Below are 57,671 nucleotides of genomic sequence, written 5' to 3'. Positions count from 1 at the left end.
TGTACTGGCGAAGCACGCCTTCGACGGCGGCACGGGTGACGACACTCATGGACACTCCCATTGGCAAACTGAATGTAAAACAGACGCCTATCCTAACCCGTCAATCGTCAGCAGATGCGCGCGCGGGGTGAAATATATTCGCGAGCCCTTTATAGTGGCCGATCACCCTCAATTTTACCCGAGCCGAATAAGTAGCCGAGCCACTATGTCCGAGCCACGTCAGATTCTCGTAACCAGCGCCCTGCCCTATGCCAATGGATCCATCCACCTTGGCCATATGCTCGAGTACATCCAGACGGACATGTGGGTTCGCTTCCAGAAACTACGTGGCAACCAGTGCATCTACGTCTGTGCCGACGACGCCCACGGCTCGGCCATCATGCTGCGCGCCGAAAAGGAAGGCATCACCCCGGAGCAGCTGATCGCCAACGTGCAAGCCGAGCACAGCAGCGACTTCGCCGATTTCCTGGTGGACTTCGACAACTTCCACTCCACCCACAGTGAAGAGAACCGCGAGCTGTCGAGCCTGATCTATTCGCGCCTGCGCGAAGCCGGGCACATCGCCACCCGTTCGGTCACCCAGTACTTCGACCCGGAAAAAGGCATGTTCCTGGCCGACCGTTTCATCAAGGGCACCTGCCCAAAGTGTGCGGCCGAAGACCAATACGGCGACAACTGCGAAAAATGCGGCGCCACCTACGCACCGACCGAACTGAAGAACCCCAAGTCGGCGATCTCCGGTGCCACCCCGGTACTGCGCGACTCCCAGCACTTCTTCTTCAAGCTGCCGGACTTCCAGGCCATGCTCCAGCAGTGGACCCGCAGCGGCACCCTGCAGGACGCCGTGGCCAACAAGCTCGCCGAGTGGCTGGACTCGGGCCTTCAGGAGTGGGACATCTCGCGTGACGCGCCGTACTTCGGCTTCGAGATCCCAGGCGAACCCGGCAAGTACTTCTACGTCTGGCTGGATGCGCCGATCGGCTACATGGCCAGTTTCAAGAACCTCTGCGCCCGCCGCCCGGAGCTTGACTTCGATGCGTTCTGGAACGAAGACTCCAAGGCCGAGCTGTACCATTTCATCGGCAAGGACATCGTCAACTTCCATGCCCTGTTCTGGCCGGCCATGCTCGAAGGCGCAGGCTTCCGCAAGCCGACCGCGGTCAACGTGCACGGTTACCTGACCGTCAACGGCGCCAAGATGTCCAAATCGCGCGGTACCTTCATCAAGGCCCGCACCTACCTGGACCACCTGCAGCCGGAATACCTGCGCTACTACTACGCCGCCAAGCTTGGCCGTGGCGTCGACGACCTCGACCTGAACCTCGAGGACTTCGTGCAGAAGGTCAACTCGGACCTGGTTGGCAAGGTGGTGAACATCGCCAGCCGCTGCGCAGGCTTCATCCACAAGGGCAATGAAGGCGTCATGGTTGCCGGCGATGCCGCACCGGAACTGACCGAAGCCTTCCTTGCCGCTGCACCGTCCATTGCCGACGCCTACGAAGGCCGCGACTTTGGCCGCGCCATGCGCGAAATCATGGCCCTGGCCGACCGCGCCAACGCCTGGATCGCCGACAAGGCCCCGTGGTCGCTGGCCAAGCAGGAAGGCAAGCAGGAAGAAGTCCAGGCCATTTGTGCCCAGGGCGTCAACCTGTTCCGCCAGCTGGTGATTTTCCTCAAGCCGGTACTGCCGGTGCTGGCTGCCGATGCCGAGGCCTTCCTCAATGTCGCGCCGCTGACCTGGAACGATCACCTGTCGCGCCTGGAAAACCACACGCTCAACCCGTTCAAGGCGCTGATGAGCCGTATCGAACCGGCCAAGGTCGAGGCCATGGTTGCAGCCAGCAAGGAAGACCTGCTGGCTACCGAAGCCAAGGCCCCGGCCGGCAACGGCGAATTGGCCAAGGACCCGCTGTCGGCGGAAATCGAGTTCGACACCTTCGCCGCCGTCGACCTGCGCGTTGCGCTGATCGTCAAGGCCGAAGCCGTGCCCGGCGCTGACAAGCTGCTGCAATTGACCCTGGACATCGGCGACGAGCGTCGCAACGTGTTCTCGGGCATCAAGTCGGCCTACCCGGACCCCTCCCAGCTGGAAGGTCGCCTGACCATGATGGTGGCCAACCTCAAACCCCGCAAAATGCGCTTCGGTGTGTCCGAGGGCATGGTCATGGCCGCCGGCCCAGGCGGTGAAGAGATCTACCTGCTGAGCCCTGACAGCGGTGCCAAACCAGGCCAGCGCATCAAGTAACGCCCTCTGCCCCGGCCTTCGCGCCGGGGCATTCGTATCCCCTCTCGGATGGCCAGACGCCCTGACGAATCACGGCTATCGTCATGTATATGAACGATTATGTCCTGGTCCTGATCAGTGCTGCGCTGGTCAGCCACATGCTCCTGCAACAACAGCCGCCCTCGCGCCTGCGCGTGCAGGTGTGCGGTTTGGCGTGCGCGCTGACGATTGCCCTCGGGATAACCGGCGGCCAAGCACTGGAGCGCTGGGTAGTAGCACCTTGGGAGCTTGAAGACCTGCGCCTGTTCCTGCTCCTGCCCTGGCTAGGCTTGCTGGCGTGGGGCGTGCCGCAGACATTGGCAAGGCTACGTCCGCAATGGCCCAGCGAGGGGCTGGCAGTGCCCTTGCTGGGCAATGCCGTGGTACTCGGTTTGGCCCTGCAGGCCATGTTTGATCAGCAGGAATGGCTCGCCACGCTGGGCTGCAGCGTCATGGCCGGTCTTGGCTTCTGGCTGGCGCTGGCACTGTTCGACGACCTGGTGCAACGCAGCGATCACGCCGACATTCCAGCGGCATTGCGCGGCCTGCCCATCACCCTGGTCGGTGCCGGCGTGATGGCCATGGCGTTCTCCGGATTCAACGGATTGTTCACACAATGAACCTGAATCATCGCATTGACGCTTCGCCGCGGCACGACCATGGCATTACCTGACCCGCGCTTGCGCACTGCCATGGGCCTGGTGCTGCTGGCTTGCACCCCCGGTCTCTTGGCATCGTTCTGGCTGCACGGATGGGGCCTGCTGTTCAGTCTGGCGTTGTGCGCCAGCAGCGCGGTGTGCTGCGAAGCCGCGCTGCTGGCCCTGCGCGGCCAGCCAGTGGCGGCCACCCTGAACGATGGCAGCGCCTTGGTGACGGCGGTGCTACTCGCCGTCGCCCTGCCCACTCAAGCGCCCTGGTGGCTGCCGATGACCGCAGCGGCCATTGCCATCGGCCTTGGCAAGCAAGCGTTCGGTGGGGTGGGCCGCAACCTCTTCAACCCGGCGATGCTGGGCTACGCCTTCGTGCTGCTGAGTTTCCCCCTGCAGATGAACCATTGGCCAGCACAATCACCGGGGCTCGTCGACAGCCTGCACCTGGTGTTTGGCGGGGGTGAGCAGATCGACGCCTGGGCCCGACCCACCGTGCTGGACGGCCTGCGTCATAACCGCAGCCTGACCATCGATGAACTGTTCGCCAGCCACCCGGGCTTCGGCGCCGTTGGTGGGCGTGGCGTCGAGTGGGTCAACCTGGCATTTCTGCTCGGCGGGTTGTTCCTGTTGCAGCGAAAAGTGTACAGCTGGCACGCACCTGCGGGCTTGCTGGCAGGGCTGATGCTGTTCAGCCTGCTGGCATGGAATGGCTCCGGCTCGGATTCGAATGGCTCGCCACTGCTTCACCTGTTCTCCGGCTCGACCATGCTGGCGGCCTTTTTCATCGCCACTGAACCCGTGTCCGGCCCGAAGGCAGGATTGGCCAGGCTACTGTTCGGGCTTGGTGCGGGCATGCTGATCTACCTGATCCGCACCTGGGGCAGCTACCCGGACGGCACCGCATTCGCCATCCTGTTCATGAACCTCTTGGCCCCCGCCCTTGATCGGCTCGTCCTGCGACGCCAGCAGGTCGCGCCATGAACCCGCGCATTCGCAATACCGCCTGGCTGCTGCTCGTGGCCGGGCTGGCCGTGGCGACAACCTTGGCATGGAGGCAATGGACCCGTCCGACCATCGTCGAAGCCGAACAGCAGTTGCATGCGCGCCAGTTTCTCGCGGTCCTGCCTGAGCGAACCTACGACAACCAACCCCTGAACACGCCGCTACCACTTCCGGGGGAGCAACCGTTGCACAGCCGGATCACGGCTGCCTACCGCGCCACCCTGGGGGCGCTGCCAACGGCGGTGGTAATGGTGAGCCAGGTCACAGGCTACAACGGGCCAATCCGACTGACCATCGCCATCAGTGCGGATGGCCGGTTGATCGGCACGCAGGTGATCGCGCAACAGGAAAGTCCTGGGCTTGGAGCCCGCATCAGCGACCCGCAGCTGAACTGGCTGGGGCAATTTTCCAACCGTCGCCTGGACGATCGCTGGGCGCTCAAGCGCGACCAGGGCGACTTCGACCAACTGGCTGGGGCGACGGTCACCTCACGTGCCGTGATAGCAGCGCAGCAGGAGGCGCTGGTGTATTTTGACCAGCATCGCACGCTGTTGCTCGGAAGCCCCGCCCATGAATAGGCACTGCCTGCTGGTGGCCGGCCTTGCGCCGCTGCTGGGCGCCACCCAAACCTTTTCCCTGGCCGCCACCCTGGGCGTGGCCATGGTGACGCTGAGCCTCCTTCACCAGGCGTTGCTGACCCCCTTGCGCGGCAGGCTCAGCGGTGCGACGTACTGGCTGGCAAGCCTGTTGCTCCTGGCTGCCCTGGTCAGCTGCCTGCAACTTGCGCTGCGTGCCTGGGCACTGCCGCAGGCCTTGTCGCTCGGTTACTTCCCCGCCTTGATCTGCCTGCAATGCCTGGCTGCAGACCAGCTGTTGCCAGCCGAGGGTCGCTGGCGCCAACTGCTCGTGCACCTGGCTGGCCTGCTACTGCTCTATTTGCTGCTCGGCGCCAGCCGTCAAGGGCTGGACCAGGGGCTGGGCCTGCACACCGCCGCCCTGTGTTCCGGCGCGCTGCTACTGCTCGGCGTACTGTTGGCCTTGTACAATCGCCTGCGTCTGGGCCGCGCCCCCTCTCGTCGTCAAGGAACCCGTTGACCCCATGAATGCCGCCAAACGCCTGGAGATCTTTCGCAGGCTGCACGAAGACAATCCCGATCCAAAGACGGAATTGGCTTACACCACCCCTTTTGAGTTGCTGGTCGCCGTCACGCTGTCGGCACAATCCACCGACGTTGGCGTCAACAAGGCCACCGCCCGTCTGTTTCCAGTCGCCAATACCCCTCAAGCCATTTACGCACTCGGCGTCGAAGGGCTGAGCGAGTACATCAAGACTATCGGCCTTTACAACAGCAAGGCCAAGAATGTCATCGAAGCCTGTCGCTTGCTGATCGAACGTCATGGCGGCGAAGTACCGCAAACCCGTGAGGCGCTCGAGGCGCTACCGGGCGTTGGCCGCAAGACCGCCAATGTGGTCCTCAACACCGCTTTCCGTCAGCCGGCCATGGCCGTGGATACACACATTTTCAGGGTCAGCAATCGCACCGGCATCGCGCCAGGCAAGACCGTGCTTGAAGTCGAGAAGAAACTCCTGAAGTTCGTGCCCAAGGACTACCTGCTCGATGCGCATCATTGGCTCATCCTGCACGGGCGCTATGTGTGCCAGGCGCGCAAGCCACGATGCGGCAGTTGCCGGATCGAAGACTTGTGCGAATACAAGCAGAAGACTTCGGACGATTGATTCGATAGCGAACAGTCATGGGTTGCGATTGAAAAAATCTTTTTTACCACGCCTCGCTTTCTGGTTATAAGGACGGCCAATGGCCCATTGGCTTGGAGCGACCCATGAGTACCGACAAAGACGACCTGTCGATCGAAGATGACTTTGCCACCGCTGACGACGACGCGGAACCGCAGGTGGAACCCGCAAAAACCAACCTCAGCAAACGTCGCACCATTGATAACCTCTTGGAAGAACGCCGCCTGCAGCGGCAACTCGCCGAGTTCGACTACGACCTGTAGCCCTGACGGAAAGCCTCCATACGGAGGCTTCCTGCATTCAGGTTTCACGTCAGGCCGTGTCGCCGGGCCAGCTCGATCAGATCCACCAGCGAGTGGGCGTTGAGCTTTAGCAACAAGCGGGTCTTGTAAGTACTGACTGTCTTGTTGCTGAGGAACATGCTCTCGGCGATTTCCTTGTTCGACCTGCCACGCGCCAGTTGCTGCAACACCATCATCTCCCTTGCCGACAGGCGATCGACCATTTCCATTTCACTGCCCGCGCCCACTCGGCCACGAGACTTGTGCAAAGCCTGATTGGGGAAATAGCTATAGCCAGACAACACGGCTTTGATGGCGCTGAGCAGTTCGGTGAGTTCCTGCTGTTTGCACACATAACCTGCAGCACCCGCCTGCATGCAACGCATGGAGAAGTGCCCGGGTGCCTGTGACGTCAACACCAGTACTCGGCTGCCCGGACTGGCTGATGATAAACGGGCAATGACCTCCAGCCCGTCAAGTTTGGGAATACCGATATCCAGCACCACGATATCGGGGAGGTGTTCCCGCGTAAGCTGCAAGGCTGCCACTCCGTTGTCGGTTTCCGCGACCACATCGTAGCCATGCCGCTCCATCAGCATGCGCACTGCCAGGCGTATGACCGGGTGGTCATCCACGATAAGGACTTTATTCATGCGATATCCATTCATTCATTATTTTGCTTTAACGACGCTTCACCATAACCGAGCCGCACACTCAGTGGCGTGTCAAATACCAGAGCAAATACATGAATAGATGAGCCTTACGTCGCTTTAGGAATTTTCCTACAAATAAGAATTTACAACTTCCTTGCCCCGTCGATTGGCAGTACGGCAAGGCAGTTACTTTTGCAGCAGCGACATTCAACAACAAAGAAGAAAGCGGGATCATTTTCATGGCACGGAAAGAGTCCAGCATTTGGTTGAGAGGGACGCTCTGGTATTGATAGGCAAAACCGCAGGAGGCCGCCACCTTGACCAGCCAGCCCGCAGCCCCGCTGACCATCATCGCCATCTTTGCCGGCATCATTGAATCCTCAGCCCTGGCGACACTCCCTTTCCTGAGCGAAGAAAGTCAGACCCTATACACCTGGTTTCTGGTGGGTTTTCCGTTTTTTTTGACTGCCTTGTTTTTTCTGACGCTTAACTTCAACTACAAATCGCTGTACAAGCCCGAAGACACCAATAGCCTGAAGGTAGAGGCCGCCAGTACGCCTGCAAGTAATGGCCAGCTACGGTCCTCGACTGAAGCAGAGCCTGTCACTGTTATGCTTTCCGGCCCTGATGTGCAAAAGAGGATTGCCGAGCAGTTACTTCACGCCATGGCCCAGCCTCATGAATCCGGACGCACCTGGCTATTCTGCAACCTGGAAAATCAACAGTATTTTCGGTTGTCGGTTGGCGACCTTTCGAACAACACGACATTACGCACGAAGTGACCACGCAAAAAAAACCCCGACCTGAGTCGGGGTTCTTTATTGCCTGCAGCTCAACTGTGCGTTAAAGCAAGCCACGGCCTTTGTTGGCCGCAATGCGCATGCGCAGCGCATTGAGCTTGATGAAGCCTGCGGCATCGGCCTGGTTGTAGGCGCCGCCATCTTCCTCGAAGGTCGCGATGTTGGCATCGAACAGCGAATCGTCCGACTTGCGGCCGACCACGGTGACGTTGCCCTTGTACAGCTTCAGGCGTACCACGCCATTCACGCTGACCTGCGAAGCGTCGATCATCTTCTGCAGCATCAGACGCTCCGGGCTCCACCAGTAGCCGGTGTAGATCAGGCTGGCGTACTTCGGCATCAGCTCATCTTTCAGGTGAGCGACTTCGCGGTCCAGGGTGATCGACTCGATGGCACGGTGGGCCTTGAGCATGATGGTGCCACCGGGGGTTTCGTAGCAGCCACGTGACTTCATGCCTACGTAACGGTTTTCGACGATGTCCAGGCGACCGACGCCGTTGGCACCGCCAATACGGTTCAGGTCGGCCAGCACTGTGGCGGGAGACTTCTCGACACCGTCGATGGCGACGATGTCACCGTTGCGGTAGGTGAGCTCGATGTAGGTCGCCTGGTCTGGGGCGTTCTCCGGCGAGACGCTCCAGCGCCACATGTCTTCTTCGTGCTCGGTCCAGGTATCTTCCAGGACACCGCCTTCATAGGAAATGTGCAGCAAGTTGGCGTCCATCGAGTACGGCGACTTCTTCTTGCCGTGGCGCTCGATCGGGATGCCGTGCTTCTCGGCGTAGTCCATCAGTTTCTCGCGGGACAGCAGGTCCCACTCGCGCCATGGTGCGATGACCTTGACGCCCGGCTTGAGCGCGTAGGCACCCAGTTCGAAACGTACCTGGTCGTTACCTTTGCCGGTGGCGCCGTGGGAAATGGCGTCGGCGCCAGTTTCGTTGGCGATCTCGATCAGGCGTTTGGCAATCAGCGGACGGGCGATGGAAGTACCGAGCAGGTACTCGCCTTCGTAGACGGTGTTGGCGCGGAACATCGGGAAGACGAAATCACGCACGAATTCTTCGCGCAGGTCGTCGATGTAGATCTCTTTTACGCCCATAGCCTGGGCTTTGGCGCGAGCCGGCTCGACTTCTTCGCCCTGCCCCAGGTCAGCGGTGAAGGTCACCACTTCGCAGTTGTAGGTATCCTGCAGCCACTTGAGAATCACCGAAGTATCAAGGCCGCCGGAATACGCCAGTACGACCTTTTTTACGTCCGCCATGCCATCACTCCACGGGGTTGTACGGAAAAGGCCCGATTCTACCGGCGTTACGGAAAAATTTACAGTGGGGCGACAGCTTCTGACGACAAAGCGACAGGAATTGTCGAGGGCGCGACGTCCTGTCGCATTCAGGAGGCTTATGCCCCCGTTGCACCAGGGGTGGTGCCTGGGACGGTGGCAGCAGGAGCCGCAGCGGGCGCCGCAGAGGGCGCCGGAACGGATTGCTGGGCCGGCTGAACGCCAGGTTTGTCGACCGGGGTCACGCGGTCCAGTTCGATATTCACGCGTCGGTTGCGTGCGCGGTTGCCAGCACTGTTGTTTTTCACCAACGGATACCGCTCGCCATGGAAGCGCACGGTGATTTGATCTTCCGCTATGCCATGGGCGACGAAGTAGTCGGCTACCGCCAGCGCGCGGCGCCGCGAGGTGTCACGGTTGGTCAGGCGATTGCCGCTGTTGTCCGAGTGGCCGTTGAGTTCGATGTGATTGACCGACGGATCGGCCTTGAGATAGTCGACGATCAGATCCAGGCGCGCCCGGGCCGCAGCATCCAGGTCGATACCACCCCCAGGGAAGCTGACCTGGGTCTGGCGGACCTGGTCATAGTTCATCGCCAGCATCTTGCCGGCGCACACCTGATAATCGCTGTAGGCCTTGGCAAAACTCACCGGCAGCACCCGCACTTCCATCGCCCGCCCGCCTTCGCCAGCGTAACGGCGCACCACGGTGCTGCGCCCATCGAGCAAGCCATTGATCAGGCGGCTCGCCTGGCCTTGAGAAGAGGTGAACAACACACCGTTGCGCGCCATGCGCACGGCGCCGAGGTTGATATCGCCCCGCCCTGGCTGCCAGGGTGCGGCGGCCGCCAGCAGCGTGGCCGCCCCGGCGCCGAGGACATTGCTGTCCGAGCGCAGCTGGAACACCGGCTGCTCACCCGCCCGACGCACGAACTCGCCACTGCCGAAACCGTCGATCGACTGGATCAGGCGGCATTCGAACTGGTCACCCTCGACCTTCCAGGCGATGTTCTCCATGCGGGTCTGGAAAGTCAGTGCGCCGGCCGGCAGGCTGGCGAACAGGGTCAACAGGGCTAGGTAACGCTGGCGCACGGGCGGCTCCACTCTTTCTGACGGCTTACCTGCAGGCTATCGGACGCTTGGCGGAAAACTTGATAGCCGTGCTCCGCCCAGGGTTTTCCGGTAGCATTGACGCTTGAGTTCGACCCGCCTGGAATCCCCAATGTCCGATCGCCTGACCCTCCTGCGCCCCGACGACTGGCACATCCATCTGCGCGATGGTGCCGTCCTGCCCCATACCGTTGGCGATGTGGCGCGTACCTTCGCCCGTGCCATCATCATGCCCAACCTGGTTCCGCCGGTGCGCAATGCCGTCGAAGCTGGCGCCTACCGCGAGCGCATCCTTGCCGCCCGCCCGGCCGGCAGCCGCTTCGAGCCGCTGATGGTGCTGTACCTTACCGACCGCACCAGCCCCGAGGACATCCGCGCGGCCAAGGCCAGCGGCATCGTGTACGCCGCCAAGCTGTACCCGGCCGGCGCCACCACCAACTCCGATTCGGGCGTGACCAGCATCGACAACATCTTCCCGGCCATCGAAGCGCTGGCGGAAACCGGCTTGCCTTTGCTGGTGCACGGCGAAGTGACGCGCAGCGAGATCGACGTGTTCGACCGCGAAAAGCGCTTCATCGACGAGCACATGCGCCGCCTGGTCGAGCGTTTCCCGACGCTGAAAGTGGTGTTCGAGCACATCACCACGTCGGACGCTGCGCAATTCGTCACCGAGGCCCCGGCCAACGTCGGTGCGACCATCACTGCCCAGCACCTGCTGTACAACCGCAACCACATGTTGGTCGGCGGTATCCGCCCGCACTTCTACTGCCTGCCGATCCTCAAGCGCAACACCCATCAGGTGGCGCTGCTGGACGCGGCTACCAGCGGTAACCCGAAGTTCTTCCTCGGCACCGACTCGGCACCCCATGCCCGTCACGCCAAGGAAGCCGCCTGCGGTTGCGCCGGTTGCTACACCGCCTACGCGGCCATCGAGATGTACGCCGAAGCCTTCGAACAGCGCAATGCGCTGGACAAGCTGGAAGGATTCGCCAGCCTGCACGGCCCGGCCTTCTATGGCCTGCCGGCCAATACCGACACCATTACCCTGGTCCGCGAAGAATGGACCGCCCCGGACAGCCTGCCATTCGGCGAGCAGACCGTGGTCCCGCTGCGCGCCGGTGAGAAACTGCGCTGGCGCCTGCTGGAGGACAACGCGTGAGCGAAGACCTCTACGAAGACGACCAGGACGGCCAAACCGGCAGCGGCTCGCGCCACCCGATGGCCGAGCGCTTCCGTGGCTATCTGCCAGTGGTGGTGGATGTCGAGACCGGCGGCTTCAATAGTGCCACCGACGCCCTGCTGGAAATCGCCGCCGTGACCATCGGCATGGACGAGAAAGGCTTCCTGTTCCCCGAGCACACCTACTTCTACCGGGTAGAGCCGTTCGAGGGCGCCAACATTGAGCCCGCTGCCCTGGAGTTCACCGGCATCAAGCTGGACCACCCGCTGCGCATGGCAGTGAGCGAAGAAAGCGCGCTCACCGACATCTTCCGTGGCGTGCGCAAGGCCCTCAAGGCCAATGGCTGCAAGCGGGCGATCCTGGTCGGCCACAACAGTAGCTTCGACCTGGGCTTCCTCAATGCGGCGGTGACGCGCAACGACCTCAAGCGCAACCCGTTCCACCCGTTCTCCAGCTTCGACACCGCCACCCTGGCGGGCCTTGCCTACGGCCAGACCGTGCTGGCACGCGCCTGCCAGAGCGCCGATATCGACTTCGACGGGCGCGAGGCGCACTCGGCGCGTTATGACACCGAGAAGACCGCCGAGCTCTTCTGCGGCATCGTCAATCGCTGGAAAGAGATGGGCGGCTGGCGCGACTTCAACGATTGAGTCGAGGTCCCCATCGCCGGCAAGCCGGCGATAAGGCCCGAACAGGCACTGGAGCCTTGAATTCCAGGCACAAAAAAACCGGCCACGAAGGCCGGTTTTTTTATGCGCTCGGCAATTACAGCTTGCCAGCGTTCTCGCTCAGGTAAGCAGCAACACCTTCCGGCGAGGCATTCATGCCCTTGTCGCCTTTCTTCCAGTTGGCCGGGCAGACTTCGCCGTGCTCTTCGTGGAATTGCAGGGCGTCAACCAGACGCAGCAGCTCGTCCATGTTACGGCCCAGTGGCAGGTCGTTGATGATCTGCGAGCGAACAACACCGTTGGTGTCGATCAGGAAGGCGCCACGGAAGGCCACGCCGCCTTCGGACTCGACGTCGTAGGCCTTGCAGATTTCGTGGGTCATGTCGGCCGCCAGGGTGTACTTCACCTGACCGATGCCGCCGTTGTTGACCGGGGTGTTACGCCAGGCGTTGTGGGTGAAGTGCGAGTCGATCGACACGCCGATCACTTCGACGTTGCGCGCCTGGAAGTCCGGGATGCGGTTGTCCAGGGCGATCAGCTCGGACGGGCAGACGAAGGTGAAGTCCAGTGGGTAGAAGAACACCAGGCCGTACTTGCCCTTGATGGCCGAGGCCAGGTTGAAGCTGTCGACGATTTCGCCGTTGCCCAGCACGGCTGGAACGGTGAAGTCGGGGGCTTGTTTGCCAACGAGTACGCTCATTGTAATCTCCTGATGAGGGTGAAGAACCGTTTGCCGGGCCAAGCAGGCTTGCCCGACATCCAACAAAGGCCGACCATCATACACGGCTTCTGATGACAGGCCGAATTCAACCGCCGGTCGCTCAAGCAAGGCCATCTCAGAAAGTCCTTTGACAAGCATTCTCATTAACATTAAGCTCCAATCCATCGACTCAACCGCGATGGTCAGCCCTTATGTATGTGTGTCTTTGTGTCGGCGTTACCGACGGACAGATCCGCGATGCGATCTATGAAGGATGCTGCAGTTACAAGGAAGTGCGCGCTGCGACCAATGTCGCCAGCCAATGTGGCAAATGCGCCTGCCTGGCCAAGCAGGTGGTTCGTGAAACGATCACCGAGTTGCAAGTGAGCCAGCAAGCCGCCCTGCCCTACCCGGTGGAATTTACTGCCGCTTGATGTTACCGAATTTGAAGAACCGGACCTCGTGTCCGGTTTTTTTATGCCTAAAATTCAATAAGTTAGCGCTCCAACGCGGTTCACAAACATTCTTATTCCTATTAATTTTCACTTATTATTCAAGAACTTAGGTTTGACAGGCCTATGTATCGGGCTCAAACTTCTCTGTATTGGCATACTTCAACAGGGCAGGAACCCGAAATGAAAGGCGACGTAAGCGTCATCCAGCATCTCAACAAGATCCTCGGAAACGAGCTGGTCGCGATCAACCAGTACTTCCTGCACGCACGCATGTACGAAGATTGGGGCCTGAACAAGCTCGGCAAGCACGAGTACAAGGAATCCATCGACGAGATGAAGCACGCTGACAAACTGATCAAGCGTATTCTCTTCCTCGAAGGCATCCCCAACGTCCAGGACCTGGGCAAGCTGCTGATCGGCGAGCACACCAAGGAAATGCTCGAGTGCGACCTGAAGATCGAAAAGCAGGGCCTGGTCGACCTCAAAGCCGCCATCGCCCACTGCGAAACCGTCGGTGACTTCGGCTCGCGTGAAATGCTGGAAGACATCCTCGAATCCGAGGAAGAACACATCGACTGGCTGGAAACCCAGCTGAGCCTGATCGACAAGATCACCATCGAGAACTACCTGCAGTCGCAGATGGGCGAAGAGTAATTTTCGCAGGCAATAAAAAACCCGCCTTGAGCGGGTTTTTTATTGCCTGTCTGATGATCAGGCTTCGGCAGCCTTGGCCTTGGCGGCGGCTTCCTTGATCAGGGTCTGCAGCTCACCCTTCTCGAACATTTCCAGCATGATGTCGCTACCGCCGACCAGCTCGCCCGCTACCCACAGTTGCGGGAAGGTTGGCCAGTTGGCGTACTTGGGCAGGTTGGCGCGAATTTCCGGGTTCTGCAGGATGTCGACGTAGGCGAACTTCTCGCCACACTGCATGACGGCTTGCGAGGCGCGCGAAGAGAAGCCGCACTGCGGGGCATTCGGCGAGCCTTTCATGTAAAGCAGAATGGTGTTGTTGGCAATCTGCTCTTTGATCGTTTCGATGATATCCATGTAGCACCTCGGCTGAACTTTCCGACATGGTCGTCGGCACGGTGACGCATTGTATCGGAAAGCCGAGCGGCGTGCTCGGCCTCTGCCATCGCTCAGGCGGCCTCCACCTGCACAGGCACGCCATTGAGCGCGGCATTGCCGGAAACCTGGTCGCGCAGGCTCTCATCGGTCAGGTCGTTGGCACTTACCCCCGGCTGCGACTGGGCAATCTGCAGGTGCACGCCCAGACGACCGTGGCCAAATCCATGGGGCAGGCTGACCACACCGGGCATCATGTCTTCGCAGGCTTGCACTTCGACTTCCAGCACTCCGGTGCGCGAACGTATACGTACTTGCTGGCCATCCTGCAGATGTCGTTGCTGCAGATCCTGCGGATGCATCAACAGGTGATGGCGCGGCTTGCCTTTCACCAGGCGATGGAAATTGTGCATCCATGAGTTGTTGCTGCGAATGTGCCGACGGCCGATCAAAAGCAAATCACCTACTGCCGGTGGTGCCTGACAGGCTAGCCGGTGCAAGTCGTCCAGCAGCACCTGAGGCGCCGCCTCGATCATCTTGCTGGCGGTCCCCAGACGCGGGCCGAGGTTGGCCCGCAGGGGGCCGAGGTCAAGACCGTGGGGATGCTGGTCCAGGGTCTCCAGCGAAAGCTTGAAGGCAGAGGCATCACCGTAGCGTCCCTTGCGCAATGCCAGGTCTATAATCAGTGCCGGCGGTTGGGTCGGCTTCAGTTCCAGCCCCGCACGCTCGGTAAACGCCCGCGCCAGGCCTACGAAAATTTCCCAGTCATGCAGCGCCCCGTCCGGTTTGGCCAGAATGGCGCGGTTGAAGCGCGTGACGTTGCGTATCGCCAGCAGGTTGAAGGTGCTGTCGTAATGGTCGTTTTCCAGCGCCGAGGTGGATGGCAGGATCAGGTCGGCGTGGCGGGTTGTTTCGTTGATATAAAGGTCGATGCTGAGCATGAACTCCAGCCCCTGCAGCGCCCTGTCGAGTTGACGACCATTGGGAGTCGACAGCACCGGATTACCCGCCACGGTCACCAGTGCACGAACCTGGCCTTCGCCAGGCGTGAGCATTTCTTCGGCCAAGGCCGCCACCGGCAGCTCTCCACCGTATTCGGGCAAGCCCGACACTCGGCTCTGCCATGCGTTGAAGTGCCCGCCCGACGTGCTCGCCACCAAATCGACGGCAGGCTCGGTGCACAACGCCCCGCCCTCGCGATCAAGGTTGCCCGTGACCAGGTTGATCAATTGCACCAGCCAATGGCACAAGGTGCCGAAGGCTTGGGTGGAGACCCCCATGCGGCCGTAGCAGACGGCTTTGTCGGCAGCGGCGAAATCCCGTGCCAGCTGGCGAATGTCGGCTGCGTCGATGCCGCAGTGCGCACTCATGGCCTCGGCACTGAACGGCACGATCGCCTCGCGCACCTGCTGCAGGCCATTCACCGGCAAGTGCGTACCGCGCGCCAGGCCTTCGTCGAACAGGGTGTGCAGCAGGCCGCACAGCAAGGCCGCGTCGCCACCGGGGCGCACGAACAGGTGCTGGTCGGCCATCGCCGCCGTTTCGCTGCGCCGCGGATCTATCACCACCAGTCGCCCACCCCGTGCACGCAGGGCCTTCAGGCGTTTTTCCACGTCCGGCACGGTCATGATGCTGCCATTGGAAGCCAGTGGATTGCCCCCGAGAATCAGCATGAACTGGGTGTGATCGATATCGGGGATCGGCAAGAGCAGGCCGTGGCCGTACATCAAGTGACTGGTCAGGTGCTGGGGCAACTGGTCCACCGAGGTGGCGGAGAAGCGGTTGCGGGTCTTGAGCAAGCCAAGGAAATAGTTGCTGTGGGTCATCAACCCGTAGTTGTGCACGCTGGGGTTGCCCTGGTACACCGCCACGGCGTTGCGCCCATGGGCCTGTTGTATCGCCCAGAGCTTGTCGGCGGCCAGGACGAACGCTTCGTCCCAGCTGATAGCCTGCCATTGATCGCCAACCCGCTTATGCGGTTGGCGCAGGCGGTCGGGATCCTGCTGGATATCCTGCAGTGCCACGGCCTTGGGGCAGATGTGGCCACGGCTGAAAGGGTCGTCGGAGTCGCCCTTGATCGAGCTGATGCGCGCGGGTTCGCCAGGCTCATGGCTGACTTCGATATTCAGCCCGCAGATGGCTTCGCACAGGTGACAGGCACGGTGATGCAGGGTCTTGGTCATGGCCGCCTCTGCCTTGTTGTTGTCGAAGGGTGACTATGCGCCCTGCACCGGTGCCCATCCAGCCAGTTTCGTGGCGTGAATCCCGCGACATCAGGCGCACGATTCACGCCAGCCTACGGCAAAGCCATTTGCCAAATTGCCAGCAAGCCGTGTACAACCCCTGTAGCAAATAAAAAACAGCTAGGGCTCAACGGGTAAATACACCCTTTACAACAGAGCTGCTGTTTCCCCTCTTGGTTTTAGGCGACATTTAATTATAGTATTGCGCCTTTCCCTATTTCGTCCGCCCCGTGCGGCTTACGCCGCAGGTCACTCCCGTTGTCAAAAAAAACCATACGGTCGACCTGCATACCGTTGCAGATAAGGTAGTCAATCATGAGCGCTAGGCACTTTCTCTCCCTGCTGGACTTCACCACCGACGAATTGCTCGGGGTGATCCGCCGAGGCATCGAGCTGAAGGACCTGCGCAAGCGAGGCGTGCTGTTCGAGCCGCTGAAGAATCGCGTACTGGGCATGATCTTCGAAAAGTCCTCGACCCGTACCCGCGTGTCGTTCGAGGCCGGCATGATCCAGCTCGGTGGCCAGGCCATCTTCCTGTCCCCACGCGACACGCAGCTGGGCCGTGGCGAGCCGATCAGCGACAGCGCCATCGTGCTCTCGAGCATGCTCGATGCGGTCATGATCCGTACCCACGCCCACAGCACGCTCACCGAATTCGCCGCCAATTCGCGGGTACCGGTGATCAACGGTCTGTCGGACGAATCGCATCCTTGCCAGCTGCTGGCCGACATGCAGACGTTCCTCGAGCACCGTGGCTCGATTCAGGGCAAGACCGTGGCCTGGATCGGCGACGGTTTCAACATGTGCAACTCGTACATCGAGGCGGCCCGGCAGTTCGACTTCCAGCTGCGCATCGCCTGCCCCGAGGGTTATGAGCCGGACCCACGCTTCATGGCACTGGGCGGTGACCGGGTACAGATCATCCGTGATCCGAAAGAAGCCGTGCGCGGCGCCCACCTGGTGACCACCGACGTCTGGACTTCCATGGGTCAGGAGGAGGAAACTGCACGGCGCCTGGCGCATTTCGCGCCTTACCAGGTCACCCGCGAACTGCTCGACCTGGCGGCACCCGATGCCCTGTTCATGCATTGCCTGCCCGCCCACCGCGGAGAGGAAATCAGCCAGGACCTGCTCGACGACCCACGTTCGGTCGCCTGGGACCAGGCTGAAAACCGGCTGCATGCGCAGAAGGCCCTTCTCGAATACCTTGTCGAACCGGCTTACCACCACGCATGAGTCAACCCCTACTGCTCAACCTGCGCAACCTCGCCTGCGGCTACGGCGACCAGCGCATCGTCCAGAACCTCAACCTGCACCTCAATGCAGGCGACATCGGTTGCCTGCTGGGGTCTTCGGGATGCGGCAAGACCACCACCCTGCGCGCCATCGCTGGCTTCGAGCCGGTGCACGAGGGTGAAATCCAGCTGGCCGGCGAGGTCATTTCCCGCGCCGGCTTTACCCAAGCACCGGAAAAACGCCGAATCGGCATGGTGTTCCAGGACTATGCGCTGTTCCCACACCTGACCGTGGCACAGAACATTGCCTTTGGCATCGCCAAGCACCCGCGCCAGGCGCAGGTGGTCGAAGAGATGCTGGAGCTGGTCAAGCTCGGCGGCCTGGGCGGTCGCTACCCGCATGAACTGTCCGGTGGACAGCAACAGCGCGTCGCACTGGCCCGTGCACTGGCCCCGGAGCCGCAACTGCTGCTGCTCGACGAGCCGTTTTCCAACCTCGACGTGGAGCTGCGCCGGCGCCTCAGCCATGAGGTCCGCGACATTCTCAAGAGCCGCGGCACCAGCGCCATCCTGGTCACCCATGACCAGGAAGAAGCGTTCGCGGTCAGCGACCATGTGGGGGTGTTCAAGGAAGGTCGCCTGGAGCAATGGGACACGCCCTACAACCTCTACCACGAACCGCAGACACCGTTCGTCGCCAGCTTCATCGGCCAGGGTTATTTCATCCGTGGTCAGATGAGCAGCCATGAGGCGGTCAACACCGAGGTGGGCGAGTTGCGTGGCAACCGCGCCTACATCATGGCTCCCGGCAGTTCGGTGGACGTGCTGCTGCGCCCTGACGATATCGTCCATGCGCCAGACAGCGCACTGCGCGCCAACATCGTCGGCAAGAGCTTCCTCGGCGCTTCGACCCTGTACCGCCTGCAGCTGCCGACCGGCAGCCAGCTGGAAGCGATCTTCCCAAGCCATATCGACCATCAGCTGGGCGAGGATGTGGGGATTGCCGTCAAAGCCGACCACCTGGTGCTGTTCCCGGTGCCGGGCAGTGTCGCGGCGCAATTGCCGCGGCAAGAGAATGGGGTTCGTCGCTACAGTTCGGCGACCTGATCACCAAGCGGGGGCTGCAGTGCAGCCCCTGCTGCTTTCTAGCCTCGGCCAATCCCGGCGAACTTGCCCTGGGTATGCTCGGCCAGCACCGTCGCTGCCAACTCGACTTCCAGCCCCCGCCGTCCAGCGCTGACATGGATGGTTGCAAAGTTCTGCGCCGAGTCATCGATGAACGTGCGCAGGCGTTTTTTCTGACCAAGCGGGCTGATGCCTCCTACGAGGTAACCCGTGGCGCGCTGCGCGGCCGCAGGGTCGGCCATTTCGCACTTCTTAACGCCAGCGGCATGGGCCAACGCCTTGAGGTCCAGCGTGCCGACCACAGGCACCACCGCCACCAGCAACTCGCCCTTCTCGCTGCTCGCCAGCAAGGTCTTGAACACCTGCTGCGGATCGAGCCCTAGCTTTTCGGCCGCCTCCAGCCCGTATGACGCCGACTTGGGGTCATGTTCATAACTGTGCACACGGTGCTCGGCGCGGGCTTTTTTCAAGAGGTCAAGGGCGGGGGTCATGCAAGGCTCCGGTCAGGGGACAGGTCGGCGGCTACTTTAGGACAATTCCCACATCCCAGCCAGTTCATCGCTTACGCGCCTGTCTAGCGTGCGGATTCGAACCCTTATCTAGCGCTCATAACGTGACCGGTAGTTCACTTTCGACCTTTGACATATGCGTTTCTTGTCTATATTTTTTCGTTTCTGAATAATTGGTGCACTTATAAGGTGCATTCCTGTATCCGCCCGGGGTCGATGGAGATAGACACCGGGCCTTGCTGTCGAGCGCCACGCGCCTCACAACAAAAAAAACGAGGTCATACATGACGACTGCGCTACGCGAACCCACACTGTCCAGCCAATGCCTGGCCGAATTCCTCGGCACAGCGCTGCTCATTTTCTTCGGCACCGGTTGTGTCGCCGCCCTCAAGGTCGCGGGCGCCAGCTTTGGGCTGTGGGAAATCAGCATCATCTGGGGGGTCGGCGTGAGCATGGCGATCTACCTCACCGCCGGGATTTCCGGCGCACACCTGAACCCGGCCGTGAGCATTGCGCTCACCCTGTTCGCCGGCTTCGACAAGCGCAAGCTGCCGTTCTACATGGTTGCCCAGGTCGGTGGTGCGTTCTGCGGCGCGGCGCTGGTCTACACCTTGTACAGCAACCTGTTCTTCGATTTCGAACAAGCCCACGCCATGCTGCGTGGCAGCAGCGAGAGCCTGGAGCTGGCCTCGGTGTTCTCCACCTATCCACACCCGTTACTGTCCACTGGCCAGGCATTTCTGGTCGAAGTGGTGATCACCGCCATCCTCATGGCCGTAATCATGGCCCTGACCGACGACAACAATGGTCTCCCACGTGGGGCAATGGCCCCTCTGTTGATCGGCTTGCTGATCGCGGTGATCGGCAGCGCCATGGGCCCGCTGACGGGGTTTGCGATGAACCCCGCGCGCGACTTCGGGCCAAAACTGATGACGTTCCTGGCCGGCTGGGGCGAAATCGCCTTCACTGGCGGTCGGGACATCCCTTATTTCCTGGTTCCGGTGTTTGCACCGATCCTCGGCGCTTGCCTGGGTGCCGCGACCTATCGCGGCCTGATCGCTCGCAACCTGCCGACGACGTCAATCGCGAATCCAGAGACAAACGACAATTGCCAGGGCGATACTCAAGCCAACTGATGCTGACGCCCTGTTCTCCTTATTTTGCAAGGCCTACGACCATGACAGACACCCAGGATAAGAACTACATCATCGCCCTGGACCAGGGAACCACCAGTTCGCGGGCCATCATTTTCGACCGCGACGCCAATGTGGTCGGGACCTCCCAGCGCGAGTTCGCCCAGCATTACCCACAAGCCGGCTGGGTCGAGCACGACCCGATGGAAATCTTCGCCACCCAGAGCGCGACCCTGGTCGAGGCCCTGGCCCAAGCTGGTATCAGCCATGCCCAGGTCGCCGCGCTGGGCATCACCAACCAGCGTGAAACCACGGTGGTGTGGGACAAGGAAACCGGTCGCCCGGTGTACAACGCCATCGTCTGGCAATGCCGCCGCAGCACCGAAATCTGCGCGCAGCTCAAGCGTGACGGGCATGAAGACTACATCCGCGAAACTACCGGCCTGGTCACCGACCCGTACTTCTCGGGCACCAAGCTCAAGTGGATCCTGGACAACGTCGAAGGTGCCCGCGCACGGGCCGAACGTGGCGAACTGCTGTTCGGCACCGTCGATACCTGGCTGATCTGGAAGTTCTCCGGCGGCAAGGTACATGTCACCGACTACACCAACGCCTCGCGCACGCTGATGTTCAACATCCATAGCCTGCAGTGGGACGACAAGCTGCTGGAAATCCTGGGTATTCCTCGTCAGATGTTGCCTGACGTGCGGCCTTCGTCGGAAGTCTATGGCCACACCAAGAGCGGTATCCCCATCGCCGGTATCGCCGGTGATCAGCAGTCCGCATTGTTCGGCCAGATGTGCGTGGAGCCCGGCCAGGCCAAGAACACCTACGGCACCGGCTGTTTCCTGCTGATGAACACGGGCGACAAGGCGGTGAAGTCATCCCATGGCCTGCTCACTACCATCGCCTGTGGCCCGCGGGGCGAAGTGGCCTATGCGCTGGAGGGCGCGGTGTTCAACGGCGGTTCCACCGTGCAATGGCTGCGCGATGAACTGAAGATCGTCAACGATGCCCTCGATACCGAGTACTTCGCGAGCAAGGTCAAGGACAGCAACGGCGTGTATCTGGTGCCTGCCTTCACCGGCCTGGGCGCCCCCTACTGGGACCCGTATGCGCGTGGCGCACTGTTCGGCCTGACCCGTGGGGTGAAGGTCGACCACATCATCCGCGCCGCGCTGGAGTCCATTGCCTACCAGACCCGCGACGTGCTCGACGCCATGCAACAGGACTGCGGCCAGCGCCTGTCCGAGTTGCGCGTGGACGGTGGCGCAGTGGCCAACAACTTCCTCATGCAATTCCAGGCCGACATTCTCGGCACCTGCGTAGAGCGCCCACAAATGCGCGAAACCACGGCGCTTGGCGCTGCCTACCTGGCGGGCCTGGCCTGTGGGTTCTGGAGTGGCCTGGACGAGCTGCGCGACAAGGCGATCATCGAGCGCGAGTTCAGCCCGCAGCTGGACGAGTCGCAGAAGGAAAGGCTGTACGCTGGCTGGCGCAAAGCGGTCGATCGTACCCGTGATTGGGAAGATCACGAGGCCTGATCTGCATGGCCCCATCGCCGGCAAGCCGGCTCCCACAGGTAGAGCGCCATTCTCTGGCGCGCTGCTGATCGGTGTGGGAGCCGGCTTGTCGTGGCGACGAACCGCGCCGATGGGCCGCACAGCGGCCCCAATAGTCTACTGGCCGCCACTCCCTTCCTACGGCATCATTGCAGAATTTGTCCGGCAGCCCAGAAGGACCGCCCATGAATCTGCCCCCACGCCAACAACAAATTCTCGAGCTGGTCCGCGAACGCGGCTACGTCAGCATCGAGGAAATGGCGCAGCTGTTCATCGTCACCCCGCAAACCATCCGCCGCGATATCAATCAGCTGGCCGAACTCAACTTGCTGCGCCGTTATCACGGTGGTGCAGCCTACGACTCGAGCATCGAAAACACCGCCTACGCCATGCGCGCCGACCAGATGCGCGATGAGAAGCAGCGCATCGCCGAGGCCGTGGCCCGGCAGATCCCCGACCATGCCTCAGTGTTCATCAACATCGGTACCACCACCGAGTCCATCGCCCGCGCCCTGCTCAACCACAACCACCTCAAGGTCATCACCAACAACCTGCACGTTGCCGCGATCCTGGCCGCCAAGGACGACTTCGAAGTCCTGGTCGCTGGCGGCACGGTACGCCGTGACGGCGGCGTGGTCGGCCAAGCCAGCGTCGACTTCATCAACCAGTTCAAGGTCGACTTTGCACTGGTCGGCATCAGCGGCATCGACGAAGACGGCAGCCTGCTGGATTTCGACTATCAGGAAGTGCGCGTTTCCCAGGCGATCATCACCAACGCACGGCAAGTGATCCTGGCGGCCGACTCCAGCAAGTTCGGACGTAACGCCATGGTGCGCCTGGGCTCGATCAGCCTGGTCGATTGCCTGGTGACCGACTTGCCCCCCACTCCGGCCCTGAGCCAGTTGCTCAATCAGTACAAGATCCGCCTCGAGGTGGTTTGAGGCGTAGTGGGGATTCATGCGCGGGGCTTGGGATCGGTAGCGCTCTTGAGATCGAGCGCCGCGCGGGCGGCGCTCGATTTCTGCATCACCCAAAGCCCCAAGCCTGGCTCCAAGATTTTCGTAATTGTTCACTTTATTGTCATCTGATCAGCTTTTTCTATAAAGACTGACTGGCGACCGGCTTTCTCTTGCGCTAGTATTTTCGTAAACGAACATCAATGTTCATATTCGATGCGCACAGCCCCAGGAGGCCTTGCCCGTGTCCCAGACCGTTTCGTCCCAGCCCCCACTCGCCGACTGCTATGACCTCGCCGTAATTGGCGGTGGCATCAATGGCGTGGGCATCGCTGCCGACGCCGCCGGACGTGGCCTGAAGGTGTTTCTCTGCGAAAAGGACGACCTCGCACAGCACACGTCGTCGGCCAGTAGCAAGCTGATCCACGGTGGCCTGCGTTACCTTGAACATTACGAATTCCGCCTGGTGCGCGAGGCACTGGCAGAGCGGGAAGTGCTGTTGGCCAAGGCCCCACACATCGTCAAGCCTATGCGTTTCGTGCTGCCCCACCGCCCGCACCTGCGCCCGGCGTGGATGATCCGTGCCGGCCTGTTCCTGTACGACCACCTGGGCAAGCGCAAGCGCCTGGGCGCCTCGCGCAGCCTGCGCTTCGGCCCGGGCTACCCGCTCAAGCCGTCGATCACCCGCGGTTTCGAATACGCCGACTGCGCCGTCGACGACGCCCGTCTGGTGGTACTCAATGCCATGGCCGCGCGGGAGAACGGTGCGCACATCCAGACCCGCACTCGCTGCCTGCGTGCCGAACGCAGCGACGGCCTGTGGCTGGTCGAACTGCAGCATGCCGACGGCAGCCTGCAGACCATCCGCGCGCGCGCCCTGGTCAATGCCGCGGGCCCGTGGGTCGCCAGCTTCATCAAGGACGACCTCAAGCTCGACGCGCCCTACGGTATCCGCCTGATCCAGGGCAGCCACCTGATCGTGCCGCGCCTGTATGAGGGTGAGCATGCCTACATCCTGCAGAACGAAGACCAGCGCATCGTCTTCTGCATCCCTTACCTTGACCGTTTCACCCTGATCGGCACCACCGACCGGGAATACAGCGGCGATCCTGCCAAGGTCGCGATCACCGAGCAGGAAACCGACTACTTGCTCAAGGTGGTCAATGCTCACTTCAACCACCAACTGAGCCGCACCGACATCCTGCACACCTTCTCCGGCGTACGGCCACTGTGCAACGACGAGTCGGACAACCCTTCGGCCGTTACCCGCGACTACACGCTGGCGTTGTCGGCCAACGAAGGCCAGGCCCCCCTGTTGTCGGTGTTCGGCGGCAAGCTGACCACCTACCGCAAGCTGGCCGAGTCGGCCATGGCCGAGCTCAAGCCCTACTTCACCCAGATGCGTGGTAGCTGGACTGCCAGCGCGCCACTGCCGGGCGGCGAGAGCATGACCACCGTGCACGCTCTGGTCGATACCGTACTGGCTCGCTGCAGCTGGCTGCCAGTGGACATCGCCAAACGCTGGGTGCTGACCTACGGCAGCCGTGTCTGGCAACTGCTCGATGGTGTGCAGGGGCCACAGGACCTGGGCCAGGCCATCGGTGGCGGCCTGTTCGGCCGCGAAGTGGATTACCTGCGTAGCGAAGAGTGGGCCATCAGCGCCGAAGACATTCTGTGGCGCCGGACCAAATTGGGCCTGTTCACCACCGAGGCCGAACAGCAAGTGCTGCGTGAGTATCTGCAGCGCCAGCCGGCACGGGTTCGCGCAGCCTGACCCTCAGTGCCGCCCCGGAAACGGGGCGGCATGGCAGCTAGGGCCGTGAGCGCTCATAGGCTTCACGGGCAAGGGTTTTCATCAGCGCCTGTTCTGCCGCCTGCAATTCACGCATCAAGGTATTGCTGGCTCGCAAGTAGGCCTGTTCTCCTCCCGTGCTCGCCATTTGCTCGGATTGCTCCAGGCGCTGGTGAAACCCGTCCACCAAGGCCTCGAAACGCTCGCCATAACGCTCGCGCGCATGGTTCTGCCAGAAAGGCCGCTCGGCCAGCGAATCGATGATCGCCTGGTCGGTCTCGGCGGCCTTCACGGCTTGCAATGCTCGGTTCAAATCATTGTTGGTGACCTGCGCAAACGACTCGTAGTGCATTTCGTCCGGTTGCGCTGGCAACTCCAACGCCGTCGCCAGCCTGACCCGAAAACACAAACGCACCTCGATGTCGTCGATGGCGCTCGCCCCACGCTCGCGCAAGCGCAGCAGGTGCTGTGCAGCCTCGCGGTCTACTTGGTCAAGGCGCAACAGCGTAGTGCCCAGGTGCACCAGCCGTCGTTCGATATCGACCGCGCCGGCATCCGCGATACCACGCTGGACCAGCACGGTGAGTTCCAACTGGCTCAGTATCATCAACAACCGGTCGTCACAGGTACGCGGGCCGCCGGCCTCCCTGAACAGCGGAATGCGCACCGATTCATGCTGTTCGCAAGCCGCCAGCAGATGCCACACCCGCGCCCGGTAGTGGCCAGGGTGGTCCTGGAAATCCTCGGACACACTGAAGTCGGCCAGAAAGCGAAACAGATCCGCCGCTCCCGACTCTTGCCGCACACGCTCCCACAACGACTCCCGTTCAACGCGCAAAGTGTCGCGCACATCCCCTACCCAGATTTCGCGCACCACCGCATCCAGGTTGCGATGGCGCGACCGGCTACCGCCTCGTGCCGTGCCGGAAGTGCGCCCGGCTGCCTGATCGAGAAGCTCTCCGCTGCCCTCTTCCAGCGGGTTGTCGTGCATGCGCAGGCGTTGCACCCGCAACCGCAGGCTATCGACATGTTCGGTGATCTGGCGAATATGGTTTTCCCGCAGGTCCGCCAAGGACTGCCAGCCTAGCGCGCGCGCTTCAGGTAACGTCCTGAGCCCCGCCGCTCGCAGGTGCAAGTGACGCAGATGACGCAGCCGTGAGACGTCGGGTGTCTGGCCCAGCTGGCTGAAGCTCAAGTCGAGCCGCTGCAGGCGCGTCAATGCCCCCAGGCGCCGGTTACCCTCGGCGTCCATCACGATCGGGTTGTTGCCAAGGTTCAACTGCCTGAGCTGCACCAGTTGCTCCAGGCCTGATGGAAGGGCGCTGAGCTGGTTGTCACGCAGATCGAGCTCGACGAGATTGGGGAACCTGCGCAAGAAGTCCTCCTCGAGCGTGGCCAGGTTCATGCCACGCAAGGTCGCGCGCCTGACATGGGCATACTCCACGCCCGCCGGAAGCACCGGCAGGCTTCCCACCCGCTCGCCCTCGATGACCAGCACATATTCGTCTCCCAGGTTGACCACTTTGCGCCGCCAGCAGCGTCGCAAGGCATCCCCCACCCGCCGCCGTCTGAACACGTCGCGCAGGTTGCGCCCTTGCTGCTGCCATTCATCGAGCGCCACGCGCAGGCTCGACAACTGACTCTGCAATTGTTGGAAGTGGTCCCAGAGATTGACCTCACGCACGATCAAGTCCAGCAGGTAGACCTCCAGTTCGGCCTCGGACAAGGTCGGAAAAATCTGCCGTATGCCGCGCCTGATCGCTTGCCGGCCGCTGGCGCCACGGCCACTGAGCGGGTAACCCAGGCGCCCGTCGGCAAACCGACTTGGCGGGCGAACACCCAGCCCTACCGGTGCCATGCCAAGCAACGCGGGCAACTGCTCGCGCGCTTGGCTGGCACGCTCGACCAGCGTTGCCAGCCCGCCCTCATCAGCGGGCAATGCACCGGCCAGGCCCAAGGTCAACCGCTCACTGTCGGCATTGCCGGCTGCAGGCAGATGCAGCCCCAGGCAAGCGCGATCCAGGCGGCTTTCGCGCAGGTGCCAGCGCGCCCGCTCCGCCAAAGCCAGAGGTACCCGCCCCCCTGTGAGCAGCGCATCACGCTGCGCCGTGCTCGCTTGGTCCAGTATGTGCCCTGCGCCGCGCACACTCAGGCCGGGGAAATCACGCAGTAGCACTGCCTGCTCGGCGCTTGGCTCGCCTTGCAGGCTGGCCAGGTGTTGCTCCAGTGCCTGGCCTTGCAAGGCCAAAGGAGGCTGCGCGGCGTGGTAGCGGTCACGGATATCCAGCAAGCGCGTGGGGGCGCTGGCGTGTTCTAGGTGCAGGCGACGCAATTGTTCGGTTCGCAATCCCGTGCACTGGATCAGAACGGTGGCTGTCTGGTCGGACTCCTCGGCCAACTCTGCCCAGCGCCGCAACAATGGCCCATTGTGCTCAAGGCCATTTACCGGCGCGGGTTCCCGGGCAAGCTTGAGGTCTGGCGTGGGCACCAGCGCATCGACGAACGGCACGCGCGCCATTACTTCCTTGGCAGCACTCCCCGCCGCGCCGACCGCAGCCCCGACGACCACACCCTCGGCCACACCGAACAGATGATCGAGCGCCCCCTGCCGATCACCCAACTGCCAGTCCCGGTAACCTTCGTAGACTTCGTCGGCCATCTGCACGGCGACCACGCCCAGCATCACTTCGCCCAACATCGGGACGAACAAGGTTGCCAGGTTGAGCAGATCCAGGCCTGCGTTGGCCATGGCCAGGAGGCGCAGATGTCGGTCCAGAAGGTCCTCATCCCCGGTGGGCACCGCCAACACTCGGGCATCATCAAACAGCTTGTCGAACAGCCGAGCGCGCAAATGGGCGAACACTGCCACCTCGAGGGGGAAATGCCGGCCATCGAGCTCCAGCTCGGCGTCCACGGCTGTCGATTTCAGCAACCGCCCTAGCGTGCTAGTGAATGCCGGCCGATTCCGTTCGCGGATGAAACGGGCAAAGAAGCGCCGGTAACGCGAACTGCGCAAACGTTGCGCCAACGAGTTTTGCAAGGCTTGCCAGGAGCCATGCTCGGTCAACGTCCCACGCGGATCCTCGGGCAGCCACAGGATGAACGTGCTGGCCGATGCCTTTGCAAGCGCCTGAACCTCCAGTACCAGCGCGCCTTCGATCGGCTGGCCCAGCAGATACAGTTGCCGAGGGCTGACGCTGCCCGGCAACGCAGGAACGATGGGCCGTTCGGCAACCAGTGGCAACAGACGCAGATAGCAGGCCTGGCTGACTTCACCCTTGAGTGCCGCCAGCCGGATGGCCGCCTCCAGTTGCAGTCGCAGGTGGTGTTCGAAGAGTTGCTCGGTGCGCCGCGCAGCCAAGCCCGCAGACGCTCCGGGGCGGTCCCTGGGCATCAGCACCTGGTGCAACCGGGCCTGGTAACGGCTACCGAGGTCCAACTGGCGGCAGCTGCGAGCGAACGCCTGGAAGTCGAGTGGTAATGGCTGCCCTTGGGCATCCTGCAGGGTCGCCTGGCGCCCCGGCATGTCCTGCCCATCGCTGGCATGGAAGTTGTGCAACGCAGCGGCGAGCAGGCTTTGTCGGGACGTGAACATGAGTGTCGGCGCAGGCAATCGCGGCGCCGCCGTCGGCAAGTCCAGCAATTGCTCCGTATGCAGCTGCATGCGCCGAACATCCGCATCTGCGATGCCCAGATCAGCCAGCGCCTGCTCGAGCAAGGGGGCGGCGAACTGGTCCAGGGCAGGTAACCGCGCGAAGACGCGCTGCACCTGATCGGCGCTTTCCTGTTGGTGGCGCAACACCTGATGCAGCTTTCGCAGGTGCTCGGGTTGCGCCGAGGTGAGCCAGGTGGGTAGACGGCGGGCAATCAAGGCGTCAATCGAATCATGGGCAAAGGGCATGGGGGCACTCCGTATCAAAGTGCTGCCAGCTCAACGCGCATTGTCCATCCAAAGGTGTTACTTACGTCCCGTTGACCCTGGCCGAACAGCCAGCCCATCCATTCGGATTTCCGAACAACACTCCCCCACCCATTCGGAACTCCGTGCGAATCATAGCGCCGCAAAAACGCCACAAATGCTTCATCCCCAGCATTTTCGGGAGGTTATGATCGATACCGGACCTTGGCACGAGTCATGCTCTACACTTGGAAGCCGAATGCACACCGCTTCATGCTGTATTCGTTGAACGAAAGAGTCCGCCAACGGCTCCATAAAAAAAACAAACACGTCGAGGAAAATTTGATGCGTATCGTTCGTCAATTGCTGGGCGCCGCCATCGCGGCTGCAGTCATCGCTTCGCCGGCCATGGCCGAGGAGCTGACCGGCACCCTGAAGAAGATCAAGGATTCGGGCACCATCACCCTGGGGCACCGTGACTCCTCCATTCCATTTTCCTACCTGGCCGGCAAGCCCGAGCCCGTGGGCTACTCGCATGACATCCAGCTGGCTGTCGTCGACGCCCTGAAGAAGCAACTGGGTACGGACATCAAGGTCCGCTACAACCTGGTCACCTCGCAAACCCGCATCCCGCTGGTGCAGAACGGCACCGTCGACCTGGAGTGCGGCTCCACCACCAACAACGTCGAGCGCCAGCAGCAGGTCGGCTTCTCGGTGGGCATCTTCGAAGTCGGTACCCGCCTGCTGACCAAGGTCAAGGACGGTCAGCCTTCCTACAAGGACTTCCCGGACCTGGCCGGCAAGAACGTGGTGACCACCGCCGGCACCACCTCCGAACGCATCCTCAAGGCGATGAACGCCGACAAGCAGATGAAGATGAACGTGATTTCCGCCAAGGACCACGGTGAAGCCTTCAACATGCTCGAAAGCGGCCGCGCCGTGGCCTTCATGATGGACGACGCCCTGCTCGCCGGTGAAATGGCCAAGGCCCGCAAGCCGGCCGACTGGGTCATCACCGGCACGCCGCAATCGTATGAAATCTACGGCTGCATGGTGCGCAAGGATGACGCAGCGTTCAAGAAAGCGGTCGACGACGCCATCGTTGCCTACTTCAAGTCGGGCAAAGTCAACGAGAGCTACGACAAGTGGTTCCAGCAGCCGATCCCGCCAAAGGGTCTGAACCTGCAGTTCCCGATGAGCGACGAGCTGAAAAAACTGATCGCCGAGCCGACCGACAAGGCCGCGGACGAGAAGAAGTCCTGATCCTCAGCTAGTGGCCTGGTGCGCTCGCGCACGAATCAATTCTGCAGGCCACTCATTAGTGTCTAACCTTTCATCCGAGGGCGCCATGCGCCCCCGGATGCTCGAAGGTGCCCGTGAAACAACCGTCTGAGGGGAAATCCCGATGAATTACAACTGGGACTGGGGCGTGTTCTTCAAGTCCACCGGCGTGGGCAGCGAAACCTATCTGGACTGGTACATCACCGGCCTGGGCTGGACCATCGCCATCGCCATTTCCGCCTGGATCATCGCCTTGCTGCTGGGGTCGGTGCTCGGCGTCATGCGTACCGTGCCGAATCGCCTGGTATCGGGCATCGCCACTGCCTATGTGGAACTGTTCCGCAACGTGCCGCTGCTGGTGCAGCTGTTCATCTGGTACTTCCTGGTACCGGACCTGCTGCCCGAAGGCCTGCAGGAATGGTTCAAGCAGGACCTCAACCCGACGACTTCGGCGTTGATCAGCGTGGTTATCTGCCTGGGCCTGTTCACCGCCGCCCGCGTCTGCGAACAGGTGCGCACCGGCATCCAGGCGCTGCCCAAGGGCCAGGAAGCCGCCGCCCGCGCCATGGGCTTCAGCCTGCCGCAAATCTACAACAACGTGCTGCTGCCGCAGGCCTACCGGATCATCATTCCGCCGCTTACCTCCGAGTTCCTCAACGTATTCAAGAACTCCTCGGTAGCGTCGCTGATCGGCTTGATGGAACTGCTGGCACAGACCAAGCAGACCGCCGAGTTCTCGGCCAACCTGTTCGAGGCGTTCACCCTGGCCACGCTGATCTATTTCACCCTGAACATGGGCCTGATGCTGCTCATGCGCATGGTCGAGAAGAAGGTCGCCGTGCCTGGCCTGATTTCCGTGGGAGGCAAGTAAATGGACATGGATTTCAGTGAAATCATCCCCGCCCTGCCCGCCCTCTGGGAAGGCATGGTCATGACCCTCAAGCTGATGGTCATGGGCGTGGTCGGCGGTATCGTGCTCGGCACCATCCTGGCATTGATGCGCCTGTCGTCGAGCAAGTGGCTGTCGCGGCTGGCCGGTGTCTACGTCAACTATTTCCGCTCGATCCCGCTGCTGCTGGTGATCACCTGGTTCTACCTGGCGGTGCCGTTCGTGCTGCGCTGGATCACCGGCGAGGACACCCCGGTGGGTGCCTTCACCTCCTGCGTGGTCGCCTTCATGATGTTCGAGGCCGCGTACTTCTGCGAAATCGTCCGCGCCGGTGTGCAGTCGATCTCCAAAGGGCAGATGGGCGCCGCGCAAGCGCTGGGGATGAACTACGCGCAGACCATGCGCCTGATCATCCTGCCCCAGGCATTCCGCAAGATGACCCCACTGCTGCTGCAGCAGAGCATCATCCTGTTCCAGGACACCTCGCTGGTGTACACCGTGGGCCTGGTGGACTTCCTCAACTCGGCACGCTCCAACGGCGACATCATCGGGCGCTCCCATGAGTTCCTGATCTTCGCCGGGATCGTCTACTTCCTCGTCAGCTTCTCCGCTTCGTGGCTGGTCAAGCGCCTGCAAAAAAGGATCACCGTATGATTTCCATCAAGAACGTCAACAAGTGGTACGGCGACTTCCAGGTACTGACCGACTGCAGCACCGAGGTCAAGAAGGGCGAAGTAGTGGTGGTCTGCGGCCCGTCGGGCTCGGGCAAGTCCACCCTGATCAAGTGCGTCAACGCCCTGGAGCCCTTCCAGAAGGGTGACATCGTGGTCGATGGCACCTCGATCGCCGACCCGAAAACCAACCTGCCGAAGCTGCGCTCGCGGGTGGGCATGGTGTTCCAGCATTTTGAGCTGTTCCCGCACCTGACCATCACCGAGAACCTGACCATCGCCCAGCGCAAAGTGCTGGGCCGCAGCGAGGCGGAAGCCTCCAAGAAGGGCCTGGCCTTGCTCGACCGCGTCGGCCTCAGCGCGCATGCCAAGAAGCACCCTGGCCAGCTCTCCGGCGGCCAGCAGCAGCGTGTGGCGATCGCCCGTGCCCTGGCAATGGACCCGATCGTCATGCTGTTCGACGAACCCACCTCGGCGCTGGACCCGGAAATGGTCAGCGAGGTACTGGACGTGATGGTACAGCTGGCCCATGAAGGCATGACCATGATGTGCGTAACCCACGAGATGGGCTTTGCCCGCAAGGTCGCCAACCGGGTCATCTTCATGGACAAGGGCAGCATCATCGAAGACTGCACCAAGGAAGAGTTCTTCGGTGACCAGAACGCCCGCGACCAACGCACCCAGCACTTCCTCAGCAAGATCCTGCAACACTAAGTCGGCCACCGTGTCCGCTGCCCCTGCATTCATCGGGCAGCGGACGCTGGTCGTGACAAGGCCACTGTGATGAAATGCGACCCCTCGCTTCTTCGCCCTGCCAAACCTGCCGTGAAATCCCGCCTGATCCGTCAATTGCTGCTGCCGCCACTGGTCATCCTGCTGATGGTCGGCCTGGGCCTGGCCGGCTACCTGATCAGCGAAAGCAATGGCATCCGCACCCTCAGCGAAAACGGCGAACGCCAGCTGGAGCTGCACGCGCGCACGGTCGAGAGCGAAATCAGCAAATACACCTACCTGCCGAGCCTGCTGGAGCTGGAAGACAGCGTGTCGCAGCTGCTCACCGACCCCGACGGTGCCAACCGGCAAATCGTCAACGAATACCTCGAAGGCTTGAACCGGCGCAGCCGTAGCCGGGCGATCTTCGTCCTGGATACCAACGGCCGCGTACAAGCCACCAGCAACTGGCGCGATGCCGACTCGTTCCTCGGTGAGGACCTGTCGTTCCGTGCCTACTTCCAGAACGCCGTGCGCGGCGAACCCGGGCGTTTCTACGGCATCGGCAGCACCACCGGCGAAGCCGGCTACTTCCTGGCCCATGGTCTGGAAGAGCACGGCAAGATCATCGGCGTGGCGGTGATCAAAGTGCGCCTGGACACCCTGGAGGAACGCTGGCAACGGGCGCGTCTGGAAGCCTTCGTCAGCGACGAGAACGGCATCATCATCCTGTCCAGCGACCCGGTGCGGCGGCTGAAATCGGTACGCCCGCTAACCCCCCAGATCAAGGAGCGCCTGGCGCGCAGCCTGCAATATTACTGGTGGCCGCTCAACGAGTTGCAGCCCCTGGCCCGCGAGACCCTGGCCGATGGCGTGGAAAAGCTCACGTTCCCGACCAACAGCGAAACCGCCCAGGGCAAGCCCCGTGAGGTGGCCTACCTGGCACAAACGCGGCGGCTGGTCGATACGCCGTGGCATTTCACCTTGCTCACACCCTTACAGGACCTGCGCCGCGAATCGATGGTGCAAGGCATTCTGGTGGGCGTGGCGTTCGCCTTGCTGGCGATCCTGGGCATCGCCTGGAATGAACGACGCAAGGTGGTCGCCACCCGCCTGGCCGCCCGCGAAGCGCTGGAAGAAGCCAATAGCCAGCTGGAGCGGCGCATCGCCGACCGGACCGCCGACCTGCGCGCCAGTAACGAACGGCTCAAGGGCCAGATCCGCGAACGTCGGCACGCCGAACAGACCTTGCGCCACGCCCAGGACGAACTGGTGCAAGCCGGCAAACTGGCAGCCATCGGGCAGATGTCCACCAGCATTGCCCACGAGCTCAACCAGCCACTGGCGGCACTGCGTACCTTGTCCGGCAACACGGTGCGCTTCCTCGAACGTGGCGCGCTGGAAACCGCCTGCACCAACCTGCGCACCATGAACGACCTGATCGACCGCATGGGCCGCATCACCGCCAGCCTGCGCTCGTTTGCCCGACGCGGCGACGACACTGGCCAGGCATCGCTGGCCAAGGCCGTCGACGCCACGCTGCAGGTGCTAGCCAACCGAATCAGCGCCTGCCACTTGCAACTGCACAGCCAGTTCGAGGACCACCAACTGGCCATCGACCAGACGCGCCTGGAGCAGATCCTGGTCAACCTGATCGGCAACGCCCTCGATGCCATGGCCTCCCAGCCGCTGCCTGAACTGTGGCTCGAAGGTGAGCTGCAAGGCGACAAGTATCGCCTGCGGGTACGCGATAATGGCCACGGTATAGACGCCGAAGCGCGCAAGCACCTGTTCGAACCCTTCTTCACCACCAAACCCGGCGAACACGGCCTGGGCCTGGGCTTGACCCTGTCGGCGAGCCTCGCCGCCGCCGCCAAGGGCAGCCTGAACGTCGAGCACCCTGCCAACGGCGGAACCGCTTTCGTTCTAGCCCTGCGCCTGGTCACGCCCCCTAGCGAAACGGCAGATCATCCATGAACCCAGCACCCCTTACTGTCCTGATCGTCGAAGACGACCCGCATGTGCTGCTCGGCTGCCAGCAAGCCCTGGCCCTGGAAGACATCGCCTGCGAAGGGGTCGGCAGCGCCGAGCAGGCCCTTGAGCGCATCGGTGATGACTTCGCCGGTATCGTCGTCAGCGACATTCGCCTGCCAGGCATGGACGGCCTCGAACTGCTCAACCGCCTCAAGGCCCGTGACCGCAGCCTGCCGGTGGTGTTGATCACCGGCCACGGCGATATCGACATGGCCGTCGGCGCCATGCGCAACGGCGCCTACGACTTCATGGAAAAACCCTTCTCGCCAGAGCGCCTGGTCGAGGTAGTCAGGCGAGCCCTGGAACAACGCGGGCTGTCCCGCGAGGTGTTTGCCCTGCGCCGCCAGCTGGCCGAGCAGAGCAGCCTGGAGGGGCGCATCATTGGCCGCTCGCCGGCCATGGAACACTTGCGCGAACTGATCACCAATGTGGCCGACACATCGGCCAACGTACTGATCGAAGGTGAAACCGGTACGGGCAAGGAGCTTGTCGCACGCTGCCTGCATGATTTCAGCCGACGCCAGGGCCAGCCTTTCGTCGCGCTGAACTGCGGCGGGCTGCCGGAGAACCTGTTCGAGAGCGAAATTTTCGGCCACGAAGCCAATGCCTTTACCGGCGCCGGCAAGCGTCGCATTGGCAAGATCGAGCATGCCAATGGCGGCACGCTGTTCCTCGACGAAGTCGAGAGCATGCCAATCAACTTGCAGATCAAGCTGCTGCGCGTACTCCAGGAGCGCACCCTGGAGCGTTTGGGCTCGAACCAGAGCATCCCGGTGGACTGCCGGGTGATCGCCGCCACCAAAGCCGACCTGGCCAGCCTGGGCCAGAGCGGCCAGTTCCGCAGCGACCTGTACTACCGGCTGAACGTGGTCACCCTGGAATTGCCGCCCCTGCGCGAACGCCGCGAAGACATTCGCCAGTTGTTCGAGCACTTCCTGCAGCAATCGGCGTTGCGCTTCGATCGGGAGTTGCCGCAACTGGACAGCCAGACCCTTTCGCGGCTGATGTCCCACGACTGGCCGGGGAACGTGCGCGAGCTGCGCAACGTTGCCGAACGCTACGCCTTGGGCCTGCCTGCCTTCAAGAAGGGCCCTAGTGGTGGCGCCAGCCAAGGGTTGGGCTTTGCCGAAGCGGTGGAAGCCTTCGAGCGCAACCTGCTCAGCGACGCCTTGCAGCGTACCGGCGGCAATCTCAGCCAGGCCAGCCAGGAACTGGGCATGGCCAAGACCACGTTGTTCGACAAGGTGAAGAAATACGGCCTGGGCTGAGATCGGCAAGGGAAGTCTTGCTCGACTGCTTAAAGCTCCCACAGGGGATAGCGCAGGCTGCTCGATCTTAGCGCCCTACAGGCCAGCGATATGCGTCACGTCCTGCCGGTGCGCTTGCAGGTAAGGCAACACCGCCCCCAGCAACGGCGCCTTGAACGGCTCCTGGAAGCGATGCGCCAACCCCGGAATCAGCCGTAGCTGGCTACCCTGGATATGCGCCGCCAGGTGCACCCCATGCATCACCGGCAACAACGGATCGGACGTGCCGTGCACCACCAGTGTCGGCACGCGCAGTTGGTTGAGCAGCTCAACCCGACTGGGCTCGGCAAGGATCGCCATGATCTGGCGCTTGGCACCCTCGGGGTTGAACGCACGGTCATAGGCCGCTGCAGCCTGCTGCAACAAAGCGGCCCGATCATCCTGCACCTGCGGGCTGCCCAATGCCGCCAGCAAGTCAGCCTGCTGCTCGATGGCCACCTCGCGATTGGGCGCACTGCGCCGGGCCAACAGCTGCACCAGGGCAGGGTCCGGCGCCGGCAGGCCTGCCGCGCCAGAGCTGGACATCACCAGCGTCAGGCTGCGCACCCGTTCCGGCGCCATCGCCGCCAGGTGCTGGGCGATCATCCCGCCCATGCTAACGCCCAGCACATGGAATTGACGAATGCCCATGGCGTCCATCAGGCGCAATCCATCACCCGCCATGTCGGTCAGCGTATAGGGCGCGGTAACCGGCAAGCCCAGCTTGTAGCGCAGCAACTGAACCGTCAGGTTGGCCGTGGGCGGCAGCTGGTTCCAGCGTGACAGGCCGACATCGCGGTTGTCGTAACGGATAACCCGAAAGCCCTGGCGGCACAACGCCTCGACCACGTCGTCCGGCCAGTGAATGAGTTGGCCGCCCAGGCCCATGACCAGCAACAAGGCCGGATCACGCGGCGCCCCGACGCTCTGGTAGACCAGGCTCAGTTCGCCAATCTCGGCCCTTTGCACCGCCACTTGGGCATTGCAGCGATTGTCGGCGAAGCTGGCCGACACGCTGAATACGAAAAAGAAAATGACCCAAAAAACGCGCATGTAAGAAAACCAGAATGCAGATCCCCAGTAGAGCGCGAGTCTGATGACTTTCATTCAAGCGCGCTGCCACAGTTCAGTGACAGTTTGATGAACCCTGCCCGGCGGTTGATCCAAGGTTCAGTCGACAGTGAGGGGCAACATGAGAGAAACTCAACTTAATCCCTGTTTCCTCAAAATTTCTCTCGGAGTCTGCTGTGCTGGAGATCCGCCACCTGAAAACCCTTCATGCCCTGCGCGAGGCTGATAGCCTGGTGGAGGCCGCCGAACGCCTGCACCTGACGCAATCGGCGCTGTCCCACCAGTTCAAGGAGCTGGAAGAGCGCCTGGGCCTGCCCCTGTTCGTGCGCAAGACCAAGCCGATTCGCTTCACCAGCGCCGGGCTGCGTCTGCTGCAGCTGGCCGACGCCACGCTGCCGCTGCTACGTGGTGCCGAGCGTGACATTGCCCGCCTGGCCGGTGGTACGGCCGGACGCCTGCACATGGCCATCGAGTGCCACAGCTGCTTCCAGTGGCTGATGCCGACCATCGACCAGTTCCGCGATGCCTGGCCGGAAGTCGAGCTGGACCTGGCTTCGGGTTTCGCCTTCGCGCCATTACCCGCCTTGGCCCGTGGCGACCTCGACCTGGTAGTGACCTCCGATCCCGTGGACCTGTCGGGCATCACCTACGTGCCGCTGTTCACCTACGAAGCCATGCTCGCCGTGGCCAACCAGCACCCGCTGGCCAGCAAGCCCTTCATCGTGCCGCAGGACCTGATCGACCAGACCCTGATCACCTACCCGGTGGAGCGTGATCGCCTGGATATCTTCACCCGCTTCCTGGAACCTGCCGACATCGAACCCGCCGTCGTGCGCACCTCGGAGCTGACGGTGATGATGATGCAGCTGGTGGCCAGCGGCCGTGGCGTCTGCGGCATGCCCCACTGGGCGCTGCACGAATACAGCTCACGCGGTTACGTGAAGGGCAAACGCCTGGGCGAGAAAGGCCTGTTCGCCACGCTGTATGCTGCAGTGCGCACCGACATGCTCGATGCGCCGTACATGCGCGACTTCCTGCTGACCGCCAAGGACACCTCGTTCGCCACCCTCGATGGGGTTAGCGCGGTCCGCTGACGGCCTGGCGATACAGCGGCAGAATCAGGTCGCGGGTCAGCGGCGCCAGCTCCAGCGCAGGCGCCTGGTCGGCGGCCAGCCACACCACCTCTTCGATTTCCGCTGCCGGGGTCACGGCCTCGGCGCAGTCGACCCTGAAGAGCTGCGCCTGCACTTCGAAGCCCGGTTCGTTGGCTGCCGGGGCACTGAACTGGCCCAGGGGGATGGCTTGCGCCGGGTCGATGTGCAGGCCCAGTTCTTCGTGCAGTTCGCGCACCAGGGCAGCCACCGGTGTTTCCCCCGCATCGATCTTGCCACCCGGCTGCATGAAGGCTTGGGTGCCGCGTTTGCGTACCAGCAAGGTGCGGCCCTGGGGGTCGATGAGCAGGGCGGCGGCGATGCGGATGATGTTGGGCATGGGGTGGGCTCGCGGGCAAAGGGAGGGAGAATCCCATGGGCGCCTTGGCCTGACAAGGATAGTGCTGTCTGTCCCGGCCCTATCGCCGGCTTGTCGTGGCGACGAACCGCGGCGATAGGGCCGGAGCAGACGAACGGCCCCTTGCCAAGCCGCCCTCTACCCGCCATAACCAAGGCATGAACCTGCCAGCCCACCAGCACCCGGTGCTCGAGCTGTTCCACCCTGCCGTCGGCGCCTGGTTCCGTCGCCAGTTCGCCACGGTCACCGATGCCCAGGCCCGTGCCTGGCCGCTGATCCATGCCGGCCAGTCGATGCTGCTCGCCGCGCCGACCGGTTCGGGCAAGACCCTCAGCGCCTTCCTTGCCGTGCTCGACGCGCTGTTCCGCCAAGGCCTGGAGCACCACGGCGAGCTGCCGGCACAAACCCAGGTGATCTACGTTTCTCCACTCAAGGCGCTGTCCAACGACATCCGCCTGAACCTCCAGGCCCCACTCGAGGGCATCAGCCAAGTCCTCGAAGCGCAGGGCCTGAAGGCACCGCGCATCACCACCGCCGTGCGCACCGGCGATACCCCGCAAAAGGAACGGGCGGCCATGCGCAAGCTGGCCCCGCACATTCTGGTGACCACACCCGAATCGCTGTACGTGTTGATGGGCTCGGCCTCGGGCCGCGCAGGCCTGGCCAGCGTACACACAGTGATCGTCGACGAGATCCACGCCCTGGCCGGCAACAAGCGCGGCGCCCATCTGGCACTGACCCTGGAGCGCCTGCAGGCGTTGTGCGGGCGTCCTCTGAAGCGTATCGGCCTGTCTGCCACCCAGCGCCCGGTGGAGCGAGTAGCGCAGTTTCTAGTCGGCCACCTGCGCCCCTGCGCGATCGTCGATATCGGCCATGCCCGCCAGCGTGACCTGGCCATCGAGGTGCCACCCGTGGCGCTCGGCGCGGTGATGGCCACCGATGTCTGGGGACTGGTCTACGACCGCCTGGCCGCCCTGGCCCGGCAACATCGCACCACGCTGGTGTTCGTCAACACCCGGCGCCTGGCCGAACGCCTGACCCGACACCTCAGTGACCGCCTGGGCAAGGAAGCGGTGGCCGCGCACCATGGCAGCCTGGCCAAGGAGCTGCGCCTGGATGCCGAGCAACGCCTGAAGAACGGGGACTTGCAGGTGCTTGTCGCCACCGCCTCGCTGGAGCTGGGTATCGACATCGGTGATGTCGACCTGGTCTGCCAGATCGCCTCGCCAGGCTCGATCGCCGCCTTCCTGCAACGTGTCGGACGCTCCGGCCACCAGGTTGAGGGCGTGCCCAAAGGGCGACTGTTCGCCACCTCGCGGGACGACTTGATCGAATGTGTGGCCTTGCTCGACTGCATCCGCCAGGGCGAACTCGACGAACTGCACATCCCCAAAGCCCCCCTGGATGTGCTGGCCCAGCAGATCGTTGCCGAGGCCAGCAATCAAACCTGGCAGGAACAGGCCCTGTTCGACTGCCTGCGTCAGGCAACCCCCTACGCCGAACTCGACCCGGACCACTACCAGGCGCTGCTGCGCATGCTCGCCGAAGGCTACAACGGCCGCCTGGGCATCCGCAGCGCCTACCTGCACCGCGATGCCGTCAGCGGCACCTTGCGCGGGCGCCGGGGTAGCCAGCTGACGGCGCTGACCAGTGGCGGCACCATCCCCGAGACCGCCGACTACACGGTGCTCCTCGAACCCCAGGCGCTGAACATCGGCAGCGTCAACGAAGACTTCGCCGTGGAGAGCATCGCCGGCGACATCTTCCAGCTGGGCAATGCGTCCTACCGCATCCTGCGGGTCGAACCGGGCCGGGTGCGGGTCGAAGACGCCCATGGCCTGCCGCCGACCCTACCGTTCTGGCTGGGCGAAGCGCCGGGGCGAAGCGATGAACTGTCTGCCGCGGTGGCCCGCCTGCAGGCCCGTATTGACGAGCAGCTTGGGCTGAGCGATGGCGATTTCACCCAGGTTTTGCTGTGGTTGCAAAGCACCTTCGAAGTGGACGAAGCCTGTGCCGGCCAGCTGCTCGACTACCTGGGCCGTACCCGTGAAGTGCTGGGCGCCCTGCCCTCGCAGCAAACCCTGGTGATGGAGCGCTTTTTCGATGAGTCCGGCGGCACCCAGCTGATCATCCATTCGCCCTATGGCTGCCGCATCAACCGCGCCTGGGGCCTGGCCCTGCGCAAGCGCTTCTGCCGCACCTTCAACTTCGAGTTGCAGGCGGCGGCCAGCGAGGACGCCATCGTGCTGTCGCTGTCCACCAGCCACAGCTTCGAGCTGGACGAAGTCTGGCGCTACCTGCCCAGCCGCAGCGCCGAGCACATCCTCATCCAGGCCCTGCTCGACGCCCCGCTGTTCGGTGTGCGCTGGCGCTGGAACGCCGCCGTGGCCATGGCCCTGCCGCGCTTCGTGGGCGGGCGCAAGGTGGCCCCGCAGATCCAGCGGATGAAGAGCGAGGACTTGATCGCCGCCGTGTTCCCCGACCAGATCGCCTGCCTGGAAAACATCGCCGGTGAACGGCAGATCCCCGATCACCCGCTGGTCGAGCAGACCCTCGACGACTGCCTGCACGAAGCCATGGACTGCGAAGGCTGGCTGGCCCTGCTCAGGCGCATGGAGCATGGCCAGGTGCGGTTGCTCTGCCGCGACCTGCCGGCCCCTTCACCGCTGGCCTCGGCCATTCTCAATGCCAGGCCCTATGCCTTTCTCGATGACGCCCCGCTGGAAGAGCGCCGCACCCAGGCGGTACTGAACCGGCGCTGGAACCCGGTGCAGAGCGGCGATGACCTCGGCGCGCTGGACGCCGACGCCATTGCTGCCGTCGAGGCCGAAGCGTGGCCCCAACCGGGCAATGCCGACGAAATGCACGAAGCGTTGATGAGCCTGGGTGCCATCAGCCAACCTGAAGTACACGCCAACGCCAGTTGGGACCTGCTGCTGCGCCAGCTGGCCAAGGCCGGGCGGGCGTTGCAGTTGCCCACGCAGCAGCTCTGGCTGGCCCGCGAACGGATGAACGTGCTGCACGCGCTGTACCCGCGAGCGCCCACGGCACCTGCCCTCGACATACTGTCCGGGTTCGACCAGGCCATCGACCCGGACAGCGCCCTCAGCGAGCTGCTGCGCGCCCGCCTGAGCGGCCATGGTCCCCTGACCCTGGTGCAGATCGCCGCCCCCCTGGGCAAGCCTCTGGCGGCCGTCGAGCAGGCCCTGGCCCGGCTGGAGGCCGAAGGGTATGTGTTGCGCGGCCACTTCAGTCCAGGCCAGCACGCGCCGCAGTGGTGCGAACGTCACCTGCTGGCGCGCATCCACCGCTACACGGTCAAGCGCCTGCGCCGGGAAATCGAGCCGGTCAGCCTGCAGGACTTCATGCGCTTTCTGTTCGACTGGCAGCACCTGGCACCGGGCGAGCGCCTGCGCGGCCCGCTGGCCGTGACCGAGGTACTTGGCCAGTTGCAGGGTTTCCCCAGCGCGGCGGCGGCCTGGGAAGCAGAGCTGCTGCCAGCACGAATCGCCGACTACAGCCCGCACTGGCTCGATGACGCCTGCCGCAGCGGGCAGTTCGCCTGGAGTCGGCTGGCAGCGACGGCGGCCAGCAATACCTTGTCCAGTACCCCGCTGGTGCTGCTGCCCCGTGAAAACCTCGGCACCTGGCGCAGCCTGGCGCCGGCCCCAGCCGTGGACACCCTCGCCCTGCGCGCGCAACGGGTGCACGAAGTGCTGCTGGCACAAGGGGCATTGTTCTTCGATGAACTGGCGCACGATGCCCACCTGCTGCCCAGCGAACTGGAAACCGCACTCCAGGCACTGGTGGGCGCAGGGCTGGTGGGGGCCGACAGCTTCATCGGCTTGCGCAGCCTGATCACCCCGGCGGCGAAGCGCACCTCGCGCAACAGCAGACGTGGCCACCCGCCGCTGTCGAGCAACATGGCCCATGCCGGGCGCTGGGCATTACTGCGCAAGGGCAGCGGCAATACAGATGACAGCGAGCGCCTGGAGCACATCGCCTTGGCCCTGCTGAGGCGCTACGGGGTGATGTGCTGGCGCCTGCTGGAGCGGGAAAGCGATGTGCTGCCGCCCTGGCGCGAGTTGCTGCGTTGCTATCACCGCCTGGAGGCGCGCGGCGAGATTCGCGGCGGGCGCTTCATCGCCGGCCTGGCGGGGGAGCAGTTCGCCTTGCCCGAGGCGGTCGGCCTGCTCAGGCAGGTACGGCGGCGAGCGTTGGAAGGTGCGCTGGTGGTAGTCAGCGCCAGCGACCCGCTGAACCTGGTGGGGTCACTGCTGCCTGGGGCGAAAGTACCGGCCGTCAGTGGCAACCGCTTGCTGTACCGCGATGGCGTGCCCGTGGCCATGCGCATCGCCGGGCGCTACAGCTATCGGGTCGAGGCCCCGGCCGCCGAGCAGGACAGTTGGCGGCAAAAACTCTTGCGCGAATGATTTTTGTTACCCCAATTTTCATTTTCAGCGCCGCGCAACCGGGCTATGGTCGGGGTTTGTTCCAGGCCCCTGAGCCTGACCGAGCCATCGCAAGGACCCCGTATGAGCCTGTCACTTCTCAGCCGCTACGCCTTTTTCGCCGCTTGTATACTGTTCACCCTGGCGAGCCTGCCGTTTCTTCATCACGAATGGCTGTGGCCATTCACCCTGACCACCGCGTTGCTCAGCCTGATCGGCCTGTTCGACCTGCTGCAGCAACGCCACGCGGTACGCCGCAACTACCCGATCCTTGGCAACATTCGCTACCTGGTCGAAGGCATCCGCCCGGAAATCCGCCAGTACCTGCTGGAAGCCGACAGCGATGCCCTGCCCTTTTCCCGTGCCCAGCGTTCGCTGGTCTATGCGCGCGCCAAGAACGAAGCTTCGGACAAGCCTTTCGGCACCCTGATCGACGTGTATCAGTCCGGCTTCGAATTCATCGGCCACTCCATGCGCCCTGCACCGCTGGCCGACCCCGGGAGCTTCCGCACCCTCATCGGAGGCCCGCAGTGCAGCCAGCCGTACTCGGCATCGATCTTCAACATTTCGGCCATGAGCTTCGGCTCGCTCAGTGCCAATGCCATCCGCGCGCTGAACCAGGGTGCCAAGCTGGGCAATTTCCACCATGACACCGGCGAAGGCAGCATCAGCCCCTATCACCGTGAACACGGCGGCGATCTGGTCTGGGAACTGGGCAGCGGCTACTTCGGCTGTCGCACGGCAGACGGCCGCTTCGACCCCGAACGCTTCGCTGCCCAAGCAAGCACCCCGCAGGTGCGGATGATCGAGGTCAAGATGAGCCAGGGCGCCAAACCAGGCCACGGCGGCATCCTGCCCAAGCACAAGGTGACCCAGGAGATCGCCGACACCCGCGGCGTGCTGATGGGCGAGGATTGCATCTCGCCGTCACGCCACAGCGCCTTCTCCACGCCCATCGAGATGATGCAGTTCATCGCCCAGCTGCGCGAACTGTCGGGCGGCAAGCCGGTGGGCTTCAAGTTCTGCCTCGGCCATCCGTGGGAATTCATGGGCATCGCCAAGGCCATGCTGGAAACCGGCATCCTGCCCGACTTCATCGTCGTCGATGGCAAGGAAGGGGGTACCGGTGCCGCGCCGGTGGAGTTCACCGACCACATCGGCGTGCCGCTGCGCGAAGGCTTGCTGTTCGTGCACAACACTCTGGTTGGCCTGAACCTGCGCGACAAGATCAAGCTCGGCGCCAGCGGCAAGATCGTCAGCGCCTTCGATATCGCCAGCGTGCTGGCCATCGGTGCGGACTGGGCCAACTCGGCACGCGGCTTCATGTTCGCCATCGGCTGCATCCAGTCGCAAAGCTGCCACACCAACAAGTGCCCGACCGGCGTGGCCACCCAGGACCCCTTGCGCCAGCGTGCGTTGGTGGTGCCGGACAAGGCCCAGCGTGTGCTGAATTTCCACCACAACACCTTGCGCGCCCTGGCCGAGATGCTTGCCGCGGCAGGCCTTGAACATCCGGCGCAGCTGGAAGCCAAGCACCTGGTGCGGCGTGTATCGGCCACCGAGATAAAGCTGTTCTCGCAGATGCACGTGTTCCTCAAGCCGGGCGAATTGCTGACCGGCGAGGTGGATGGGGAGTTTTATTCGCGCATGTGGCAGATGGCGCGGGCAGACAGTTTCGAACCACAAGCGGCCTGATGGTACGCCAGGACTAACGATTGGCCTGCTCAGGCACTGCAAACAGCAGTGCCTTGGTCGAACCCTCGACCAGCTCGCCGATTTTTTCCCAGCCGTCGACGGGTACCTGCGGCGTGTACGGAGACGATGGGTCGGTAATCAGCCAAAGCCGTTTGTAGTGTTTCGTAAGATCCTGTGGATTCGCCACGTAAAGTACATCAGACCGTCGATAGAACAAGGTCAAGGTTCCATATGTAGTTGCCGCCTTTCCGGTCGTATCAGGTTGGATGGCAGTGAAGAAAAAAGCAGGCTGTCCGGTGTCGTTGTAGTACTCGATCGAAAGATAGGACCTTTTGCGATCACTGAGCAACGCATCCCCTGCGCGCCATTGCTCATTGACCTGCGCCATGACAGTGGCCACGTCACCGCCTGGTTTGGCCTGGTAATCGTAAAAGTGCGCCAAACCGGTCAATTCGATGAGCAAACAGCCAACTACCGATAGCAGCAACGTCCGCTTGGGCGATGCGTCTGCAGCGATTGCCACCACCAGCGGCAGTGCCAAAAGCGCAAATAGCAAGTATCGGTCGATGTAGATCGGCACGGCATAGGAAACCAGCCAGACCACCAACACCGGGACAAAGCAGTAGCTCAACAGCAGAACATCGGGCTGGCCAGGTTTCGAGGCTCGACGCAGCACACGTAGCGATACGAGCAACAGAGAAATCGACAGCAACACGCCAAACATGCCTGCGAGTGCGGCGTCTTTACTCATGGTGAAGGCTTGCATGAACGAGCGTGGCACGCTCATGACGGTGGTGGGGTGAAGAGCGATCCACCCGATCAGCTCCCGATGATCCATTTGGCGATACAAGGTGGGCAACCAGGGCAAATAGGCAACGACCATCGCCACATGCCCCACCCACCAGGCGCGAGACATTGCCAGCACCTTGCCTTGCGCATCCCGTGTCAACGACAGATAGACCCAATTGGCCAATGCGCCCATCACTGCAAAATAATGGGTATACAGCGCGGCGACCATCAACAGGCAGTAGGCGACCAAATAGACTTTCCGCTGCCTGCTTACCCAGAGCCAGAGCATGTAGACGGCCGTCATCAACAGCAGACCGAGCAACGCATACATCCGCGCTTCCTGGCTATAACGTATGCCCATCGGAAAGAAAGCCATCAGTACACCTGCCATGACTGCGGCGCGCCAGGATGCCAGTTGGCGTGTCAGCAGCATGCCTACGCCTACGGTTGCGATGCCCGCGCAAACGCTCAAACTTCGAACGGCCAAGGCGTCACTGCCAAACCCTTGCATCCAGTAATGCAAGATCAGGTAATAAAGCGGCGGGTGAACATCTCGGGCGGTATGAAACAAGATTTCCCCTGGCGACAAGCGACTGAGCAATACACTGAATGCTTCATCCAGCCAGATGACGGGCAACGTCACCTGGTGAAAGCGCAATGCGGCGCTGACCAGCAAGATCGCCACGACCACGCAAGCCTTCGCACCACTCCCCTGCCTTGACGGTGAAGTGATCATCGTTCCTCCTTGAATGCCCCCCGGCTCCGCTGGGGGGCATTGCGCCCTGCCATCCCTTTCACGACATAACGCGGACGGTGCTTGGACTCCATATAGATGCGACCGATGTATTCCCCCATCACGCCGATGCCAATCAACTGCACCCCGCCCAGAAACAAGATCGCCGCCATGAGCGAGGGATACCCAGGCACGGCGTTGCCGAAGATGAATTTGTCTGCGACCAATACCGCCGCGTAGGTAAACGCCGCGAAGGCGATGGTGCCGCCCAGGTAGGTCCACAGCCGCAGCGGCACCGTACTGAACGAGGTAATGCCGTCCAATGCCAGGTTCCACAGTTTCCAGGCATTGAATCGACTGCCGCCCTGAGCGCGTGGCACGCGCTCGTACTCGACCACCGTGGTGTTGAACCCCGCCCAGGACAGCATGCCCTTCATGAACAATTGCTGTTCTGGCATCGACTTGATGACCTCCACGACCTTACGGTCGAGCAAGCGGAAGTCGCCGACATTCTCTTCGATGCGTATCTGCGAAATCCGCTTGAGCAGGAAGTAGAACCCTCTGGCGGTCAACCGCTTCAGGACAGTGTCACTGGAGCGATCGCGGCGCTTGGCCAGCACCACATCGAAGCCGGCTCGCCACTGTTCGATCAACAGCGGAATGACATCTACCGGATCCTGAAGATCTACATCGATCGGGATGATCGCCTCGCCAACGGCCATCTCCAAGCCCGCAAACAACGCCGCTTCCTTGCCAAAGTTGCGCGACAAGTCGACCAGCATGACATCCGGGTCGCCAGCAATGAGCTGACGGATCTGCTGTTCACTACCGTCCTGGCTGCCGTCGTTGACGAAGATCAGCTCGACCCTCACGGTTTCACCCCTCAACGCCTGGCGTACTGCGTCATAGAACGGCCGGATCGCCAGCTCCTCGTTGAACACCGGCACGATCAACGAAATATCCACTTGCGTCGCTCCGTGAAGATCCAGCGTGACAGCAGGAAACCCAGGACCAGGCTGATCAGCGAATACAGCATGACGGTGGCTGCCGGACGCCAGCCTTGAGCATCTGCAACCACCCCAAGCGCCAGGCTGAGGCTGCCCATGCCTACCACGAACACCAGGTAGCGCAGGAGAGAGAGGGGCACCCTGAAGGTGTAACGGGAGTTGAGCAGAAAGGAAAACGACAGCGCCACGAAGAAGGCCGTCAGGTTGCTGATCGCCTGGTCAGTGCCGGCAAACAGGTGCATCGCAGTGAACACTGCAACATGAATGGCGGTATTGAAGACGCCGACGATCAGGTATTTGAAGAACACGAGTATTCTGCGCTGCATGGTCGGTGCCGCCCTTCCTTGCCTGGCCTGAACGCCACGTTAGGCGAAAGGTGCAAGGTGTTCTACTGACAAAAATGTCAGTTGACGGCTACACAGACCGAGGAAAACTGCCAGCAAAAGGGCCGCCCGAAGGCGGCCCCCCAGACTCGTCAGGCCGCTGGGCTGACCACGCCCTGCGCCTGCTTGGGCGCCAGCCGGAAGGTGTAGTACAACGCCGTCAGCAGCACCAGGAACGCCGGGCCGATGTACAGCGCCACGCGGGTATCCTCGAAGTACGCCATCAGGCCCACCACCAGCACCAGGAAGGCCAGCGCCAGGTAGGAGCTCAGCGGCCACAGCCACATGCGGTACTTCAGGGCCTTGCGCTCGGCGCTCGACAACCCGGCGCGGAACTTCAGCTGGGCCAGCAGGATCATCACCCAGGTCCAGATCGCACCGAAGGTGGCGATCGAGGTCACCCAGACGAACACTTTCTCCGGCACCAGGTAGTTGGCCAGTACACCCAGCAGCAAGGCAGCCATCGACAGCAGCAGCGCATTGCGTGGCACGCCGTTTTTCGAGGTACGGGCAAAGGCCGCCGGGGCCTGGCCGTTCTGCGCCAGGCTATAGAGCATACGCCCGGTGCTGAAGATACCGCCGTTGCACGACGACAGCGCCGCGGTGATGACCACGAAGTTGATGATGCCGGCGGCAGTCTTGATGCCGAGGCGCTCGAAGGTCATGACGAACGGGCTGCCCTGGCTGCCGATCTCGTTCCACGGGTAGATCGACAAGATCACGAACAGTGCACCCACATAGAACAGCAGGATGCGCCAGAACACCGAACCGATGGCCTGCGGGATGGTTTTCTGCGGGTTGCGCGCTTCACCAGCAGTAAGGCCGATCATTTCCACGCCCAGGTAGGCGAACATCACCATCTGCAGCGACATCAGCACGCCGGTCACGCCGTTGGGCATGAAGCCACCGTTGCTCCACAGGTTGGAAATGCCCACCGCCACGCCGTCATTACCGAAGCCAAAGGCAATGATGCCGATGCCGCCAAGGACCATGGCGATGATGGTGACGATCTTGATCAGGGCGAACCAGAACTCGAACTCGCCGAACGCCTTGACCGCGACCAGGTTGACCGCCCCCATGCTGCCCAGCGCCATCAGGGCCCAGATCCAGCGTGGCACGTCGGGGAACCAGATGCCCATGTAGATGGCCACGGCGGTGATTTCCGCGACGCAGGTCACCAGCCACAGGAACCAGTAGTTCCAGCCGGTGAGAAAGCCCGCGAGTGGGCCGAGGTAGTCTTGCGCGTAGCTGCTGAAAGAACCGGCGACTGGGTTGTGCACGGCCATTTCACCGAGCGCGCGCATGATGACCAGGATCGCCAGGCCGCCAATGATGTAGGAAAGCATGATGGCCGGGCCGGCCATTTCAATGGCTTTGGCCGAACCGAGGAAAAGACCGACACCGATACAGGCGCCCAGCGCCATCAGACGGATGTGCCGTTCGCCCAGTTCACGCTTGAGAGGGCCGCCCTGGGCGGTCTCTGCATGGGCAGGGTGGTTGCCGACTGGCATAGCAATACAACCTCATTTTGTTATTGGATATGACCTTCGTGCAGCGGCGGCCCGCCGATAGGCGTGGCGTTCGCTCGCCAGGCTGGCCTCGTGGGCCGGCCCGTATGCCGGTGTAGAGCGGCCGGCAGGGCGAAGGGGCCGAGCAGTATAGGAATCCCGACGTAGGGCTTTTCACTGTAAATCTTCATAAATTTGGCGAGAAATCGGGAACAGCTGTGTGCCCGGTCACGCTGTACGGCCACCCTAGCAACATCCCAGCAGGAAAAAACCCACACCAAAGCCGCATATCCCACATCTGTTTTCTGCTCTTCCTACAAATTTTTCACCTCGTGCCGTCAACGTCTAAGCTTCAGGCAAAGCAATACGAAAATACCTGGCCGGATTGAAGACTATGGGCGCACTGTGGCAATCGGAACCATCCAGAACGGAAGCACCCGAAACACCTCTGGCCGAGACGCCACAACCCAAGTCCCCCCGTCAGCGTCGGCTTTGGTGGCGGCTGATCCTGCTGATCCTGCTGGTGGCGATCATCGCCATCGGCTTTGCCGCGTACGATGAATTCCGCACTTCCGAGCTGCAATCGCGGGAATTCAGCAAGCTGGCCACCACCCTCACCTACTCGCTGCAGCCAGGTCCCAGCGATGCCATCGTCTATCCGGGCGAAGGCCCGTTCGACAAGCGCCTGGGCTACAGCGCGCTGGGCGAATTCCTGCCCCGTCTGCTCAAGCGTGATTACCTGATCGGTGAACAGGTGAAATTCTCACCGGCCCTGATGAACTACGTCGATCACGGCCTGTTCGCCCCTTACATCGAGAAGATCCAGGCAGGCCTTGCGATCACCGATTGCCGCGGCGCCACGCTGTATCAGTACAACTACCCCCAGCACCTGTACCCGAATTTCGCAGCGATCCCGCCGGTGATGGTCAACAGCCTGCTGTTCATCGAGAACCGCGACCTGCTGGACCCCAAGGACCCGAAGAACAACCCGGCAGTGGACTGGCCGCGCTTTGCCAAGGCCGCCTACAGCCAGGTGGCCAAGTACCTGGCCCTGCCCGGCCAGTCCGCCGGCGGCAGCACCCTGGCCACCCAGCTGGAAAAGTACCGGCACTCGCCTGACGGCCTGACCGTGTCGGGTGCGGAGAAAATCCGCCAGATGATTTCCGCCAGTGTGCGCGCCTACCAGGGCGGCCCGGACACCACCGAAGCCCGCCAGCGCATCGTGCGTGACTACCTCAACAGCGTGCCGCTGTCGGCAGTGCCCGGTCATGGCGAGGTGCACGGCATGGCCGAAGGCTTGCGGGTGTGGTACGGCGCCGATTTCGACCAGGTCAACCAGGCCCTCACTTCGACCGCCAGCGACCCGGACAGCCTGGCCGCACGCGGCCTGGCCCTGCGCCAGGTGCTGTCCTTGATGATCGCCCAGCGGCGCCCTTCGCACTATTTGTCCAAAGGCCGGGTCGAACTGGCCGAGCTCACCGATTCACACATTCGCGTGCTCGCCGCCAACAACATCATCGACCGCCCGCTGGCCGACGCGGCACTGGCCAGCAAGGCGGTGTACCGCGACTGGGTGGCGCAACCGACCATCGTGCCGATCATCACCAACAAGGGCATCAGCCTGGCGCGCAACCGCCTGGCCGCCATGCTCAACCGCCCGCTGTACGACCTCGATCGCCTCGACGTGTCGGCCACCAGCACCCTGCAGGCTGACCTGCAGATGCAGGTCAGCCAGTACCTGAAGAACCTCTCCGACCCCGAGTTCGCCGCGCAAATGGGGCTGATCGGCGAGCGCCTGCTGACCACCAAGACCACCGACCAGGTGCGCTACAGCTTCACCCTGTTCGAGCGCACCGCCGACGGCTCGCGGGTGCGGGTGCAGACCGACAGCACCGATCAACCCTTCGACATCAACGAAGGCAGCAAGCTGGAACTGGGCTCGACCGCCAAACTGCGGGTGCTCACCACCTACCTGGAGATCATCGCCGAGCTGCATGACAAGTACGCCGGCAAGACCCCCGCCGAGCTGAAGACGGTCGAAGTCGCCGAGCTCGACCGCATCACCCAGTGGTCGCTGGAATGGCTGGCGCAGAACAGCAAGAACCAGAGCCTGGACGCCATGCTCGACGCCGCGCTGGAGCGCAAGTATTCGGCCAATACCGGCGAAGCTTTCTTCACCGGTGGCGGCATGCATGTGTTCAACAACTTCCGCAAGGAAGACAACAGCCGCAATCCGACCCTCAAGATCGCCCTGCGCGAGTCGATCAACCTGCCGTTCATTCGCCTGATGCGTGACCTGGTGCGTTACGTGACCTACCAGCAACCGTTCAATCGGGTACCGCTGCTCAAGGACGATTCGGACCCGCGCCGCCAGGAATACCTGGCGCGCTTTGCCGACAAGGAAGGCACCAACTACCTGATGCGGTTCTGGAAGAAGTACCAGCGCAAGACCTCCCAGCAGCGCCTGGATACCTTCCTCGACAGCATGCGCGTGACCCCGCAGCGCCTGGCGGCGGTGCACCGTTACCTGTTCCCCGAAGCGGGGCAGGAAACCTTCAACGCCTTCGTCCGTGCGCACACCAAGGACGACAAGATCGCCCTGGGCAAACTCACCGACGGCCGCCTGGCGGAGATGTACGAAGCGTACGGCCCCGGCAAGTACGACCTGCCGGATCAGGGTTACATCGCCAAGGTGCACCCGCTGGACCTGTGGTTGCTCGGCTACTTGCTGAAGAACCCGAGCGCCACGCTGACCGAGATGGTCAATGCCAGCCGTTTCGAGCGCCAGGAAGTCTATGGCTGGCTGTTCAAGAGCCGCCACCAGGGCGCCCGTGACAGCCGCATCCGCACCATGGTCGAAATCGAGGCCTTCACCGACATCCACCAGCGCTGGAAACGCGTGGGCTACCCGTTCGATCACCTGGTGCCGTCGCTGGCTACCGCCATCGGCAGCTCGGGCGACCGCCCGGCGGCGCTGTCCGAACTGGTCGGAATCATCCAGAACGACGGGGTGCGCCTGCCGACCCTGCGCATCGATACCCTGCACTTCGCCGCCGACACCCCCTATGAAACCAAGCTGATCAGCGACCCCGACCGCGGCCAGCGGATTCTTCCGGTGGAAGTGGCCCGCGCGCTCAAGGGCGCCATGTCGCAAGTGGTCGATGCCGGTACGGCGCGGCGGATCTCCGGCAGCTTCAAGTTGCATGACGGTACGCCGCTGGTGATGGGCGGCAAGACCGGTACCGGCGACAACCGCATCGAGAGTTTCGGCGCAGGTGGCCGGCTGATCGGTTCGCGCTCGCTGAACCGAACCGCGACCTTCGTGTTCTTCCTCGGCGACAACCACTTCGGCACCCTCACGGCATTTGTGCCGGGGCGCTCCGCCGAAGCGTTCAAGTTCACCTCGGCGCTGCCCGTGCAAGTGCTCAAAGGCATGGCACCGATCCTCATGCCATACCTGGAGCCGGGCAACCCCAACGCGTGCAATCCGCCTAAGGTGGCGATGCAGACGGGAAACCCATCGAATATTTAGATGATAATCATCCGCATTTATAGGCTTGTCTTTAGATATATCTTGAGTAATATCTTGCGATATATCTAAACGACGGAGCCTCACGCTCATGCGCGACCCTCACGCCCATGATCCCTTCGAACGCCGGCCAGGCCGCGGTGAGCGCGGCCCGCGGGTATTCGCCCCCGGCGACCTGAAACTGCTGATGCTGTCGCTGCTGGCCGAACAGCCTGGCCATGGTTACGACCTGATCCGCCAGATCGAAAACCTGTTCGACGGCAGCTACACGCCAAGCCCCGGGGTGATCTACCCCACCCTCAACTTCCTCGAGGAAGCCGAGCTGATCAGCGGCCAGGTGCAGGGCAGCAAACGCCTGTACGCCATCACCGACGCCGGCCGCAACGCCCTCGTCGAACAGGCCGTGGCCCTGGACGGTGTGCGCATGCGCATCGAAGTCAGCAAGCGCGCCTTGCGTGGCCACGACCGCCCGCCCGAGATTCATGAAGCGGTCGGCAACCTGCGCCATGCCCTGCACATGCATAGCGGCCACTGGACCCCCGAAGAAATCCAGCGGGTACGCAACCTGCTCAACGATACGGCCAAGGCCATTGCCTCGGGGTCGACCGACCCCGCCACGGAGAATTCCCATGAGTGACAGCATCCACCGCGTCAACCACGAGATCCGCCAGCGCCGCCTGCAGGTGCTGCGGGTAATCGACCTGACCCCACGCATGCGCCGCATCACCTTGGGTGGCGAGCAACTGCAAGGCTTCACCAGCCTCGGCAGCGACGACCACATCAAGCTGCTGTTCGCCGAGACGGCCGAGCAGCAACAGGCCATCGACGCCGGCAACCTGGGGCGCGACGGCGCTGTGCGGCCGACCATGCGTGAATACACGCCTCGGCGAATCGACCTGGTCGCCAACGAACTGGACATCGACTTCGTGCTGCACGGCGATGGCCCTGCCTCGACCTGGGCAGCCCAGGCCGCACCCGGTCAGATTCTGAACATTGCCGGGCCGCGTGCCTCGATGGTGGTGCCGGATATCTTCGACAGTTATTTGCTGGTGGGTGACGAGACGGCCATCCCGGCCATCGGCCGACGCCTTGAGGCGCTGCCGGCAGGTCGCCAGGTGCTGGCGGTGATCCAGATCGAGGATGAGCAGGAACGCCAGCCGCTGCCGAGCCAGGCGCAGGTCGAGGTGATCTGGGTGAAGCGCGATGAGGATTTGTTGGCGTTGCTGGACGGCTTGGGGCTGCCTGAAGGGAGGCTGTACAGCTGGGTTGCCCTGGAGAAATCGCTGACGCGGCAGGCCAAGGCGTTGTTGCTGGAGAAGGGGGTTTCGGAAGATGCGCTCAAGGCTGCGGCCTATTGGCGGGCTGAGGGCACTGCGGACGACGAGTGAGCTGCTTTGTCTGCACTGGCCCTATCGCGGCTAAAGCCGCTCCTACAGGTACTGCGCCACCCCTGTAGGAGCGGCTTTAGCCGCGATAGGGCCAGCACAGATTATGCAAATGTTCGTACCCGCCGCCCGCGCCACCGATCCAGCCCCAACAGCACCAGGCCGATCCCCCAGTACCCCGCCAACACCCCCAGCGCATTGAGCATCACCTGCCCATACCCCAGGCTCGCCACATCAATGAACGGATACGGATAGACCCCGATCTCGTTGCCCCGCCACAGCGCATAGCCGAAATACAACGCCGGGTACAACGCCCACGCAGCCAGGTGCCAAAGCCGCAGGCTGCCCTTGGGCACCACGAACCACCAGTACAAGACATACAGCGCCGGCATCACATCATGCAGCAGTTCGTCCGCCAGCCATTGCCACCCTTCGGGTTGCCACAGGTGCCGCAGCAACACGCTGTAGGCCAACGCCACCAGGATGATGCTGGCGGCCACCGCGGAACTCACTGCTGGCGACAGGAAGAACCGCTTGGCACCGCACTCCCGCCCAAAAGCCGCGTAGCTCACGACAGTCGCCACCAAAGTATTGGTCAGCACCGTGAAATAGCCGAACACATTGATCAGCCCGCCGATGAGGCTGGCCTGTTCCTGCCAGCGCGCCAGCAGCACCAGGTAGACCTGCACCGTGAGGCCCAGCCAGCCCAGCACGGCCACCAAGGTCAAGCAGGGGTGTCGCGGCATATCAGGCCTGGCGCTGCAGTTTCACGTAAAGCTGCTCGACCTTCTCCCGCGCCCAGGGCGTCTTGCGCAGGAAGGTCAGGCTCGACTTGATGGTCGGGTTGCTCTTGAAGCAGCGCACATCCACACGCTCCGCCAAACCCTGCCATTGGTAATGCGCCACCAGCTCGGTGAGGATCTGTTCGAGGGTCTTGCCGTGCAGCGCGTTGTGTTGGGCCGTGCTCATGCCAGTGCTCCAGCGTTGAAAAAAGATGCGCACCTTACACGAGTGTAGTGGTGGGTGGGATGTGGAGTGGTCCGCGAAAAACGCTGGCCAGGGGCAAAAGCTCTGTGCTGAAATAGTGATGTTATATTGTAACAACACAAAAGTCTCTGCCAAGGAACGTCACAGCCCCATGCTGCACATCCCGCTACGCCTCTCCCCTCTCTCGGTCGCGCTGTTGTTTGCCGCCTCGCCCAGCCAAGCCGTTGAACTCGAACCCCAGGTCATCACCGCCAATCCCTTGGGCACTCAACAGCTGGCCGCCCCCAGCAGCGTGCTCGCCGGTGACGACCTGCTGCAGCAGCAACACGGCAGCCTCGGTGAAACGTTGAACAAGCAGCCCGGGGTCGCTTCCACCTGGTTCGGTCCAGGCGCCAGTCGCCCGGTCATCCGTGGCCTGGACGGCGATCGCATCCGCATCCTGCGTAACGGCGTTGGCGCGTTGGACGCCTCGTCGCTGTCCTACGATCACGCCGTCCCCCTGGACCCGGTTACCGTCGAGCGCGTGGAAATCGTCCGCGGCCCTGCCGCCCTGCTGTACGGGGGCAATGCCATTGGCGGCGTGGTCAACACCTTCGACAATCGGATCCCCGACGCGCCGGTGGAGGGCATTCACGGTGCGGGCGAATTGCGCTACGGCGGCGCCGACACCACCCGCAGCAGCGCCGGCAAACTGGAGGCCGGCGACGGCACCTTCGCCCTGCACCTGGACGCCAACAGCCGCCAGTTCAACGACCTGCGCATACCCGGTTATGCACGCAGTTCGAGCGCGCGCAGCGCCGACGAACCGGGCAACAAGCATCGCCTGGAAAACAGCGACGGTCGCCAGGATGGCGGTGCGATCGGCGGCGCCTACCACTGGGACCACGGCTATACCGGTCTGTCCTACAGCCGCTACGACAGCAACTACGGCTCGGTCGCCGAACCCGGCGTGCGCCTGGACATGCAGCAGGACCACTACGGTTTTGCCTCCGAGCTGCGTGACCTGGACGGCCCGTTCAGCTCGGTCAAGGTCGATGCCGGCTACACCGACTACCAACACCGCGAGATCGAGAGCGGCGAGGTACACACCACCTTCAAGAACAAAGGCTACGAGGCACGCATCGAAGCCCGCCACCAGCCGATCGGCCCACTCGAAGGCGTGCTCGGCGCCCAGGTCAGCCGCAACGAATTCTCGGCCCTCGGTGAGGAAGCCTTCGTTCCGCACACCGACACCGACAGCCTGGCGCTGTTCATGCTGGAGCAATGGCAGGCCAGTGAACGCTTGAACCTGAGCCTTGGCGCCCGGCTGGAACATACCCGCGTGGACCCGGATGCCAAAGGCAACGAAAACTTCGTCGATGCCGATAGCGCCAGCAGTTTCAACGCCTACAGCCTGTCTTCGGGGGCCGTGTACCAGCTCGACCCGGTCTGGTCGCTGGCTGCCAACCTCGCCTACACCGAACGGGCGCCAACCTTCTACGAGCTGTACGCCAACGGCGCCCACGTCGCCACCGGGGCGTTCGAGGTCGGCGATGCCAACCTGGACAAGGAAAAGGCCATCTCCGCCGACCTGGCCCTGCGCTTCGACAACGGTACGCACAAAGGCAGCGTCGGGGTCTTCTATAGCCACTTTCGCAACTACATCGGGCTGATCGGTACCGGCAATCTGCGTGAAGGGCACGATCATGACCATGGCGACGAGGATCACGACCACGACCACGGTGACTTGCCTGAATACCAGTATCAAGGCGTGCGGGCGCGGTTCTATGGCATCGAGGCCCAGGACCGCTGGCAACTGCTGGAGAACCGTCATGGCAGCTTTGCGCTTGAGCTGTCTGGCGATTACACCCGGGCGAAGAACCTCGACAGCGGCGAGCCGTTGCCGCGCATCGCGCCACTGCGGTTGAACAGTGGCCTGGTCTGGGAGCTGGAACGCTGGCAGGCACGGGTCGATGTGCAGCATGCCGCTTCGCAGCACCGAACGCCGGCCAATGAGACCGGCACCGATGGCTATACCACGCTGGGGGCGAGTGTCGGTTATCGCTTCGACATTGGTCAGAGCCAGTGGCTGGCCTTCGTGCGTGGCGAGAACCTGACGGACCAGACCGTGCGTTATGCCAGTTCGATCCTGCGGGATATTGCGCCAGCACCTGGGCGTAGTGTTGAAGTAGGGTTGCGTACCTCCTTCTGATTGCCCTGAGGAATTTTGTGGGAGCGGGCTTGCCCCGCGAAGAGGCCGGCCCAGACACCAGCGCAGCCTGGCACGGGCTATGCCCGTGTTCGCGGGGCAAGCCCGCTCCCACAAGCCCTCGCAAGCCATTGAATCATGACTAAGGCAGGGGTATTCACTGGACTGTTACCACTTCGGTAATAATCAACTGCGACAATTTGTCTTTTTTTCTTACAATTTCCCCTATATCCTCCCGCCGCAGCTGAAACGCTTCACTCAGACCATCTTGTCGCCATATTCATTGAAGGCCCAACCTTCGATGCGCTTGCCGTTTTTTCAATAATCAGAAGATAGCGCTACCTCATGCTCCAACTGCCCAAACCCTGTTACATCGGCCTTGCCCTCGGTGCCCTGGCAACCCCCGCCAGCGCCAGTGAACCGTTCGCCAGCGATTCCCCCTGGATGCTGGGCGACTGGGGCGGCACCCGCAGCGAACTGCTGGAACAAGGCTACGACTTCACCCTCGGCTACACCGGCGAAATGGGCAGCAACCTGCACGGTGGCTACGACCATGACCGCACCGCGCGCTACAGCGACCAGTTCACCTTTGGCAGCCACCTGGACCTGGAAAAGATCCTCGGCTGGCAAGACACCGAAGTGCAGCTGACGGTCACCGAACGGCACGGCGACAACATCAGCAACGACCGCATCAACGACCCGCGTGTCGGCGGTTTCACCTCTGCCCAGGAAGTCTGGGGCCGGGGCGAAACCTGGCGACTGACGCAGATGTGGATCAAGCAGAAGTACTTCGACGGCGCCCTGGACGTGAAATTCGGCCGTTTCGGCGAAGGCGAGGACTTCAACAGCTTCCCCTGCGACTTCCAGAACCTGGCCTTCTGCGGCTCGCAGGTGGGCAACTGGGCCGGCAGCGTCTGGTACAACTGGCCGGTCAGCCAGTGGGCCCTGCGGGTACGCTACAACCTCGATGACACGCTGTACGCCCAGATCGGCGTATACGAGCAGAACCCCTCCAACCTCGAGTCTGGCAACGGTTTCAAACTCAGCGGCAGCGGCACCCAGGGCGCCGTGATGCCGATCGAACTGGTCTGGAGCCCGACGGTCAATGGCCTGAAAGGGGAATATCGCGCCGGCTACTACTACAGTAATGCCAAGGCTCAGGATGTGCTGAACGACAGCAACGGTCAGCCGGCCGCCATCAGTGGCGACGCCTACCGCAGCAGTTCGAGCAAGCACGGCCTATGGATCGG

The 57,671-nt window shown here is 62.6% G+C and carries 49 protein-coding genes (2 of these 49 running past the window's edge); 32 read left to right on the top strand and 17 right to left on the bottom strand.

Annotated elements, in window-relative coordinates; genetic code table 11:
* Nucleotides 1–49: the start of an iron-sulfur cluster carrier protein ApbC gene (gene apbC, locus ACIPZG_RS14380; RefSeq protein WP_400640861.1), read on the bottom strand. 1,046 nt of this gene lie to the left of the window's left edge; the window shows 49 of its 1,095 coding nt (coding positions 1–49); the start codon lies at nt 47–49; its stop codon lies beyond the left edge, outside the window.
* 156 nt (nt 50–205) lie between these two features.
* On the opposite strand from apbC, the gene metG reads away from it, so the two are divergent.
* From metG to ACIPZG_RS14345, 7 genes are all read left to right on the top strand, one after another.
* On the top strand, nt 206–2,245 hold the full coding sequence (metG, locus tag ACIPZG_RS14375; protein WP_400714712.1) for a methionine--tRNA ligase: 2,040 nt from the start codon (nt 206–208) through the stop codon (nt 2,243–2,245).
* A gap of 89 nt (nt 2,246–2,334) precedes the next feature.
* Nucleotides 2,335–2,883 (top strand): Rnf-Nqr domain containing protein, encoded by a 549-nt coding sequence (locus tag ACIPZG_RS14370; RefSeq protein WP_400714709.1) that lies wholly within the window; start codon nt 2,335–2,337, stop codon nt 2,881–2,883.
* Nucleotides 2,884–2,922: 39 nt separating this feature from the next.
* Nucleotides 2,923–3,894: an RnfABCDGE type electron transport complex subunit D gene (locus ACIPZG_RS14365; protein WP_400714706.1), complete on the top strand. Its 972-nt coding sequence runs from the start codon at nt 2,923–2,925 to the stop codon at nt 3,892–3,894.
* Nucleotides 3,891–4,493, top strand: a complete 603-nt coding sequence (locus tag ACIPZG_RS14360) for an RnfABCDGE type electron transport complex subunit G (protein ID WP_400714703.1) — start codon at nt 3,891–3,893, stop codon at nt 4,491–4,493. Before ACIPZG_RS14365 ends, ACIPZG_RS14360 begins: the two co-directional genes overlap by 4 nt.
* A complete protein-coding gene (locus ACIPZG_RS14355) occupies nt 4,486–5,010 on the top strand; it encodes an Rnf-Nqr domain containing protein (RefSeq protein WP_400714700.1) in 525 nt (174 codons plus the stop codon). The genes ACIPZG_RS14360 and ACIPZG_RS14355 overlap by 8 nt, the downstream gene beginning before the upstream one ends.
* 4 nt (nt 5,011–5,014) lie before the next feature.
* Complete coding sequence (nth, locus tag ACIPZG_RS14350) at nt 5,015–5,653, top strand: endonuclease III (RefSeq protein ID WP_008099591.1); 639 nt, start codon at nt 5,015–5,017, stop codon at nt 5,651–5,653.
* Nucleotides 5,654–5,757: 104 nt separating this feature from the next.
* Nucleotides 5,758–5,934, top strand: a complete 177-nt coding sequence (locus ACIPZG_RS14345; protein ID WP_008099588.1) for a PA3496 family putative envelope integrity protein — start codon at nt 5,758–5,760, stop codon at nt 5,932–5,934.
* Between the two features lie 44 nt (nt 5,935–5,978).
* On the opposite strand, the gene ACIPZG_RS14340 is transcribed toward ACIPZG_RS14345, so the two are convergent.
* On the bottom strand, nt 5,979–6,605 hold the full coding sequence (locus ACIPZG_RS14340) for a response regulator transcription factor (RefSeq protein ID WP_008099586.1): 627 nt from the start codon (nt 6,603–6,605) through the stop codon (nt 5,979–5,981).
* Between the two features lie 317 nt (nt 6,606–6,922).
* On the opposite strand from ACIPZG_RS14340, the gene ACIPZG_RS14335 reads away from it, so the two are divergent.
* Complete coding sequence (locus ACIPZG_RS14335; RefSeq protein WP_400714697.1) at nt 6,923–7,387, top strand: hypothetical protein; 465 nt, start codon at nt 6,923–6,925, stop codon at nt 7,385–7,387.
* Between the two features lie 61 nt (nt 7,388–7,448).
* Here the strand turns inward: ACIPZG_RS14335 and ACIPZG_RS14330 are convergent, their stop codons facing one another.
* Together ACIPZG_RS14330 and ACIPZG_RS14325 are read right to left on the bottom strand one after the other, a co-directional pair.
* The gene (locus ACIPZG_RS14330; protein WP_400714695.1) at nt 7,449–8,666 is read right to left on the bottom strand and encodes an argininosuccinate synthase; all 1,218 of its coding nucleotides are present in this window, start codon (nt 8,664–8,666) and stop codon (nt 7,449–7,451) included.
* 137 nt (nt 8,667–8,803) lie between these two features.
* Nucleotides 8,804–9,775: an OmpA family protein gene (locus ACIPZG_RS14325; RefSeq protein WP_400714692.1), complete on the bottom strand. Its 972-nt coding sequence runs from the start codon at nt 9,773–9,775 to the stop codon at nt 8,804–8,806.
* A gap of 130 nt (nt 9,776–9,905) precedes the next feature.
* On the opposite strand from ACIPZG_RS14325, the gene pyrC reads away from it, so the two are divergent.
* On the top strand, nt 9,906–10,952 hold the full coding sequence (pyrC, locus tag ACIPZG_RS14320; RefSeq protein WP_400640842.1) for a dihydroorotase: 1,047 nt from the start codon (nt 9,906–9,908) through the stop codon (nt 10,950–10,952).
* Nucleotides 10,953–11,011: 59 nt separating this feature from the next.
* Nucleotides 11,012–11,623, top strand: coding sequence for a ribonuclease T (gene rnt / locus ACIPZG_RS14315; protein ID WP_400640950.1), 612 nt, complete (start codon nt 11,012–11,014; stop codon nt 11,621–11,623).
* Nucleotides 11,624–11,738: 115 nt separating this feature from the next.
* On the opposite strand, the gene ACIPZG_RS14310 is transcribed toward rnt, so the two are convergent.
* Nucleotides 11,739–12,341 carry a peroxiredoxin gene (locus ACIPZG_RS14310; protein WP_008099573.1) on the bottom strand — a complete coding sequence of 201 codons (603 nt, stop codon included), beginning with the start codon at nt 12,339–12,341 and terminating at the stop codon, nt 11,739–11,741.
* Nucleotides 12,342–12,553: 212 nt separating this feature from the next.
* On the opposite strand from ACIPZG_RS14310, the gene ACIPZG_RS14305 reads away from it, so the two are divergent.
* Together ACIPZG_RS14305 and bfr are read left to right on the top strand one after the other, a co-directional pair.
* Nucleotides 12,554–12,775, top strand: a complete 222-nt coding sequence (locus tag ACIPZG_RS14305) for a bacterioferritin-associated ferredoxin (protein WP_008099571.1) — start codon at nt 12,554–12,556, stop codon at nt 12,773–12,775.
* Between the two features lie 201 nt (nt 12,776–12,976).
* Nucleotides 12,977–13,450, top strand: a complete 474-nt coding sequence (gene bfr, locus ACIPZG_RS14300) for a bacterioferritin (RefSeq protein WP_008099568.1) — start codon at nt 12,977–12,979, stop codon at nt 13,448–13,450.
* A 57-nt stretch (nt 13,451–13,507) separates the two neighbouring features.
* On the opposite strand, the gene grxD is transcribed toward bfr, so the two are convergent.
* Together grxD and ACIPZG_RS14290 are read right to left on the bottom strand one after the other, a co-directional pair.
* Nucleotides 13,508–13,843: a Grx4 family monothiol glutaredoxin gene (gene grxD, locus ACIPZG_RS14295; RefSeq protein WP_400640839.1), complete on the bottom strand. Its 336-nt coding sequence runs from the start codon at nt 13,841–13,843 to the stop codon at nt 13,508–13,510.
* Nucleotides 13,844–13,935: 92 nt separating this feature from the next.
* Entirely contained in the window at nt 13,936–16,044 is a 2,109-nt protein-coding gene (locus ACIPZG_RS14290) for a molybdopterin oxidoreductase family protein (protein WP_400714689.1), read from the bottom strand.
* A gap of 375 nt (nt 16,045–16,419) precedes the next feature.
* Between ACIPZG_RS14290 and argF the strand changes: the two genes are divergently transcribed.
* Complete coding sequence (gene argF, locus ACIPZG_RS14285) at nt 16,420–17,340, top strand: ornithine carbamoyltransferase (protein WP_008099563.1); 921 nt, start codon at nt 16,420–16,422, stop codon at nt 17,338–17,340.
* Nucleotides 17,337–18,446, top strand: coding sequence for an ABC transporter ATP-binding protein (locus ACIPZG_RS14280; protein ID WP_400714686.1), 1,110 nt, complete (start codon nt 17,337–17,339; stop codon nt 18,444–18,446). Before argF ends, ACIPZG_RS14280 begins: the two co-directional genes overlap by 4 nt.
* Nucleotides 18,447–18,484: 38 nt before the next feature.
* On the opposite strand, the gene ybaK is transcribed toward ACIPZG_RS14280, so the two are convergent.
* On the bottom strand, nt 18,485–18,955 hold the full coding sequence (ybaK, locus tag ACIPZG_RS14275; RefSeq protein WP_008094555.1) for a Cys-tRNA(Pro) deacylase: 471 nt from the start codon (nt 18,953–18,955) through the stop codon (nt 18,485–18,487).
* 302 nt (nt 18,956–19,257) lie between these two features.
* Between ybaK and ACIPZG_RS14270 the strand changes: the two genes are divergently transcribed.
* The 4 genes from ACIPZG_RS14270 (at nt 19,258) to glpD (ending at nt 24,398) form a co-directional block, all read left to right on the top strand.
* The gene (locus ACIPZG_RS14270; RefSeq protein WP_400714683.1) at nt 19,258–20,109 is read left to right on the top strand and encodes an MIP/aquaporin family protein; all 852 of its coding nucleotides are present in this window, start codon (nt 19,258–19,260) and stop codon (nt 20,107–20,109) included.
* Nucleotides 20,110–20,150: 41 nt separating this feature from the next.
* Nucleotides 20,151–21,650, top strand: coding sequence for a glycerol kinase GlpK (gene glpK, locus ACIPZG_RS14265; protein ID WP_400714681.1), 1,500 nt, complete (start codon nt 20,151–20,153; stop codon nt 21,648–21,650).
* 203 nt (nt 21,651–21,853) lie between these two features.
* Nucleotides 21,854–22,609 carry a DNA-binding transcriptional repressor GlpR gene (glpR, locus tag ACIPZG_RS14260; RefSeq protein WP_400640830.1) on the top strand — a complete coding sequence of 252 codons (756 nt, stop codon included), beginning with the start codon at nt 21,854–21,856 and terminating at the stop codon, nt 22,607–22,609.
* A gap of 259 nt (nt 22,610–22,868) precedes the next feature.
* A complete protein-coding gene (gene glpD, locus ACIPZG_RS14255) occupies nt 22,869–24,398 on the top strand; it encodes a glycerol-3-phosphate dehydrogenase (RefSeq protein WP_400714678.1) in 1,530 nt (509 codons plus the stop codon).
* A 37-nt stretch (nt 24,399–24,435) separates the two neighbouring features.
* Here the strand turns inward: glpD and ACIPZG_RS14250 are convergent, their stop codons facing one another.
* On the bottom strand, nt 24,436–28,317 hold the full coding sequence (locus tag ACIPZG_RS14250; RefSeq protein ID WP_400714675.1) for an NEL-type E3 ubiquitin ligase domain-containing protein: 3,882 nt from the start codon (nt 28,315–28,317) through the stop codon (nt 24,436–24,438).
* A gap of 342 nt (nt 28,318–28,659) precedes the next feature.
* On the opposite strand from ACIPZG_RS14250, the gene ACIPZG_RS14245 reads away from it, so the two are divergent.
* The 6 genes from ACIPZG_RS14245 (at nt 28,660) to ACIPZG_RS14220 (ending at nt 35,168) form a co-directional block, all read left to right on the top strand.
* Nucleotides 28,660–29,577, top strand: coding sequence for a glutamate/aspartate ABC transporter substrate-binding protein (locus ACIPZG_RS14245; protein ID WP_008094566.1), 918 nt, complete (start codon nt 28,660–28,662; stop codon nt 29,575–29,577).
* Between the two features lie 142 nt (nt 29,578–29,719).
* Nucleotides 29,720–30,466, top strand: coding sequence for an amino acid ABC transporter permease (locus tag ACIPZG_RS14240; RefSeq protein ID WP_008094567.1), 747 nt, complete (start codon nt 29,720–29,722; stop codon nt 30,464–30,466).
* Nucleotides 30,467–31,138 (top strand): amino acid ABC transporter permease, encoded by a 672-nt coding sequence (locus ACIPZG_RS14235; protein WP_400714671.1) that lies wholly within the window; start codon nt 30,467–30,469, stop codon nt 31,136–31,138. It begins immediately after the preceding gene.
* Nucleotides 31,135–31,869 carry an amino acid ABC transporter ATP-binding protein gene (locus ACIPZG_RS14230; RefSeq protein ID WP_008094571.1) on the top strand — a complete coding sequence of 245 codons (735 nt, stop codon included), beginning with the start codon at nt 31,135–31,137 and terminating at the stop codon, nt 31,867–31,869. The genes ACIPZG_RS14235 and ACIPZG_RS14230 overlap by 4 nt, the downstream gene beginning before the upstream one ends.
* A gap of 69 nt (nt 31,870–31,938) precedes the next feature.
* The gene (locus tag ACIPZG_RS14225; RefSeq protein WP_400714668.1) at nt 31,939–33,843 is read left to right on the top strand and encodes an ATP-binding protein; all 1,905 of its coding nucleotides are present in this window, start codon (nt 31,939–31,941) and stop codon (nt 33,841–33,843) included.
* The gene (locus ACIPZG_RS14220; protein ID WP_400714665.1) at nt 33,840–35,168 is read left to right on the top strand and encodes a sigma-54-dependent transcriptional regulator; all 1,329 of its coding nucleotides are present in this window, start codon (nt 33,840–33,842) and stop codon (nt 35,166–35,168) included. Before ACIPZG_RS14225 ends, ACIPZG_RS14220 begins: the two co-directional genes overlap by 4 nt.
* Nucleotides 35,169–35,243: 75 nt before the next feature.
* Here the strand turns inward: ACIPZG_RS14220 and ACIPZG_RS14215 are convergent, their stop codons facing one another.
* Nucleotides 35,244–36,239 (bottom strand): alpha/beta fold hydrolase, encoded by a 996-nt coding sequence (locus ACIPZG_RS14215; RefSeq protein WP_400714662.1) that lies wholly within the window; start codon nt 36,237–36,239, stop codon nt 35,244–35,246.
* A gap of 194 nt (nt 36,240–36,433) precedes the next feature.
* Between ACIPZG_RS14215 and metR the strand changes: the two genes are divergently transcribed.
* Complete coding sequence (metR, locus tag ACIPZG_RS14210; protein WP_400714659.1) at nt 36,434–37,351, top strand: transcriptional regulator MetR; 918 nt, start codon at nt 36,434–36,436, stop codon at nt 37,349–37,351.
* Here metR and ACIPZG_RS14205 read toward each other — a convergent pair.
* Nucleotides 37,335–37,748: an NUDIX domain-containing protein gene (locus tag ACIPZG_RS14205; RefSeq protein WP_400714656.1), complete on the bottom strand. Its 414-nt coding sequence runs from the start codon at nt 37,746–37,748 to the stop codon at nt 37,335–37,337. The genes metR and ACIPZG_RS14205 overlap by 17 nt on opposite strands.
* A gap of 176 nt (nt 37,749–37,924) precedes the next feature.
* Between ACIPZG_RS14205 and ACIPZG_RS14200 the strand changes: the two genes are divergently transcribed.
* Nucleotides 37,925–42,199 (top strand): DEAD/DEAH box helicase, encoded by a 4,275-nt coding sequence (locus tag ACIPZG_RS14200; RefSeq protein WP_400714653.1) that lies wholly within the window; start codon nt 37,925–37,927, stop codon nt 42,197–42,199.
* A gap of 102 nt (nt 42,200–42,301) precedes the next feature.
* Nucleotides 42,302–43,912 carry an FMN-binding glutamate synthase family protein gene (locus tag ACIPZG_RS14195; protein WP_400714650.1) on the top strand — a complete coding sequence of 537 codons (1,611 nt, stop codon included), beginning with the start codon at nt 42,302–42,304 and terminating at the stop codon, nt 43,910–43,912.
* Between the two features lie 13 nt (nt 43,913–43,925).
* Here ACIPZG_RS14195 and ACIPZG_RS14190 read toward each other — a convergent pair whose 3' ends face one another.
* The 4 genes from ACIPZG_RS14190 to ACIPZG_RS14175 form a co-directional block, all read right to left on the bottom strand.
* The gene (locus tag ACIPZG_RS14190) at nt 43,926–45,437 is read right to left on the bottom strand and encodes a glycosyltransferase family 39 protein (protein WP_400714647.1); all 1,512 of its coding nucleotides are present in this window, start codon (nt 45,435–45,437) and stop codon (nt 43,926–43,928) included.
* Nucleotides 45,434–46,399 carry a glycosyltransferase family 2 protein gene (locus ACIPZG_RS14185; RefSeq protein WP_400714644.1) on the bottom strand — a complete coding sequence of 322 codons (966 nt, stop codon included), beginning with the start codon at nt 46,397–46,399 and terminating at the stop codon, nt 45,434–45,436. The genes ACIPZG_RS14190 and ACIPZG_RS14185 overlap by 4 nt, the downstream gene beginning before the upstream one ends.
* Nucleotides 46,384–46,767, bottom strand: a complete 384-nt coding sequence (locus tag ACIPZG_RS14180) for a GtrA family protein (protein WP_400714641.1) — start codon at nt 46,765–46,767, stop codon at nt 46,384–46,386. Before ACIPZG_RS14180 ends, ACIPZG_RS14185 begins: the two co-directional genes overlap by 16 nt.
* 149 nt (nt 46,768–46,916) lie before the next feature.
* The gene (locus ACIPZG_RS14175; protein WP_400714638.1) at nt 46,917–48,335 is read right to left on the bottom strand and encodes an amino acid permease; all 1,419 of its coding nucleotides are present in this window, start codon (nt 48,333–48,335) and stop codon (nt 46,917–46,919) included.
* A gap of 391 nt (nt 48,336–48,726) precedes the next feature.
* On the opposite strand from ACIPZG_RS14175, the gene ACIPZG_RS14170 reads away from it, so the two are divergent.
* From ACIPZG_RS14170 to ACIPZG_RS14160, 3 genes are all read left to right on the top strand, one after another.
* Nucleotides 48,727–51,864, top strand: coding sequence for a transglycosylase domain-containing protein (locus tag ACIPZG_RS14170; protein WP_400714635.1), 3,138 nt, complete (start codon nt 48,727–48,729; stop codon nt 51,862–51,864).
* 88 nt (nt 51,865–51,952) lie between these two features.
* Nucleotides 51,953–52,498 carry a PadR family transcriptional regulator gene (locus ACIPZG_RS14165; protein ID WP_400714632.1) on the top strand — a complete coding sequence of 182 codons (546 nt, stop codon included), beginning with the start codon at nt 51,953–51,955 and terminating at the stop codon, nt 52,496–52,498.
* Entirely contained in the window at nt 52,491–53,249 is a 759-nt protein-coding gene (locus ACIPZG_RS14160; protein ID WP_400714629.1) for a siderophore-interacting protein, read from the top strand. The genes ACIPZG_RS14165 and ACIPZG_RS14160 overlap by 8 nt, the downstream gene beginning before the upstream one ends.
* 101 nt (nt 53,250–53,350) lie before the next feature.
* On the opposite strand, the gene ACIPZG_RS14155 is transcribed toward ACIPZG_RS14160, so the two are convergent.
* Together ACIPZG_RS14155 and ACIPZG_RS14150 are read right to left on the bottom strand one after the other, a co-directional pair.
* Nucleotides 53,351–53,992 carry a Pr6Pr family membrane protein gene (locus ACIPZG_RS14155; RefSeq protein WP_400714626.1) on the bottom strand — a complete coding sequence of 214 codons (642 nt, stop codon included), beginning with the start codon at nt 53,990–53,992 and terminating at the stop codon, nt 53,351–53,353.
* Nucleotide 53,993: 1 nt separating this feature from the next.
* Nucleotides 53,994–54,215, bottom strand: coding sequence for a VF530 family DNA-binding protein (locus tag ACIPZG_RS14150; RefSeq protein ID WP_008093990.1), 222 nt, complete (start codon nt 54,213–54,215; stop codon nt 53,994–53,996).
* A gap of 169 nt (nt 54,216–54,384) precedes the next feature.
* Between ACIPZG_RS14150 and ACIPZG_RS14145 the strand changes: the two genes are divergently transcribed.
* On the top strand, nt 54,385–56,424 hold the full coding sequence (locus ACIPZG_RS14145) for a TonB-dependent receptor (RefSeq protein WP_400714623.1): 2,040 nt from the start codon (nt 54,385–54,387) through the stop codon (nt 56,422–56,424).
* Nucleotides 56,425–56,766: 342 nt separating this feature from the next.
* Nucleotides 56,767–57,671, top strand: partial view of a carbohydrate porin gene (locus tag ACIPZG_RS14140; protein ID WP_400714620.1) — the 5' portion only. It continues 430 nt past the right edge of the window; only the first 905 of its 1,335 coding nucleotides appear in the window; its start codon is at nt 56,767–56,769; its stop codon lies off the right edge, out of view.

Origin of the sequence: Pseudomonas sp. NPDC089395 (genome assembly GCF_044749525.1) — a bacterium.
In the GTDB taxonomy this organism is placed as follows: Bacteria; Pseudomonadota; Gammaproteobacteria; order Pseudomonadales; family Pseudomonadaceae; genus Aquipseudomonas.
This window is presented reverse-complemented; position numbering and strand designations above follow the sequence as displayed.

Bases quoted from the DNA above. Each gene is read 5' to 3' on its own strand.
- metG (WP_400714712.1), top strand. From the start codon at position 206: ATGTCCGAGCCACGTCAGATTCTCGTAACCAGCGCCCTGCCCTATGCC.
- ACIPZG_RS14370 (WP_400714709.1), top strand. From the start codon at position 2,335: ATGAACGATTATGTCCTGGTCCTGATCAGTGCTGCGCTGGTCAGCCAC.
- ACIPZG_RS14365 (WP_400714706.1), top strand. From the start codon at position 2,923: ATGGCATTACCTGACCCGCGCTTGCGCACTGCCATGGGCCTGGTGCTG.
- ACIPZG_RS14360 (WP_400714703.1), top strand. From the start codon at position 3,891: ATGAACCCGCGCATTCGCAATACCGCCTGGCTGCTGCTCGTGGCCGGG.
- ACIPZG_RS14355 (WP_400714700.1), top strand. From the start codon at position 4,486: ATGAATAGGCACTGCCTGCTGGTGGCCGGCCTTGCGCCGCTGCTGGGC.
- nth (WP_008099591.1), top strand. From the start codon at position 5,015: ATGAATGCCGCCAAACGCCTGGAGATCTTTCGCAGGCTGCACGAAGAC.
- ACIPZG_RS14345 (WP_008099588.1), top strand. From the start codon at position 5,758: ATGAGTACCGACAAAGACGACCTGTCGATCGAAGATGACTTTGCCACC.
- ACIPZG_RS14340 (WP_008099586.1), bottom strand. From the start codon at position 6,605: ATGAATAAAGTCCTTATCGTGGATGACCACCCGGTCATACGCCTGGCA.
- ACIPZG_RS14330 (WP_400714695.1), bottom strand. From the start codon at position 8,666: ATGGCGGACGTAAAAAAGGTCGTACTGGCGTATTCCGGCGGCCTTGAT.
- pyrC (WP_400640842.1), top strand. From the start codon at position 9,906: ATGTCCGATCGCCTGACCCTCCTGCGCCCCGACGACTGGCACATCCAT.
- rnt (WP_400640950.1), top strand. From the start codon at position 11,012: ATGGCCGAGCGCTTCCGTGGCTATCTGCCAGTGGTGGTGGATGTCGAG.
- ACIPZG_RS14310 (WP_008099573.1), bottom strand. From the start codon at position 12,341: ATGAGCGTACTCGTTGGCAAACAAGCCCCCGACTTCACCGTTCCAGCC.
- ACIPZG_RS14305 (WP_008099571.1), top strand. From the start codon at position 12,554: ATGTATGTGTGTCTTTGTGTCGGCGTTACCGACGGACAGATCCGCGAT.
- bfr (WP_008099568.1), top strand. From the start codon at position 12,977: ATGAAAGGCGACGTAAGCGTCATCCAGCATCTCAACAAGATCCTCGGA.
- grxD (WP_400640839.1), bottom strand. From the start codon at position 13,843: ATGGATATCATCGAAACGATCAAAGAGCAGATTGCCAACAACACCATT.
- ACIPZG_RS14290 (WP_400714689.1), bottom strand. From the start codon at position 16,044: ATGACCAAGACCCTGCATCACCGTGCCTGTCACCTGTGCGAAGCCATC.
- argF (WP_008099563.1), top strand. From the start codon at position 16,420: ATGAGCGCTAGGCACTTTCTCTCCCTGCTGGACTTCACCACCGACGAA.
- ACIPZG_RS14280 (WP_400714686.1), top strand. From the start codon at position 17,337: ATGAGTCAACCCCTACTGCTCAACCTGCGCAACCTCGCCTGCGGCTAC.
- ybaK (WP_008094555.1), bottom strand. From the start codon at position 18,955: ATGACCCCCGCCCTTGACCTCTTGAAAAAAGCCCGCGCCGAGCACCGT.
- ACIPZG_RS14270 (WP_400714683.1), top strand. From the start codon at position 19,258: ATGACGACTGCGCTACGCGAACCCACACTGTCCAGCCAATGCCTGGCC.
- glpK (WP_400714681.1), top strand. From the start codon at position 20,151: ATGACAGACACCCAGGATAAGAACTACATCATCGCCCTGGACCAGGGA.
- glpR (WP_400640830.1), top strand. From the start codon at position 21,854: ATGAATCTGCCCCCACGCCAACAACAAATTCTCGAGCTGGTCCGCGAA.
- ACIPZG_RS14250 (WP_400714675.1), bottom strand. From the start codon at position 28,317: ATGCCCTTTGCCCATGATTCGATTGACGCCTTGATTGCCCGCCGTCTA.
- ACIPZG_RS14245 (WP_008094566.1), top strand. From the start codon at position 28,660: ATGCGTATCGTTCGTCAATTGCTGGGCGCCGCCATCGCGGCTGCAGTC.
- ACIPZG_RS14240 (WP_008094567.1), top strand. From the start codon at position 29,720: ATGAATTACAACTGGGACTGGGGCGTGTTCTTCAAGTCCACCGGCGTG.
- ACIPZG_RS14235 (WP_400714671.1), top strand. From the start codon at position 30,467: ATGGACATGGATTTCAGTGAAATCATCCCCGCCCTGCCCGCCCTCTGG.
- ACIPZG_RS14230 (WP_008094571.1), top strand. From the start codon at position 31,135: ATGATTTCCATCAAGAACGTCAACAAGTGGTACGGCGACTTCCAGGTA.
- ACIPZG_RS14225 (WP_400714668.1), top strand. From the start codon at position 31,939: ATGAAATGCGACCCCTCGCTTCTTCGCCCTGCCAAACCTGCCGTGAAA.
- ACIPZG_RS14220 (WP_400714665.1), top strand. From the start codon at position 33,840: ATGAACCCAGCACCCCTTACTGTCCTGATCGTCGAAGACGACCCGCAT.
- ACIPZG_RS14215 (WP_400714662.1), bottom strand. From the start codon at position 36,239: ATGCGCGTTTTTTGGGTCATTTTCTTTTTCGTATTCAGCGTGTCGGCC.
- ACIPZG_RS14205 (WP_400714656.1), bottom strand. From the start codon at position 37,748: ATGCCCAACATCATCCGCATCGCCGCCGCCCTGCTCATCGACCCCCAG.
- ACIPZG_RS14200 (WP_400714653.1), top strand. From the start codon at position 37,925: ATGAACCTGCCAGCCCACCAGCACCCGGTGCTCGAGCTGTTCCACCCT.
- ACIPZG_RS14195 (WP_400714650.1), top strand. From the start codon at position 42,302: ATGAGCCTGTCACTTCTCAGCCGCTACGCCTTTTTCGCCGCTTGTATA.
- ACIPZG_RS14190 (WP_400714647.1), bottom strand. From the start codon at position 45,437: ATGATCACTTCACCGTCAAGGCAGGGGAGTGGTGCGAAGGCTTGCGTG.
- ACIPZG_RS14180 (WP_400714641.1), bottom strand. From the start codon at position 46,767: ATGCAGCGCAGAATACTCGTGTTCTTCAAATACCTGATCGTCGGCGTC.
- ACIPZG_RS14175 (WP_400714638.1), bottom strand. From the start codon at position 48,335: ATGCCAGTCGGCAACCACCCTGCCCATGCAGAGACCGCCCAGGGCGGC.
- ACIPZG_RS14170 (WP_400714635.1), top strand. From the start codon at position 48,727: ATGGGCGCACTGTGGCAATCGGAACCATCCAGAACGGAAGCACCCGAA.
- ACIPZG_RS14165 (WP_400714632.1), top strand. From the start codon at position 51,953: ATGCGCGACCCTCACGCCCATGATCCCTTCGAACGCCGGCCAGGCCGC.
- ACIPZG_RS14160 (WP_400714629.1), top strand. From the start codon at position 52,491: ATGAGTGACAGCATCCACCGCGTCAACCACGAGATCCGCCAGCGCCGC.
- ACIPZG_RS14155 (WP_400714626.1), bottom strand. From the start codon at position 53,992: ATGCCGCGACACCCCTGCTTGACCTTGGTGGCCGTGCTGGGCTGGCTG.
- ACIPZG_RS14150 (WP_008093990.1), bottom strand. From the start codon at position 54,215: ATGAGCACGGCCCAACACAACGCGCTGCACGGCAAGACCCTCGAACAG.
- ACIPZG_RS14145 (WP_400714623.1), top strand. From the start codon at position 54,385: ATGCTGCACATCCCGCTACGCCTCTCCCCTCTCTCGGTCGCGCTGTTG.